Source organism: Clostridium felsineum DSM 794 (assembly GCF_002006355.2).
In the GTDB taxonomy this organism is placed as follows: Bacteria; Bacillota; Clostridia; order Clostridiales; family Clostridiaceae; genus Clostridium_S; species Clostridium_S felsineum.
Map to the genome: position 1 here is coordinate 1,787,816 of NZ_CP096980.1, position 57,671 is coordinate 1,845,486.

The following is a 57,671-nucleotide window of genomic DNA, read 5'->3' on the forward strand; positions in this document are numbered from 1 at the left end:
TATTCCAATTTGAAAAAGTGAAGTCTATGTAATTTGGTTTAAAGGTACATAATTTTATACTGTCTCTAAAGGTTACATTTTTTAATCTTTCACTTTGAAGTTTTTCAAGATCAATTATTGAAGTTAAAACTAAATTATCTCTTTCAAATCTATCATTTTCAGAAAGGATGCTTCCATTTTCACATATGAGCATATGTCCACTGAAAACTACATCTGTAGAGGATTCAAAAACTCCTGCTGAGGAATAAATGTAGGCACACATACACCTTCCACTTTGATTTGAAATAAGGCTTCTTCTATAGTCAGCCTTGCTTACAACTTCGTTTGAGGCAGAAGGATTTAATATTACATTTGCACCCATTATGCTTAAGTAACTGCTAGGTGGTATTGGAGCCCATAAATCCTCACATATTTCTAAGCCTAATTTTAAATCACCGCATCTGAATATTAAGTCAGAGCCAAAAGGTACATCAGCTTGAAATGGAAATTCAGCAAATTCATTTTTAACATTAAGACCTTCTGTGAACCACCTTTTTTCATAAAACTCCACGTAATTAGGTATGTAGCTTTTGGGTACTATACCTAGAATTGAGCCTTTAAAAAGAACGTAGGCACAATTATAGAGACAGTAGTTATATAAAAGAGGGGCACCAACTACCACCACTATATCTTTATCTTTTAAAAAATCACATAAATCTTTTATTCCATTTAAGGAGTTGTTTAGTAGTGTGCTTTGAGAAAATAAATCTGCACAGGTATAGGAAGTTATAGAAAGCTCAGGAAAAACTACAACTTTTGAATTTTCATTTAAAGCCTTATCTATACACAACTTAATATTTTTTACATTAAAATCAACATCTGCAACATTAGTTTTTGGACATGCTGAAGAAATTTTTACAAAACTATGATTCATTAAAATACTCTCCTTTATACTTTATGTAGTAATATTATATCACTAAATTTAATATAAATGATAATTGGCGAAAAAACATGATATAATAAGATTCAACACAAAAAATAAACTAAAGTTGGACAAAGGGTATAAAATAACTCTTTTAAGGGTAAAACAGAACTTTATTTATAGTAGATATTAATGTAAAGTATATGTAATCAGGGGGTGATATAATGAGTGATTTATTAAAAATATGGATAGTAATAGCTATTTTTATGATGATAATTGATTTTTGGACATCAGGTTTTCTATTTATGTGGTTTAGTGTAGGTGCAGTAGTAGCTATAATAGCAGGACTTCTTGGAGCACCAGTCACAGTTCAAATTATATTATTTTCAATTGTAAGTATTGTTTTATTATGTGTAGGTTACCCAATATCTAAAAAACTACTAAATAAAACAGTAAAAAGGACACCTCTTATGGAAGAAAAATATATAGGGAGGGAAGCTGTAGCAGAAAAGGATATGGATGTTGGAAAATCAAAATTGAAAGTAGACGGTATATACTGGACAGTAAAAAATGTTGGAGAAGCTATAAAAAAAGGCGATAATTTTATAATCACAGGAATCGAAGGAAATAAACTTTTAATAAGAAAAGAAGGAGAGATTAAATAATGATAGTTTTAATTGTTTTATTAGTACTTATTTTAGTAATTGTATTCATTTCTCTAAAGGTTGTAACTACAGGATATGTGTATGTAGTAGAAAGACTTGGTCAGTTTCATAGAGCACTTCAACCAGGCTGGAATCTTATAATACCATTTGTGGACTTTACAAGAGCTAAGGTTTCAACTAAGCAACAAATACTTGACATACAACCTCAAAGCGTTATAACAAAGGATAACGTAAAAATATCTATTGATAATGTAATATTCTATAAAGTTATGAATGCAAGGGATGCTATCTACAATATTGAAAGCTATAAATCAGGTATTATATATTCAACTATAACAAACATGAGAAATATTGTAGGAAACATGTCACTTGACGAAGTTCTTTCAGGAAGAGATATTATAAACCAAGAGCTTTTAAAGGTTGTAGATGAAATTACAGATGCTTATGGAATAAAAATACTTTCTGTTGAAATTAAAAATATTATTCCACCAGCTGAAATTCAACAAGCTATGGAAAAACAAATGAGAGCAGAAAGAGATAAAAGAGCTACTATACTCCAAGCAGAAGGTCAAAAACAAGCTGAAATAGCTAAAGCAGAAGGTGAAAAACAATCTAAAATACTTCAAGCAGAAGCAGAAAAAGAAGCTAACATAAGAAGAGCAGAAGGACTTAAAGAATCACAACTTCTTGAGGCAGAAGGTAAAGCAAAAGCTATAGAGGCAGTTGCGGAAGCAGAAAGTAAGGCTATAAGAAAAGTAAATAGCTCTATAATTGAATCAGGAACAAATGAAACAGTAATAGCATTAAAACAGGTTGAAGCACTTAAAGAAATGGCTAAAAATCCTGCAAATAAACTTATATTACCAAATGAGACACTTTCATCACTTGGAAGCATAGCTGCAATAGCTGATGTTTTAAAGAAAGATTCTACTGGTTTTAAAAAAAGTACTGTTGAAAGTAAATAAAACTTTAAATAAATAGTTTAAAATATAAAAAATAGGATATATAAATAAAGGGGTAAATGAAGTAATAATATTTAAAAGTTCATTTACCTCTTTTGATTGTTACATTTTATGGAAATTTGCCCTGATGATATAATTTGTTAAACTTGAAAATTTCATAAAAAAACATTTATAATTAAAAAGTGAAATATATATAAGTATGCATGTAAGTTCTTTAGGGAGGGAATAGTATTGAAAATATTAATGTTATCATGGGAATATCCACCTAAAAACGTAGGAGGATTATCTAATCACGTTTACAATTTATCCCATGCGCTAGCCACTTTAGGCCACGAGGTATATGTTGTAACTTGCGAAGAAAAAAAAGCGCCGGTTGAGGAAAATGATGATGGAGTATATGTACATAGAGTAACTCCGTATAAAATAGATACAGAGGATTTTACTAAATGGGTTATGCACCTTAATTTTTCTATGATTGAAGAATGTACAAGACTAATGAGAAAAATTGGTAAAGTTGACATGATTCATGTTCACGATTGGCTGTGTGTATATTGTGGCAAGGTTTTAAAATGGTCGTACAGAATTCCAATGGTTTGTACTATGCATGCTACTGAAAAAGGCAGAAACAACGGTATAAGAACAGAAATGCAAAAATATATTTCTTCAGCTGAATGGCTACTTACTTATGAATCTTGGAAAATAGTCGCATGCAGTGGCTATATGAAATCGCAAATAGTAGAGACCTTCAAAACTCCAGAGGACAAAGTTTGGATTATACCTAATGGAATTGATATGGATTCCTTTAATTTTGAATTTGATTGGTTAAAATTTAGAAGAAAATATGCAGCTGATGATGAAAAAATGATATTTTTTATTGGAAGGCATGTGTTTGAAAAAGGAATACAAATATTAATAGATGCAGCACCGGGAATAGTTTCAGGTTATAATAAAACTAAATTTATAATTGCTGGAACAGGTCCTATGACAGAAGAACTTAAAGATAAGGTGAAAAGCATAGGGTTAGGAGATAAGTTTTTATTTACAGGATACATGGATAATAAAACTAAGAAAAAATTCTATAGAGTGGCTAGTGTTTCAGTTTTTCCATCACTATATGAACCTTTTGGTATAGTATTACTTGAAGCTATGGCGGCAGGATGCCCAGCAGTGGTTTCAGATACTGGTGGATTTGGTGAAATAATAGAACATGAAAGTAATGGAATGAAAATGATAAATGGTTCAGTTGAAAGCCTTACTTATAATGTTTTGGAAATACTAAGAAATGATGAACTTTCTCAAAATATAAGAAGAAATGCAATAAAAACTGTAGAAGAAAAGTATACCTGGAATAGAGTTTCTAGGTTAACTACCAAAATGTATGAGTTAATAAAAAGTGAGAGTACTGCTGAAAGTCACGTAAAAGAACCGAACTATTAAATATACTTGTATTAAAAATAAAGCTTTTAGTTATAAATATTTGTAGTTTTATAACTAAAAGCTATTGTAAAAAGCTACTTTAAATTTTTAAATATATAGTCAATAAAATCTATAACTAAATTCTCTGTTTTGTTATTTCTATCCAAAAGAGGATTGAATTCAACAAGGTCCATAGATTTTACAAGACCGCTCTTAAGGATAGCACCTATAAGTAGTTTGGTATCATCTATATTTAGACCATCAGAAACAGGAGTGCCTGTTCCAGGAACTATGCTTTTATCAAGGCAATCTATATCGAAGCTTAGATGAACTGAATTGATATTATTTTTAGCTAGCTTCTCAAAAATTTCATTAATAATTGTTTTAGTACCTATTTTTTTTACTGTCTCTGTTGAATAAAAAGTAAGATTTTTTTCATTAATTAATTGAAGTTCACCCTTATCAATAGATCGGGCACCGATTATAAACACATTTTCAGGCTTTAATTTATGACCCTCATGACATATATCTGTAAGTTCACTAGCACCAATACCCATTGCAGCAGCTAAAGGCATTCCGTGAACGTTGCCTGATTCAGTAGTTTTGTCGGTATTTATATCTGTATGAGCATCAATCCAAATAACCGCAAGATTTTCATCTGCCTTACTGGCGCCTACTATGCTGCCAAGACCAAGAGAGTGATCGCCTCCAATTATAAAAGGAAAGTTTCCTAATGATAGAGATTCGTAAACTTTATTTGCTAGCTCTGTATCTGTTTCTACTATGGGTTTTAAAAATTTCATTTTAGGATTAAATTTGAATTTATCTTTTTCAGGTATAAAGGGTACTTTAATATCGCCCATGTCTCTAACCTTGTGATTATATTTAGTTATAAGTGTTTTGAAATTTTTTTCTCGTAATTTATCAGGACCTAAATCTACGCCTTTTCTGTCAGAACCATAGTAGATAGGTACGCCTAATATATCAATGTTCATCCGCAATACCTCCAAGTTATAAATAATAATACGAAGTTTATTATATAATAAATATGAAAAATATAAAGTAGTAGGAGTATAAACGTAATATTAAGAAAATTCATAGAACTTATTAATTTGTGAAGAAAGACTTATAAATTTTAACATTATAGTTATTTGTGATAATATAATAATATTAATATTAAATTTAACCAAAAAACTTATAAATATTAAAAAAATTTTTTTTTGAGGTGAAGTATGGATAATAAAGAAATTTTAGAATTTATAGTAGATGAAGCAGTAAGCGATTTAAAAGAAATAAATTATGATAAAGATTTGTTTGTGATAAAATTTCATTACAATTTTGATGAATATGAAATAAAAGCAGCAAAGGCATTTGCAGATGGTGAATGCAGCTCAAAGGATGAAAAAGATACCTGGTATAGTGAATATTACTTGCCTTTTTTAAGTGATATAGCAAGGGATAATGTGGAAGCGTCAGTAGATGATTGTGCAGATGAATTTTCCATAAAAGCAGAATGTTTAGTTCATGACTGTACAGACGAGAAAAATAAATTTAGTGAAGCTCTTGTTATATTTTCAGAAGGAAGTAAAAATTTTGATATAAATAAAATAGCTAAAGAAATAAACTTCTAAATCTATATAAGCTTTAGATATATACATGTATTAGAATACTTATTTTTAAGTATCTTAGTACATGTATATCTTAAATATGCAATTTGTAACAAAAAAATATGTTTATCGTAGGAAAATCAAGAAAATAACAGCTATATCTCAATAAATTTAAAATATAACCAAAATACAATGCAAAAGTACTTGAAAATATTAAATATAGTGATATAATATTATTCGTTGGTTGTTTTGAGCGACTAACAAAACAAATATTAAGGCCCTATGGTCAAGCGGTTAAGACATCGCCCTCTCAAGGCGGAATCACGGGTTCGATTCCCGTTGGGGCTACCAAACCTTTAAAATAGCGAGTTTACAGTATTGTAGACTGGCTATTTTTGTGTTTTCAATTACTTTATGAAAAAGTTTAATTTTCATAATTAATTGAGATTTGAAGTACCTTTTCCTGTAATCTTTCCATTTTTAAGTTGTATACTAGTGGTATTTCTGTCAACATTAATCCATATATACGATTGTTCGTTATGTAAAATAGTTTTTACATAGTTGTAATTTATTCATTCTCTTGTTTTAAGAAATTTATAATAGTTAAAGATTATTTTACCTGGAGATTTTTTTTCTTGATCTTTGAATTTGCAATATTAGTTCTTTTAGATGTTTTATTGTGTACTTGCATAAATTTACACATTGTTTTACAATAATATTGATTATAAGTAAAAATAATACATATACTAAAGGGGGAACAAAAGTGAAAAACAGATTTAAAGTGTCTTTGTTAGTGTTTTTAATTGTTATTTTAGGATGTTTTACGAGTGTTTTTGCAGATACTAATAGGGATAGTGGAGTAGATGAAAATACAAAATTATTGTTACATATGGATGATAGTACATTTAAAGATGAATGTGGACATAGTGTAATTAATAATGGAGTTACTTTAGATACTGATAATAAAAAATTTGGCACCGGAAGTGCATATTTTAATGGGAGTGCTGACTTAACAGTAAGTGGAACAAGTGATGAGTTTAATATGAATGATATAGATTGCATGATTGAATTTTGGATAAAACCTTCAGCGAATATGTCAGATGATGCTCCTATTTGTACATCATCAAATTATAATTATACTAATAAAACTGGTTGGGGACTTAATCTTAAAACAAATAAGTGGATTAACTTTATTTATTATGGTGAAGGAGCACAATATTATTATCATATGTATGCAAGTACAATATTTGATGGACAGTGGCATAATATAAGAATAATAAAAAACAAAGGATCAGTAGGACTTTTGTATGACGGAAGATTAATGAGTCTTAATCCATATCAGCCATATTCAGGAACATCAACGGGAATTAATATAGGAATGTATGAAACAGCTAATTCTAATATGTTAAAGCAAGTTAATATTGATGAATTTAGATTTGAGAAAGGAAATTATGAAATAAAAGATTATACACCATTAGCTACTGGTATAACATTAAATAAAACTACAGATAATCTAATAGTAGGACAATCAGACAACCTAACAGCAACAGTAACACCAGATGATGTAAGCAATAAAGCTGTGACATGGACGTCAAGTGATACATCAGTAGCACCAGTAGATTCAAATGGAAAAGTAACTGCTCTTAAAAAAGGAAAAACAACCATAAAAGCAACTACACAAGATGGAAGTAATTTAAGTTCTTCATGCACAGTCAATGTTACAGAACCAACAACTATAAGTTTAGATAAAACGAATGATTCAATAAATGTAGGACAAACTGATAATATAGCAGCAATAGTTAATCCCTCCAATGTAGGTGTAACATGGAGTTCAAGTGATAATTCTATTGTAACAGTAGATTCTTCTGGAAAAATAACAGGAGTAAAAGAAGGTCAGACAATAATAACAGCAACTACAGCTGATGGTAAAACTGCAACATGTACGGTAAATGTAATAGCTCAACAAGTTACAAAAGTTAAATTAACGTTATATATGAATGATTCAACAACAAGAAAATTTGATTTAACGCAAGATGAGTTTAATGATTTCATGAATTGGTATACTAATATGAGTGAAGAAGTAAAAGGAACAATACCATATTATATATTCAGTATACCAGCACAAGGAAGTACTTCAGCTCAAAAACATTGTGTACCATTTGCTAAAATAGAAAGTTTTGAGTTTGAATAATAAAAATTTAAATTCCACTGTGATAAAAACAAAAAATTAATGTATAAGAATAGTAAAAACAATTTTAGTCTTTGCTATTCTTTTTTTATTTTGAAACAATTATTTTAGCCCTTTTTAGGCTAACAAACTGTGTATATGAAAAATTCGCTTATATGCAGTTTGTTTATATTTAATTTTAAAAGTGAAAGGTGGAATATTTTAAAAACAAAATTGAAAAATTAAAAAACTTTATATGCCAAGTATCATAATTATACTAATAAAGATGTAATTGGTTTTGATGTAAGTTCATCTACAATTAATTTTATAAAGGAAGCTAAAAAGGTTGCTAGTGTAAAGTTAAATCATATGGCATCTATTGAAGTTAGGAACAAAGTATATAGGAATTTAATTACATATTATCATTGGAAAGAGAAAATCAGGCAGACAGTTCAGATTTATAAAAAAGATTTTGTTAATATAGGAAAAGATATATATAAATTAAGTATAATTTCATAAGAGCGTGTGAAGAAAAGTCTGTAAATAAAAATAATAAGGCTTTCTATGGTAAAATAAAATCATAGGAGGCCTTTTATTATGGCAAGAAAAAAAGATATTTATAAGGTAAAACCAATGAATGAAGGAAAAAGAAATATTATATCAGCTCTTATAGAAGAGTATGATATTCAGTCAGCTGAGGATATTCAGGAAGCTTTAAAAGATCTATTAGGTGGAACTATTCAATCTATGCTTGAAGGTGAAATGGACGAGCATTTAGGCTATGAACCATATGAACGAGCCGAAACTACAAACTCAAGAAATGGGAAAAAACAAAAAAGAATTCGAAGCAAATATGGTGAGATGAATATAGATGTACCACAGGATAGAGAAAGTTCTTTTGAACCTAAAATAGTACAAAAACACCAGAAAGATATTTCTGGTATAGAAGAAAAAATTATTTCTATGTATGCTAAAGGATTAAGTACCAGACAAATTTCAGAACAAATTGAAGATATATATGGGTTTGAAGTTAGTGAAGGAATGGTTTCAAATATAACCAATAAACTTCTTCCTGAAATAGAAGCATGGCAACATAGACCTTTATCTACAGTATATCCAATTGTTTTCATTGATGCAGTTCATTTTTCCGTAAGGGAAAATAACGTTATACGTAAGCTTGCAGCTTACATTATTCTTGGTATAAATAATGAAGGCAGAAAAGAAGTACTTTCTATAAATATTGGAGAAAATGAAAGCAGTAAATATTGGCTTAGTGCTCTCAATGAATTAAAAAATAGAGGTGTTCAAGATATCCTTATCCTTTGTGCAGATGGTCTTACAGGGATAAAGGAATCTATATCAGTAGCTTTTCCAAATACTGAATATCAACGTTGTATAGTTCATCAAGTAAGAAATACATTAAAGTATGTTTCTGATAAAGATAAAAAAGAATTTGCAAAAGATTTAAAAACTATATATCATGCACCTTCTGAGGAAATTGCATATAAGCAATTAGAAGAAATCACTGGAAAATGGGAAAAACATTATCCTAACTCAATGAAAAGCTGGAAATCAAATTGGGATGCTATTAGCCCTATTTTTAAGTTCTCTGCTGATGTAAGAAAAGTTATTTATACTACAAATGCAATCGAAAGTCTCAACAGCACATATCGTAGATTAAATAGACAAAGAACTGTATTTCCAAGCGATACATCACTTTTAAAAGCTTTATACCTTGCTACTTTTGAAGCTACAAAAAAATGGCGTTTGCCACTAAGAAATTGGGGTAAAGTGTACGGTGAATTATCCATTATGTATGAAGGACGACTTACTGAATAAAAAGCTTAATATGCCAAAAACGCCTGTTTTTAAAGGCGTTCTTGACATACATATTTTTAGAATGTATATTTAAAACAAGATAGAAAGTAACTTTTCTGACAATCTTGTCTTTTAAAACTTACCATAGAAAGTTATTTTACAGAAAGAATTTTACACGCTCCATCAATGTTACTTCTTAGATCCGGCACTCCACAAGCTAAATATACTTTATCCACACTATCTATATTCAACATATTGTCGATAGTTCCCTTAATATATAAATTAGCGTAGCTTTGTATCCCTTCGGTATATATATTTTTACATTGCCTATTTTAATTTTTACCTCTTCACTATAACTGTGCGAAACTTTAGTCTTTGATATATCTATAGTATGAAAGGTTTGGAAGGTACTTGATTTAACTTTTTTCTCTGGCGATATAGCTACTGTGGCGTTATATTATTTTCTTTACAGAAATCTACAATTCTTTCTTTGTGGCCCGAAAATTTATCTATTATTTCAACCCAGTTCGTATCCTTATTTTTACCGTTCATAACAGGCATACCCATTTTACTTTGATACCTGTTATTTTATCCTATCGGATATCTATATTGTAGGCGTTAATTTTTTATGCTTACGTATAAATGACTGTAAATTGTAGTTTTGCACCTCTAAAGTAAACCCGTTATGAAAATATTTACGATTTTTTAAATGAATAAAGCAACCTTTTTTATATTTTAGAAATAAAAATTATTATACAATATAGAGTTCGAGATTCAATAAATAACAATTTGAAAAAACTATAGTATAATAAGATATTAAAAGCTATATAGGAATACTCTTAAGAAAAAAATATTTAGGAGGAAAAATGATGAGTTATAAAATTGGAGAAGTGTCTAAATTATTGGATATACCCGTTGAAACAATACGATATTATGAATCAAAAAATATAATTTCACCTAAAAGAGCGAAGGATAGCAATTACCGTGAATATGAGACTTGGGATATCTACTATTTATTAGAGTGTAAAAAATTTAGAAGTTACAGCCTTTCAATAGAAGAAATAACTAATATTATACATCATGAATCATTAGAATGTTTTTGTAAGAAAATTACAAAGGTACAGTATGAAATAGAAAATAAAATAAAATATTATACACTGTTACATAAAAAGAATCAAAAATATCAAGATACATTAGTTAATATTAAAAAAAGCTATATCAAAATACAATAAAAAATAGACCTGAATCATTATATTTATTAATGAATGCTAGAGAAGATAGTGAATATGGAAGAATATATGATAACGATGGACTTTTTAAAGCATGGATAAAATATTTTCCCTTTATTGATGTTGTACAAAATATTTCAAAACAAGATATTAATTTTAGAGATGAAATTAACAGGGATAATTGGTTTTTGGGTATAGAAAAAGAATATGCAGAGGCATTGGAATTACCAATTAATCAAAGTGTGATTTATAAAAAAGAACAAAAATGTATTTATACAATAGTATGTGTTGGAGATAGAGGAAGCTTATCATTAAAGATTTTAGATGGTGCTATAAAATATATAGAAGACAATGGTTATAAAATTGTAGATGATATTATAGGAAACCTATTAGCACGAGTACATGAAGATGATAAATACTATAGATATATTGAACTATGAATACCAATAGAATAAGTTAAGAATTTTTTGATAAAGTGCTTGACTCTGTAGCCACTACAGGGTTTATTATACTAATGAAAACAACAATTGACTACTAGGAGGAATAAGAAAATGAATTTAATAACTGTAGATTAAGAAAAATGTATCAATTGTGGAATTTGTGCAAATGAATGTACTAGACAGATATTAAGAATTGGGGAAACCCTGAAATATCAGCCGTATGCTCTTTATGCCAGACCAATGTTCCTTGTGAATTTAGGAACCCTACATTAGCTGCTAATAGGCAGGCGAAGTAGCGGATTTGAAACATAAATCGTAATGGCTAATTAGTGTTAATTGTCGATCTATAAGTAGTGTGGAAAGTTAATTTTTTTTGCTTATTGATGTAACAATAATGATTACAATTGCTATTAATAAAAATGGATTGAAGTCGCAAAATTAATCCATACGCATATTATTCTTTAAGAATATGCGTATGATACTTAATAAAGGGCTGTGTGTAATTACAATTGTTACAAATGTAATTAAGAGGAGGGCAAAATGAGAATAAATACAAAATTTCCAGTTGCAATACATATTTTAGCAGTTGTTGGATTAGCGCCACTATTATATAATGAAAAGCCTACTTCTGCAGCAATTGCATTAAGCGTTAACACGAATCCTGTTGTAATTAGAAGAATAAACGCTCTGCTTAAAACAGCAGGATTGATAAACGTCCGTGCGGGTATAGGTGGTGTTGAGTTGCTAAAATCACCAAAAGAAATATCATTAAGAATGATATTTGATGCTGTACAATCTGATGAAGCATCGAGTATTTTTGATCTGCATGATAAGGTTAATCCGAAATGCAAAATCGGTTCGGTCATTAATCTTGCGTTGTCCGTCCCATTGCATTCAGTTCAACTTGAAATGGAGTTAGAGTTAGAGAAATATACACTATTTGATATAATGAAGGATATTGCAACTAGGAATGATATGGAACTCTAATCGTTAATAGCTTTTGATACCAAAACTCAAGCAATTGATTTGATAATTTTTTTTGCAATTCGATGTAACAATAATTGTTACATCGAATGATGATATTAATCTTTAAAAAGTAGTGAAGGATATTTGAAAAGACTATCATGGTTTCTTATTGTCATATTTTATTACCGATAGAAATGATCTATCCCTGACATATAAAGTACTTGGTGTGTCATAAATAAGTTGGCTAAGGGTGATTAATAATTCATTAACCAAGGGATCAAAAATAAATGTGGAGCTGATTATCCGGTTTTTGTCAAGGTGAATTCAAATGCCGCTGAAGAAAATGAACAATATACGAGTGACTTGAAGAAAATGATACCTGAGTTTAAGAGATTGGGTGTCGAAGCTGTTGAATTTAGCGGGTCTAATTTCATACATATGAAATACTCGGATCACAATTATTTTGTTGAAAGCGCAATGAATATCAAAGGGAATACAGACATCCCTGTAATAGTAGTTGGCGGTATACGAAATTTCGAGGATATGGAGGCAGTGTTGGAAGCTGGTGCCGATATGATCTCTATGAGCAGACCACTTATAAGCGAACCTGATTTGATTACCAGACTAAAAAATGGTCAGGAAAAAGCAAGATGTGCAAGTTGTAATAAGTGCTTTACGGTTGGGAAAAGAGATGCATTCTTAACTAAAATAAGACGATAAGTTTATGAACAACAGATAAGGGCTAATGAAAGCGTGGTAGGCCATTACATGGAGCACTGTTGGAACCTCTAATAGCTGTAAAAAAAGCTTAGAAGATACACTCAAGGAATATACTCTTTTTGATGTAGTGGAGAAAATATAAAAATATTTGTAAAAGTACAAAAATTTTTGTAACCTAAGTGGTTACACAATTTTTTTAAAATATAGTTGTAACTAAAAAAGTTACAAAATAATAAGGAGGATTTTATAATGAAAACAATTTTTGAAAAAGCGAATGTGGGAGCAATAACCTTAAAAAATCGTATTATTCGTAGTGCAACACAGGGGGGAGCTGCTGATCAAGATGGGCACATTACCGAGAAGTTAATTTCTATCTATGAAAAGATTGCGGCAGGAGGCGCAGGCGCAGCAATTACCGGCATGATGGGGGTTGATGAAAACTCACGGGTTTTTCCACATATGGCAAAGGTGTACGATGATGATTTTGTTTCTGGATTAAGTAAGCTAGTTAATAAAGTTCATACCCAGGATTGTAAAATTATTGTACAGTTAGCACACTGTGGTGCAAAAGCAAATCCAGATAATGGAAACAAACCGCTTGCTCCATCTGATATTATGCTTTCTGAAGATAAATCAGCCAAAAGTATGACTAAAGAAGAAATACAAAGTGTTATTCATAGTTTTGCCCTAGCTGCTGAGAGGTGCAAAGAAGCAGGTGCTGACGGCGTTCAGATACATAGTGCACACGGTTATTTGCTCAGTCAGTTTCTTAGTCCGTTTTTTAATAAACGAAATGATGAATACGGAGGAGATATTTCTAATCGTGCGAAAATTGTATTTGAAGTATATGCTGCCATTAGAGAAAAGGTTGGTAATGACTACCCTATCTGGGTTAAAGTTAATGGAGAGGATTATGTAAGCGGAGGACTTAGTCTTGAAGAATGTTTATGGGTATGTTGTGAGCTAGACAAGTTAGGTATAAATGGAATTGAAATAAGCGGTGGCATAGGCATTTCTCCTGAAAGCGCTGCCACAAGGAAAATGTCAAGTTCTGATAAAGAAGGTGTGTTTGCTCAAAATGCAATGCAGGTTGCAGAGAAAGTGAATGCATCCGTAATAAGTGTCGGATGGTACCGCACACCAGATATGATCGAAGAATGGTTAAATAAAGGTAAAATACAGGCAATAAGCTTATGCCGTCCTCTTATTTGTGAACCTGAATTGCCAAATATTTGGGGCTCAGGCAACAGAAGAAAATCAAAGTGTATATCTTGTAATAAATGTTACGATTTTAAAAGTGGATTTGGGTGTAAGGTTTTTAAATAATAATAAAATAAATTATGATAAATGTCTTTTATTCACAGAGTGAATATTGGGTTGAAATTTTTAAAAATGTAGTTGTAACTAAAAAAGTTACAAAATAATAAGGAGGATTTTATAATGAAAACAATTTTTGAGAAAACGAATGTGGGAGCAATAACTTTAAAAAACCGTATAATTCGTAGTGCAACAGTGGAGGGAGCTGCTGATCAAGATGGGCACATTACCGAGAAGTTAATTTCTATCTACGAAAAGCTTGCGGAAGGAGGCGTAGGCGCAGCAATTACCAGCTTGTTTGGGGTTGATGAAAACTCGAGGCTATTTCCTAATATTGTAAAGGCGTACGATGATGATTTTGTTCCCGGATTAAGTAAGATAGTTAATAAAGCTCACGCCCATGATTGCAAGATTATTGTACAGTTAGGGCATTTTGGTGTAGAAGCAAATCCCGATAATGGAAACAAACCGCTTGCTCCATCTGATTTTATGCTTTCTGAAGATAAATCAGCCAAAAGTATGACTAAAGAAGAAATACAAAGTGTTATTCATAGTTTTGCTATAGCTGCTGAGAGGTGCAAAGAAGCAGGTGCTGATGGCGTTCAGATACAAGGCTCACACGGTAAATTGCTCAGCCAGTTTCTTAGCCCGTATTTTAATAAACGAAATGATGAATATGGAGGAGATATTTCTAATCGTGCTAAAATCGTATTTGAAGTATATGCTGCCATTAGAGAAAAGGTTGGAGAGGATTATCCTATCTGGATTAAAATTAATGGTGAGGATTATGTAGATGGAGGATTTACTCTCGAAGAATGTTTATGGGTATGTTGTGAGCTAGATAAGTTAGGCATAAATGGAATTGAAATAGGCGGTGGTATAGGCATTCCTGGTTACTCAAGGAGAATGTCAAGTTCTGACAAAGAAGGTGTGTTTGCTCAAAATGCAATACAGATTGCAGAGAAAGTGAATGCATCCGTAATAAGTGTCGGATGTCACCGTACGCCAGATATGATCGAAGAATGGTTAAATAAAGGGAAAATAGAAGCAATAAGCTTATGCCGTCCTCTTATTTGCGAACCTGAATTGCCAAGTATTTGGGAAGCAGGTAACAGAAAAAAATCAAAATGTATATCGTGTAATAAATGTTTTGATGTAGGAACTGGATTTGGGTGTAAGGTTTTTAAATAATAATAAAATAAATTATGACAGATGCCTTTTACTCACAGAGTAAATATTGAGATATAGTGGTAGTGGGAGCATCAGTGCAACCAGAGAGGGGCAAAGTAGAAACCACGCCTAATGTCCGATAATACTAGTTATGTAAAAGATGCCATTCCGTTTTTGGAATGGCATCTGCAGTTAATAAAGCATATATTCGATTTTCTCAGTACTACCAATAGGGTTAAAAGGCGAAGTAACATAATTTATATAATATACAGAAAAACAACAATTCGGAAAGGAGAATGATTATGCTTGAATTTAAATATGATACGCAATTATTAATTGAGGGAGAAAATCTTTCAGAAGATGAAATCAATAAATATATCACAAATAATATTGAAGGTGATTGCTTACTTGCAGTTGGAGATGAAGAACTGATAAAAATTCATTTTCATACTAACACACCTTGGAAACTGCTTGAGTATTGTGATTCTTTGGGTGAAATTTATGATATTGTAGTAGAGGATATGGAGCGACAGTCAAAGGGTCTGCAAGGTTAGCAAATTCTGATTTGTTACAGATATGAAGAAAATAATTTAGTGCACAATCTTCTTATCTTGTTCAACAATAACTAAATAAATGTAAAAATCGTTGTATAAATGACTGTAAATTTTAGTTTTGTACCTCTAAAGTAAACCCGTTATGAAAATATTTACGATTTTTTAAATGAATAAAGCAACCTTTTTTATATTTAGAAATAAAAATTATTATACAATATAGTATTCGAGAGTCAATAAAAGACAATTTGAAAAATTATAGTATAATAAGAGATTAAAAGCTATATAGGAATACTCTTAAGAAAAAAATATTTAGGAGGAAAAAGGATGAGTTATAAAATTGGAGAAGTGTCTAAATTATTGGATATCCCTGTTGAAACAATACGATATTATGAATCAAAAAATATAATTTCACCTAAAAGAGCAAAGGATAGCAATTACCGTGAATATGAGACTTGGGATATCTACTATTTATTAGAGTGTAAAAAATTTAGAAGTTACAGCCTTCCAATAGAAGAAATAATTAATATTATACATCATGAATCATTAGAATATTTTTGTGAGAAAATTACAAAGGTACAGCATGAAATAGAAAATAAAATAAAGTACTATACACTGTTACATAAAAAGAATCAAAAATATCAAGACACATTAGTTAATATTAAAAAAAAGCTAAATCAATATACAATAAAAAATAGATCTGAATCATTATATTTATTAATGAATGCTAGAGAAGATAGTGAATATGGAAGGATATATGATAACGATGGACTTTTTAAAGCATGGATAAAATATTTTCCCTTTATTGATGTTGCACAAAATATTTCAAAACAAGATATTAATTTTAGAGATGAAATTAACAGGGATAATTGGTTTTTGGGTATGGAGAAAGAATATGCAGATGCATTAGAATTACCAATTAATCAAAGTGTGATTTATAAAAAAGAACAAAAATGTATTTATACAATAGTATGTGTTGGAGATAGAGGAAGCTTATCATTAAAGATTTTAGATGGTGCTATAAAATATATAGAAGACAATGGTTATAAAATTGTAGATGATATTATAGGAAACCTATTAGCACGAGTACATGAAGATGATAAATACTATAGATATATTGAACTATGGATACCAATAGAATAAGTTAAGAATTTTTTGATAAAGTGCTTGATCCTGTAGCTACTATAGGGTTTATCATACTACTTAAAACAACAATTGACTACTAGGAGGAATAAGAAAATGAATTTAATAACTGTAGATCAAGAGAAATGTATCAAATGTGGAATTTGTGCAAATGAATGTCCTGGACAGATATTAAGAATTGGGGAAAATGGTCCGGAAGATATTTGTTCAGAAAAATGTATTGCCTGTGGACATTGTGTAGCTGTTTGTCCAAAAGAAGCTATTAATAATGTAAAATCACCATTAGTTAATCAAAAAAGTTCAAAAAAGTTTCCTAAATTAAGTCCTGAAGAAGCAGAAAACTTTCTTCGTTCAAGACGTGCAATTCGATCTTATAAAGAAACTCCTGTTTCAAGAGAAAAATTAATGGATCTAGCTAATGTTGCACATTTTGCTCCTAGTGGACATAATCTTCAAGGTATATCTTATACTATCATAGATGATAGGGCTATACTTGATAAAGCTGTTGAACTTACTGTTGAAGAATTCGAACATGATGAATTATTCAGTAAGATGTATAAGGACGTTATTAACCCTTATCGTAATGAAGGAATTGATGCTATCTTGCGAAAGGCACCTGCTCTTGTTCTAGCAACTGCTGATATAGATTTTCCACGTGGAAGAGAAAATTCTATTTTTTCATTAGCATATATGGAACTGTATGCCCCAACACTTGGATTAGGTTCATGTTGGGCTGGAGTATTTGAAAAGATTGCACTTAAGGATAATTCACCGATGCTTAAATTATTTAATATTCCTAAAGATAAAAAAATAACAGGTGCAGTTATTGTTGGATACCCAAAATATAATTATCCAAGATTAGTGGATAGAAATCCATTGCAAGTTAATTTTTATGAATCTAGATAATCTTATAAATTAGAATAAAAAGTTTAATAATCCACTTTGTCACTAGTTCAACTACTACTACCCTATTATATTACTGAAAACTAAGAGGAGCTGAAATATGGCTAAAGAAAGAATGCTGAAGTAAAAATTGAACAGAATATAGAATAAATCAAAGGTATTGGAAGCTACAGTTCATCTTCTAAAGGAAAAAGGTGTTAAAAGGTTACTGTACGGAATGTGTGTGCAAAAGCTGGCATTGCAGTAGGGACTTTCTATTATTATTTTGAGAATAAGGATGATCTTATGTTTTATTTCGTATGTGAAGGTTTTTTACGCTTGGGACCTTAGGTCATCTGAAAACAATATTACAAGCAGAATCATCGAGTTTTATATGACCCTATTATATAATTTGAATTATTTAAAATTGGAAATCCAGATGATGTAGAATTTAATTGAAAAAATAATTTTGAGGTGGATAAAATGAATTTAATAAGAAGACCAAGAAGGCTTAGAAAAAACGAACCTTTAAGAAAAATGATAAGGGAGACTAGAATGGATAAATCTTCTTTGATTTATCCAATATTCGTAAAAGAGGGAGCAAATATGCAGGAGGAAATTCCATCCATGGAAGGGCAGTATCGCTATAGTGTAGATAGGCTTCCATATGAATTGGAACGTTTAGCAAAGGTTGGTGTGACTAATGTTATGTTTTTTGGAATTCCAAATGAAAAAGATGAATGCGGAAGTCAGGCATATGCAGAAGATGGAATTATTCAACAGGCTTTACGTGAAGCAAAGAGGCAATTTCCAGATATGTATTATTCTACTGATGTATGCATGTGTGAATATACCTCTCATGGACATTGTGGCATATTAAAGGGGAAAGATGTAGATAACGACATAACGATAGAACTTATGGCTAAAATTGCTCTTTCTCATGCACAAGCTGGTGCAGATATGGTGGCACCATCTGATATGATGGATGGACGTGTGCTTGCCATACGCAACAAACTAGATAGTGAAGGGTTTATAGATATACCAATAATGTCTTATGGAGTAAAGTATGCCTCCGCATTCTATGGCCCATTTAGGGAAGCGGCAGACTCTACTCCAGCCTTTGGAGATAGAAAAACTTATCAAATGGATTTTCATAATAAAAAAGAAGCAATTAAAGAAGTACTTTTAGATGTAGAAGAGGGTGCAGATATAATTATAGTAAAGCCTGCTTTGGATTACTTGGATATTGTTACTGAAGTATCTAAACAAATAAATGTACCTATTGCAACTTATAGTGTAAGTGGAGAATATGCCATGGTAAAAGCAGGAGCAAAACTTGGATACATAGATGAAAATCAGATTATTTGTGAAATGGCAACGAGTGCTTATCGTGCTGGTTCAGATATATATATAACATATTTTGCAAAAGAGCTTGCTAAATTCATGGATGAAGGAAGAATTGGATAATGATAATCAACAGGTTCTGGATTGAAGATTCTATGTATCTTATCCACCTTAAACTTTTGGTATTCAAGACTATGTTAATCCTCAAAACCCCACTGCTTATGAGGAATATGTTTAGCAATAAACAAAAGTAAGTGAGAAATTACTTTCAAAAGGTATTGATTATATAAAAATAAATAAGTTATAATTGAATCCAAGACAATGACAACCTTTCGTGTTTATTTTTTTGTGCATATCTTCTTTATTATTTTGATGCAAAGAAAGGTAATTATATAATAGAGTGGTTTGTTGGCTGTGTATTTTTGATGGTAATGATATATATTTCAATATTGGGATACATAAGAACTAAAAGATCAGGTTATAAGAAAGAAATTAAAAAAGACAAAGTAATAACAATAGTGTTGATAATATTCTGGGTTTTAATAATTATGGGATGGAGTTATATAATGCTATAGTCATAACACTATAAATGTATTCTACACAAGCTACTATAAAGTATATAATTTATCATAATTAAACAGCTAGAAAACGTGCGTAGTTTTATGCCAATAAAGCTATGTGCGTTTTTTTTATAAAAGTTGTAAGTTGTATAAGGACAGTATTTAATGATGCAAGATTGGATAGCATCAAAACAAGGTGATCCTAATAACAATCCTCATGTGTATACGGAAATATTACAGAGCATATCAGTGAAAAGGAAGTAGGTGAATTAAAATAAATATAGAAGAAACGAAACGATTACTTGATGAAATGTCAATTCTTAATACGGTAAATAAAAGAAAAGAAGCTTTGAGTAAGCTTGTGCAAATAAAAGATGAAGAAATTCCATCTCTAATTAAAAATACAGATAAATCTTATTGGGGTGAAGCGGTAAAAGTAATTAGTGAGATAGGATCTCCAAGAAACTATATAGCAATACCAGAATTGATTTCTTTACTTCAGGATTTAAATTGGCCTGGAGCAGATGAGGCGTTAAAAATAATGGAATCAATGGATAAAAAAATTTTCATTCCATATATTGAAAAAGCATTAAAAGAAGCTGAGAATGAAAATGATGACGAATGGATAGCAGGAATAAAATATTTTGTTATAATGAAAGCTTTAAATGAGGATGATTTTAGTAACAATGAGGTGTACAAGATACTAGAACAAGCTGCATGGTAATGCGGGTGAGAATAAATTAAATATTGAAATTTTTAATTTACGTTAGTAAAATAGGCTGACAGGTATTAGTAATGTGATTGTTGGTAATTTTATGAAGAAATATATTATTTAAAGAGTAAAAAAGGGAAAATGTCATACACATTAATTACAATAGCATGAAGGAGGTCAAAATTAATTTAAAATTATATGATTTATGGTATCATTTGCAAAATTATATAGATATTGAGTATTTTTTTAATTGTGTGATTATAGATAAAGGGGCGACATTTAGAGAAGCAAAATATATTATAAATACTAATGAAGATTTAGATTGGGACAGTTTAAGTATTACCGAAAAAAATAAAGGAGATTTTGTTAATGATGTAGTGCCTAAACTTAAAAAACTCTTGAAAAATAGGCTTCATATAATCGACAAAAGAGGAATGGAATGGGAAACATATTAATAGAAGCTAAGGAAGTAAAAAACTTTTTTAATAAGGCAATAAAATTAGATGTAGAGTATAGAAGATATACCAAAGAAGCTTTTCAAGATTTGAAAGGGTGACAAATGTATGAATATTAAAATTGGTGTTGGAATTGAAGAAGTGTTATTTGGCATGAAACAAGAAGATGTCATAGAAATATTAGGAAAACCGGATAAAATTAATTATGAAGAAAAAGAAGAGGGAATAGTGTATTATTATAATGATAAAATGATTAAATTAAAATTTGATAAAAGTGATCATTATAAATTATATTCTATAGAAGTATGTTATCAAGAAATAATAATGTTTAATGAGAATATTTTTAATAAATTAATGTGTGAAGTCGAGGATTTATTAAAGAAGAATGGGTATTTTAAGTTTGAATATGAAGATTATGAGTTCTTTAATACATTGTTTTCAGAAGAAATATGGACAACTTTTACATTTGAATTTAATAAGTTAATGAGCATTGAATTTACTCCTTTATTTAATGAAAAAGATGAAAGAATTTGGCCAATAAATTAAGGAGAGCAATATATGACATTTGATAAATTATATAGGTTGTTGTTATTTAGAAACAAATCAATTTGAATTTTCAATTGCTACATTTAGTGAATTAATAAATGATTACACCGAGTGAGAAAGACCAGTATTGAATTTAGAAAGAGTATTTATAAAGCAACAAATGTTTTCATGGATAAATAAAATGGAACCTGAAAAAATTGAAAATATAATAGATCTTGAAAAATTATATTTAATAATTAAAGATCTAGATAGTGCATCAAAATGCATATAATAAAATGTTATTTGTGAACGTGAAATTATATATTTTTACATGAATTTTCACCAAATTTTTTGTTTGAATTTGGAGATGTAATTATAAAAAAAGTTTTAGAAAATTTGAGTAGGATAACTTTTCTTTAATTCTAAATTAGTGAATTTATATATATTATCTAAAAATAATTCCTTATCTTTAAATGATTCAAATGCTATATTAGGAATAAGTATATCTATTTGTGATTTTGTTCTAATAAAAATATAATTATTTATATCATATAGCGCATATATGGACTTCCAATTACAATTTTGTTTACTTAATTTTGTGTTTATATTTAAACAATTTTCGTTAATAGTTATCTTGGTTTCGGCAAATAAATTATTATATTTTTTAGAGTTAAGTTTTGTTAAAAATAGTTTTTTCAAGTAATAAGGTCCCAGCATTGTTCTAATTATAATATTAATTAGAATGATAACTATTAAAGTTAAAGCAGCTAGATAATTTACTTTAAGAGTAATAAACCATATAGATAAGCATATTAAATCACAAATCAAAAGCCATAATTTATAAACTTTGGTTTTAAAAAAATATTTCAAACGAAAATTAGTAAAATCTTCTTTTGAAAGTGTATAATTTATACTCATAAAAACTCTCCAATCTTAATAAATATCAATAGGAAAAAATTCTTTGACTTTTAGATTAGTTAATTTACAAATTTTGTTTAAAAAGGATTGCTTATTTAAATCAGATTTAAAAGCTCTATTAGGAATAAATATATCCATTTGTACAGTTGTTCTAATAACAATGTAAATATCTACCAAGTGTATATCGTATATTGACTCAAATGTATAATGTTTTTCATCTAATTCTGTAATTAAGGTTAAATAATTTTCATTAATGTCTAATTTAGTGAGCTTAAAATTGCTTGAATACTTTTTATAATTATATTTTTTCTGGAATATTTTTTCAAAGATATAGCTGGCGAATTTTATTTTCATTAAAAGGTTAATAGTTAACAGAGCAACTATATTAATTAATAAATTATTTAGATTTTTAGACATTAAAAAAATATAAAAAAAGATAAAATACATATTAAGTTATAAAGAATAATTAATTGTTTATATATTTTTGATTTTGTTATGTTTTTAGAAAAAAGATGCACTAATTCTTCAATTGAGAGTATGTAACTTATTTCCATAGCAATTCTCCTTTCAAACTTAAAATAGTGAGTTTATAGTATTGTAGGCTTGCTATTTTAAGTTTTAGACTACTTTATGAAAAAAGTTTGATTTTCATAATTAATTGAGATCTGAAGTGCCTTTTCCGGTAATTTTTCCATTTTGAAGTATTATACTAATAGTGCTACCATCATGATTAATCCATGAATATGCTTGACCGTGATTATTACCATAATGTTCTGTACAAAGCCTACCTGGTCCTAAAATTTTAACTACATCATCATATGTCATACCAATTGAGAGTTTGTTAAAATCCTTTTGACTTACTTTTGCGTTCATTGAAGTGTCTATATAGCTTAAATATTTTGCGCTTATTATATTATTACGAAAATCAACTTCAATGTAGCTTTTGTCAGTGTTCAGCCATCTATAACCGTTTATCCAATCTACGGGTTTTTGTACCTTTATCTTTTCACCACTACCTAAAATAGCTTTTACATCATTGTAATTCATTCCTTCTCTTATTTTAAGAAATTTATTCGAGTCAAAGGTTATTTTGTTTGAGGCTGCCTTTTTCTGGGGCTTTGAATTTGCAATATCAGTTTTTTTATTTTTAGACATTTTAGTGTTATTACTATTATATACATTAAGCTTAAAACAAAAAACAACAATTAAGGCGATTGATACCAATATTAAAATTACTATCTTTCTTTTTGTTTTTATAATAATTACCTCCTTTTGAAATTCAATTCCTATAGCTTCATATTACTAAAAGATACAATAAATTTCAATATATTTACAAAATAATTATTAATACCTATTTTGTTACTTAAATAATAATGTTAATAAATTGAATAAAAGTAAAATATAAAATTATTTACAATATACTTGCATAATTTTATATTTTGCTTTACAATAATGTTGAATATAAGTAAAAATAATACATATGAAAGGAGGAGCGAAAATGAAGAGTTAGGAATATTTTAAGTCTTTTTTATTAGTAATAGCATTTGAAATTGATAATGTTAAGAAAACTTTAGCAGTCACTATAGGACAAACATTAACTGAACCAGAAAATGATTTGAAGATAGTATCATCAGACAATAATTTTTTATATACTAGGACTTCATTTACAAGATAAATTTTAATTATATATATTAGTAAAATACTAAATAAACTTAATTTAAACAGTGAAATTAAATTTTGTGTTACTAATAGTAGGTTTGTATTAATACTATTTTCAAATAATAATAGTTCAGTAGCAAAAGGTATTATATTAGATAAAGCATCAATGGAAATCTAAACATAATACTTTATACTTTTGACTTTTATATATGTTTCTTGAATTTAAAGTTAATCATGTTATATAAGGAGAAATTCAATATTTAGTGCGAATAAGTTTAAATTAACTAGAAATTATGGAGGGTTAATAATGAAAATACAAAAGGTATTATCTTTGATTACTACAGTTACTTTATTAGTGGCTGGTGTAAGTGTTTCCAGTCCCAAAACAATAAAAGCAGCTGCTACTTCAAATGTTGTGACAAAGGCTATTAACAATTCTGACTTTATTAAAGCAAATGGACAAGATTTAAGAAATAATTACGGTAGTGGATCCATAGTAAATTTACATGGTACTAACCTTGGTTCTTGGAACCTTATGGAAGGGTGGATGTCTCCAGAGGGTGAGTCAGCATTAGATAGAAGCAGCTGGGTTGCTTATGCAGGACCAACTGAAGCAGGAAGTTCTGCAAGTTACGCTATTGATAATGATACAAATTCAAGGTGGACAACTGGAACTGCTCAAGCAAATGGTCAATGGTTTAAGGTGGATATGGGTTCAGTTCAGTATTTTGATAAAATAACAATTGATGCAGGTTCAAGTACAGGAGATAGTCCAGCTACTTATCTAGTTCAAGGTTCAACAGATGGGGTTCATTGGGATAATTATGCAAATGGTACTTCAAATTCACAAAAGATAGATATTTCTTTAGATGGAAATGGAAGATCAGCACGTTATTTACTAGTGCTGCAACAAGGCAGCAAAGGCAATTGGTGGTCAATAAGTGACTTTAATGTATATGTTTCAGATATGTATGATACTGTTGGAAAACTTCAGGGTCGTTTTGGAACAAGTGGCGCAGATAGTTTATTAGCAACCTATGAAAATGCTTGGATTCAGCCAAGTGATCTTGATAACATAAAAAATATGGGACTAAATATGGTACGTGTTCCATTATATTGGGAAACATTTTTAAACAGAGATGGTTCTTGGAAATCAAATGCATTTACACAGCTTGATAATCTTGTTAATCAATGTTCTCAAAGAGGTATATATGTATTACTTGATCTTCACGGAGTTCCAGGTTGCGATGATGCTTGGCAAAGTGGAGGTAGATTAGGACATAATGATTATTTTAACAATACAACATATCAGAGTTGGGTAACTTCAATATGGCAGGGCATAGCTACACATTATAATGGTAATCCAGATATTGCTGGATATGACTTAATGAATGAACCAGTAAGCAACAATTCAAATTACACAAATTCACAAATGTATAATTCTTTATACAACACAGTACGTGCCATAGATAAAGATCATTTAATAGTAATGGAAGCGTTTTATGGATTCTATAATATTGCAGCTCCTTCAACTTATGGGTGGAAAAATGTAATGTATGAAACTCATCCATATCAGATGGATAAATGGAACGATTGGCATGCCCAATTTAATTCTATGACAGATGCAATTAATGACTTGAAAACTAAAAAAACGGATTGGAATGTACCTGTATATGCTGGTGAATTCTGTTGGTATTCCTTCAATGATCTTTGGGAAGCATGGTTATCAGCACTTGATGCAAACGGTATAAATTGGACTAACTGGGCTTATAAAAACAGAAGAGCAAGTTCGGATTACCAAAATGGTGGTAATTGGGGACTTTATAACAACTTTACTGGAGAAACTCCAGATTTAAACAACGATGACTATACAACAATTGCTTCAAAATGGAATACAGCTACAACAAGTAACTTTACACCAAATACTGCATTAATTAATGTGTTTAAAGCACAGTCAGTAACTCCAACTCAACAATCAACAATTAAAGCATTAGCAAACAATGACTTTGTAAGTGCTGATAAAAATGTTAGTAATACTATTGTAGGAAATAGGACAGTAGCAAGTGATTGGGAAAGCTTTATAATTTATCATAATTCCGATGGTACAGTATCATTACTTTCCATGGCAAACAATAAATTTGTAAGTGTTGATCCAAACAATAGCTATAAATTAATTGCAGAAGCAGATGGACTTAATGCTAATGAAAAGTTTACTTTAGTAGATATGGGTAATGGAAATGTTGCATTAAAGTCTGTAGAAAACAATCAATATGTTTCTTGTGATTTGAATAATGGTGAAGTATTATATGCAAATAGAAGTACCCCAAGCACTTGGGAAACATTTACTATTTCAAATAAGTAATTAATATATGAATTGTTATTATATATAACTAGTTATGTACAAATATAGTAAAACAATGAAATATTATTTTGTTGAAATAGTGTAAATGGAGTAGTACTATAGCTAGCTAATACTAAAGGTATTTATTGGATTATAATAAGATCCAATAAATACCTTTTTAAATGTTAATAGTATTTTATTGTATTAATGCAACACTAGAATTATCAGTGACACTTATGCAGATATTAGATAAAAATATGGAGCCCATAAAAGGACTATATGCAGTTGGAAATGATAGTGAGGGTTTCTTGAATATTTGTTGTATCAAGAATTAGCATCAGGAGTTGCAGCAGAAAGAACTATGATATTTGCTCGCTATGTAGGTAAATATCTAGCAAATTAAAATATTATAATAATTTATAAGTGAAAAATGTTGCTTTAAAACATAAAGTAGAATCTGTTTTGTTTATTTTCTTTAATATAAGATCGTTTGAGATGGTGCTAAACCCATTAAGTGTAATTGATACTGTGTTTGTGTAGATTAAACATAATAGTTCCAATGTGATAAAAGCATGAAAATAATGTATAAGAATAGTAGAGATAATTTTAGTCTTTGCTATTCTTTTTAGATTAACAAATTAAATATTTGATTATTTTTTCAGGAGAAAATTTTAGAAGAAAAATACAACACTCATTAAACAATAGTGTTGGAAGTATGTTACATAAAATTCCCATGAATTTTATTTTAAGATGTAAGCATTTAAAAGTTTAATAAGTAAAGATAAAAGACGATAATGTTTGTAATTGAGATAATTAGATGAAAGGGTGGTTTAATTGAAGTATATGGGAAAAATAAAGATTGGAACTAAACTTGTAAGTTCATTTGTGATAATTATGGCTTTTGTTGTAATAGTTGGAATGACTGCTCTTGGTACGTTAGGGAAAGTAGGTGATAGCGCTACTAGAATGTATAAAGTTAATTTGAAGAAGGTCTATTATTTAGGACAAATAGAACAAAGCTTAACTGAAGTAAGAGCAGATGTATTAAAGTTAGTATATCAAAGAGATGCTTCAAATATGAAGGAAGCTGAAGCTGAAATAATAAAGGATGAAAAAGAAATTAATACGTTTATTGAAAAGTATGAAGCAATATCTAGTGAGTCAGCTAATGAACAGAGTTGGAAAAATATCAAACAAACTAGTGAGAATTATTTAAGTATAGTTGATAAAATTGTTAATGCTGCAGAAAAAAATGATTTTGATGGAGCAGTAAGTTTAAATAAATCAAATTCTGCAAACAGACAAAAAATATTTGAAGAAATAAATAAATTGATAAGTGCTAATTTTGCTCAATCTAAAAGTGAAAATGCTTCAAATAAAGTAACAAGTGCTAATTTTGTAAAATTACTAATATTTATTATGGTGTTAATTATTATGGTAGTTAGTGTACTTTCTGTAATTTTAACAAAAGACATTAAGAAGTGTTTATCCGATATAAATAACGTTGTAAAAAATATGGCCGATTATAATTTTTCGTCAGTACTTAAAGTAGATAGGAAAGATGAATTTGGGGATACAAGTAAATTCCTTATGAAAGCACAGGAAAATGTAAAAAACATTATAAAGACTATTATGGGAAATTCTCAAGATTTAAGTGCTTCAAGTGAAGAACTTTCGGCTACAGTTGAGGAACTTAACTCTAAATTTTCAGAGATAACAGAATCAACTAAATATATAGCCGAGCAAACTGAAAGAACAAGTGCATCCTCAGAGGAATTAACAGCATCTGTTGAGGAGGTTAAGGCTAATATAGATGAATTATCAAATAGCACAATAGATCAAAATAACAGTTCTAGTAAGTCTAAGGAAAAGGCTGTTGAAGTTAAAAATAATGGAATAGAATCTGTAAAAAGAGTAGAAAGTGTTTATGAGGATAAGGCAAAGGAAATATTAAAATCTATAGAAGAGGGTAAAGTTGTTGGTGAAATAAAACAAATGGCAGAGGCTATTGCTAGTATAGCTGAACAAACTAATTTGCTTGCGTTAAATGCTGCAATTGAAGCTGCGAGGGCAGGAGAAAGTGGAAAAGGTTTTGCTGTTGTAGCAGAAGAAGTTAGGGAACTTTCGGAGGAAGTAGAAGAATCTATAGATGGTATAAAGAATACTATTGAAAGGGTACAAATTGCATTTAAAAAACTTTCAGATAGTGCTAATGATGTTATGGTGTTTATGAATAATGATATAATAACTGAACTTAAGAAATTTGAGCAAGTTGGAAGTAAGTATTATGAGGATGCTGAATTTATAAGTACAACTTCAGGTAATATATCTGAAAAGACAAAGGCTGTGGATGAAACTATGAGTGAGGTAAGTAGTGCTATACAAGAAGTTGCCTCTAGTGCTCAAAAGGTATCAGAAAATACGAATGGTATAAAAGGTGGAATTGAAGAAGCAAGTCAAGGTCTAGAGCAAATAGCAACAGCATCTCAAAGTCAAGCAGAATTAGCATTAAAGCTTAATGAATTGGTACAGAAGTTTAAAATTTAAGTTGTATTTAAAGAGAAGTAAAAGTTAATGATATTGAAAATTTTACTTTAGGTTAAATATAAGCTCCAACTCAAAATATAAGGTTGGAGCTTATAATATTTTTTAACACTTTATAAAAACAATTGCTTCAAATTAAGGACGGGATTTATGTCGAAGTTGCCAAAGCTTTAAAATAGTCAGTTTACAGTATTGCATGCTGGCAATTTTTGCGTTTAACGTATCTAAATTTTTTGAAGAACTGAAACAAGACAAAATGTAGAATGTGAAAAATGAAGAGGAGCTGTAAATAGGTATCAGAAGGAGTTAAATCATATAAGTTTTTTTAAAGTCGTCTATTTATTAGGCGATTTTTTTATAATTAATCGTATGATTTTTGCACATTAATGAAATTAGAGCTATAAAATAACAAAAAACACATAAAACGATAAAAATAAACCATATATTGAAATTAATAATAATAAATGGTAATATAGTATTGAGAATATTTTGTAAATTCATAATATATTTTACAAAATAAAAAATATATAAGGTAAAGGAGTGGTTTTATGAAAAAACAGATTGTTGCTGTAATTGTTGGAGTGAGTATGATTCTTACTTGCAGTTTACCTGTAGCAGCAAAACATAATTCTAATATTAATCAAGTAAGTAAGATTAATTTAGAAAACAATGCTACAAAAGTACTAACTAAAGCCCAAAAGATAAGTGTGTTAAATGATAAGGTTAAATTAGGTAATGCTGCTGTAAAACTTAATGAGAGTCCGTCTAAAAATGCAAAAGAAAAAATTAAACTAAGCAAAAATTCTTTCAAAAGTGCAGAAGAAAACATTAGGTCAAAATCCAAAAAGTATCTATCAGCAGAAAAAAATGACCAGAATACAACAGGTTCAGCTATTACAATTAATGATAGTGCAGGTAATGCTTATGCTGTAAATACTAATACTGTTTATAATGATACAATGACCACTGAAGGTGGACAAAGATGGTATGCTTTTGATAATTCAGCTGCACAAAAACTTACAGTAATTTGTCAAGCACCAAAGAGTACAAATGTAGATTATAATTTGTTTTTATTTAAGTATAATGATCAAACTCATAATTTAGATTTAGTTGTAGATTCAACATATCCGAATACAGCTAATCAACAACTAAGTACAATTGGGCAGTCAGGAGTTTATTTTATGGCTGTAAGTTCTGTAAAAGGGTTTGATGCTGTAAATCCATTTCAATTTGCAGTAATTTCCTCAAGTACTTATGGAGATAATGAACCAGATGATAATCCGCTGCAAGCAAAATCATATACTAATGCATTTTTTGAAGAGGATACTATAGATAATAATTTCGACCAAGATTGGAACAAAATTTCTATTACTGAACCTTCAATTATTTCTGCAAGTTTAAGTAATGTAAGTGGTTCAAATGCTTATAGAGCAGATATTATAGATAGTCAATTAGAAAATATATTATGTACTGTTAATGCGAATTCTAGTAAAAAGTTTGTGTTACCAGCAGGGACTTATTATGTTAGGATAAGTTCTGACAATGGTTTCGATCCACAACAAAAATATAAATTTGATTTGAGTTCAGTTGGACAATCAATACTTTTAGGTTTTAGTCCAGACTATAATTATATAGTTACTACAGATTCAAATAAAAAAGTGTATCTTAATGGAAAAACAGTTAATGTAGATTGGAAAAGAGAATTCAACTTTGACTATCCGGATGGAGGTTATGAATACAGGTCTCAAGAAGTATATCAACGCCAAGATAGTGAACTGCTTGGAGCTCAATATGGAACATATACATCAACTTATACAGGTGATATACCTCATGCATTTAGTTTAATAATTAAAAATCCACAATATTTTTATTGGCATAGTCGTTATTATAATGGAGGACCTGATAATATAGATAAAATTGATCAACCAATGGAAATTGCGGTTTCATTAATAATTAATGCAGACACTGGAACTATTGTAGATTTTAATGAGGATAATTTTAATTTTTATTATATAAATAAAATTGAATCACATAATTTTTCACCAGTAAAATAAATTTAATTCATAGAGTAGTAAAGACTTTTTGTTTTTGCTATTCTTTTTTATATGATCCAATTATTTAGGTAATTATACTATAAAATATAAAGTGTTAGGAGGAGTTAGATTGAAAAGATTTGTTTTAAAATGTGCAATGATTACTATAGTATGTTTATTGGTAACTTTTACATTTAATATATCAAGTGCATACAAGGCAGCTGCACTAAAATATAATACTATAGATTTGAAAGACTCAAATGAAATAATATTTAAGGATAGTAATTTAGAAAAAGCAGTAAGGGATAAAATAAACAAGCCAACAGGAGCATTAAGTAAAAGTGATGTTGGAGGTATAGATGAACTTGATATAGAATATGGAAATATAACTTATCTAGATGGAATTGAAAATCTTACTGGTCTTAAAAGATTATGCCTATCTAATAACAACATAAGTGATATCAATTTATTAGGTAACCTGACAAATTTGACTGATTTATCTTTACAAGGAAACAATATTTCTAACATAAATTCTTTGAGTAATTTAACTAAATTAAATGTTCTTAGTTTAAATGAAAATAAAATTTCCGATGTTAAAGCAGTAGCATCATTAAGTAATCTAACTAGTTTAAATTTATCTCAAAATCAGATTTGTGACATCAGCTCTTTAGCTAATTTAACAAATTTAAATTATATTAATTTGCAGCAGAATCAAATTTCAGATATAGATTGTTTAAGAAATTTGACTAATTTAAATAAAATCGATTTACTAAATAATAAACTTAGTGATAATAGCCACTTAGATGCACTAGGTAATTTAGTTAATTTACAAGAGCTTAATTTAGCTAATAATATAATTAGTAATATTAGTTTTTTTAATAATACCTTGGATAAACTGCATTATGTTGATTTATCCAATAATCATATTGTTAATGTTAAACCTTTAGTTAATTTATCTAATATTCAAAGTATTACTTTGTCTGGGAATAACGGTGTTAATAATATTAGTGATTTAGCCTCATTAAATAGTGTGAATTATATTGATTTAAGTAATACTAATGTTACAGATATAAGTAGTATATCTTCTTTAAAAACTTTGACAACGCTTAATTTGGAGAATACTAAAATAGATATAAAAACTTTCACTGGATTTAACAATTTAACTCACCTTAATTTATGCGATGATAATATAAGTGATATTGGTTTTTTATCCAATTTAACTAATTTGACCAATCTTTATTTATCTGACAATAATATTAGTAATGTTACTACGCTTGAAAAATTAGTCAAATTGAAATATATTAATTTAGCAAACAATAATATAACCTCACAAGATATAGAAAATTTAAAAAGCGCTTTACCTCGTTGTAGGATATTAACAGAAGAGTAGATATAATTAAGCATAACTAAGTAATAAATTTTAATGGGACTAAAATATTACTATTTTAGTCCCATTAAAATTTATCTTATAGCTTAAAAGTTCCTGTTTAAAATATCAATATTTTTAACGTGACATTTTTTGACTTTTCTCTTTTAATATTTTTTTTCTATATTTCTAGCATAAAAAGTAGCTAAAATAATGCTTGATGTCAATTCTAAAATCCCAGAATACCTAAAAAAACTCACTGTATTCATAATACTACTTGTAAGATACATCCCTAATAATATTGAAATAACTTTTAATGGTGAGGTAATAAATGATTGGATTGAGTATACTTTACCGATATCTTCATTAGGAACTTGCAATTGTATTATATTACGAACTGATATAAAAAACACACTTGATGTCATACCAAAAAAAGTAAAACACATTAGACTAACATAAAAATTATTTATAAGTGTTAAGATTATTAAGGATATTCCATCCACAGCTATTACACAAAATATAAATTTCATATTATTACATATTTCCTTTATACTTATAAATAAAAAACTAGATATTAAAGAACCTATACCCATTGCGGTTAAAAATAAAGATGATTTTGTTACATCTATTCCTAAAAATTGTTTGCCAAAAATATACATAAGGGGTGATTGTGCTTCTACAATTAATACAACAATAGCCATACTTATAAATATATATTTCAAATTTATATTTTCGTTAATATACTTTATGCCTGTTGTTGGATTATTTTTTTTATTATTTTGTAATTTGAGATCTATACTTCCTTCTTTTCCATATCTATATTTACATATCAATGTACAAATAACACTAAAATAAAAAGTTACACTATCAATAGAAAAAGCATAAGTATTCCCTAACTTTAATATTATAAATCCAGCCAAGGCAGGTCCTATACAATTTGCTATACTTTTAGCAGAACTAAAAAAAGAATTTGCTACAAAAATATCTTCTTTTTCAAGTAGTTGGTCTAAATAAGCAAACGAAGCTATATCAGCAAAAACATCAAATATTGAGTTTATAATGAATATAAAGAAAATAAAATATATATTATGAACAAAAACTAAAGATAATATTGTTGTGCCCTCTATAAAGTCTGATAATAATAGTATATTAGCCCTATTACGTTTATCAACTAAGTGTCCAAAAACTGTAGATAAGCATAAAGGAGGTATTATACGAATAAGTGTTATTAAACCAATACCAACTATTTTAGAATTAAAATTACTTACAAGCAGCATTTGAATAACTGTTAAATAGGTTAAGCTATTACCAATACTAGAAATTATACCACTTAAAACATTTAAAGAATAAGGTATGTTTTTTTTGAATATTTTTAATGCTTTAAACATTTCTTATACTACTCCATTTAAATTTTTGCATATACTTTAACTCAATTGCATTATAATTTATTTATGCATTGTATAGCATTTCCCTTAAAGTACCATATAGTTATTATGATAGTCAAGGAATTTATAAATATTTTTACCATTTATTGAAGGCTTTTCTTGATAATCTAGTTGGTGTTAAATTTCGATATTATTATGACTTCAATACTGAGGATGTTATAATGGGTTTAATCGATAGGATAATAGATGGATTAAGAAGGTGATATTTTGGAGAATAAAGATTTAGAAATTAAGCTGGAAGGAAAAAGTTCATTTGAGAAAATAGATATGATTGAACAGTTAGAAGGTTCCATACATTTTACGCCAAAGATATATAAATTTCTAGAGTATCTTTCTGAAGATGATGAATATGAAGTAAGAGTAAAAGTTGCAGAAATATTAGTCCTATCAAATGATGTAGAAGGGGATAATATATTAATAAAGCTTCTAAAAGATAAAGAAGAATTAGTAAGAGTTAATGCATGTGATTCTCTTTGTACAAGCTTTTCGAAAGATGTTATATATCATCTAAAAGATAAGCTATTAAAAGATAAAAGTAATTTAGTTAAAGGATATGCTATATTATCTTTAGTTGATATTTTTACTAGACAAGATAGTAATTTAGGTGAACATATTGAGTTTTTTAAACAAGTATTAAAAAAACAAGAGACTCAATGGGTTAGGATTAATATATATAAAGCTTTGTATATGTTGGGAGACAAAGTATACCTGGATATGCTAGTACAGGAATTAGGAAATAGATATTATAGAAACAGGTGCGCTGTTGTAAATATACTAAGTGAAATAGCTTCAAAAGGAAATTACAGAATAATAGAAAAAGCATTAGCTGAAAGATTGAAAATAGAAAAATCTTTTGCGGTAAAAGGTGGTATAGAAGAATTACTTAGTGAAATAAATAATGTTAAAGAACGTGTGTGAAACTATACACGTTTTTTTATGAAATTTATTATATATTACGACTAATTTATATAGAATTCCACAATGAAATATTGTAGTGAAAACGGAATAAATAGAGTTGATAAAAAAACTGGAGAGTATAAACTAATTTTGAAGTGTAAAAATACTGGCAATTTAATTTTATCAGATAGGTATATCTTTTTTTTGTTATTTTAGAACTAATAGGTACAAGCAGGCAATTTGGGAATTTGATATTTGTTATGAAGAAGATAATGATTGCGAGGATGCGTTGTTTAATAAAGCTATAACGCTTCTACATATGGGACGATATATGCAATCTTTATATACATCATTAGAATTATATAAAATTAACTCTAAAGATATTGAAAACATATTAAATATTGGAGAATGTTATTATAGGCTTGGTAATTTAAGTTGTGCGGAAAATCGATTTAAGGAAGTGCTAAAAGATGATCCGTTAAACAGTATGGCAAATAAATTTTTGAAGAAAATACGTTTTAAGAGTAAATAACTAATAAAATATCATAGTTACTTTGGTAAGCTAGCCTATAATTATACGATAATATAAATTTTGAAATTAAGGATATAATTTTATATATGAAACAAAAGGTAGTCTAAATTTAGTTTGAAAATTAGACTACCTTTTTGTTTTGGTGAGTGATAATTTTGAAACTTATTGCCAAAATGGTTAAAAGGTATATAATATAAAAGGAGCATTGAAAGGAGTTTGAGTTTTACATGAAAGATATTTTTGAAGATTTATCAGATAGAGAGTTAGAGTTATTAAATATAATACATAAGAAGGATATGATTACTAAAAAAGGTTTGCAGTCTTTAATAGCAATGCCACTTACAACTTTAAATAGAGCTATGAAAAGTCTTATAGATAAAAAATTAATAGTTGAGATTGGTGTGTCCGAATCAACTGGTGGGAGAAGAGCTGTAGAGTATAGCACCACTCAAAAGGGTATATATGTTGTAGGCGTTGATATATCAAGAACTTACGTAAGCATAGTTATAATGAATCTTAAAATGACTGTTTTAGCAAAAGAAAAATTCTATATGGATGAGAGCTTTTCTCCCCAAAAGACAGTAAAAAAGATTGTAAATTTAATAATAAAGAGGTTAAAGGAATTATCAATAGACAAAAGTGAAGTGATTGGTATAGGAGTAGGGACAGTAGGTCCTCTTAATAGAAAAAAAGGTATTATGGTGAAGCCTAAAAATTTCTTTAATGAAAGTTGGAAGGATGTAAATTTAAAGGATATGGTTGAGAAAGATACTTCTATCTCATGTTTTATAGATAATGGAGCAAATACCGCAGCGTTAGCTGAATATTTATTCGGTTCTGGTAAAAGTTTTAAAAGTATTGTGTACATACATTGTGGAGTTGGGATTAGATCAGCTGTTATAACTGATGGAATTGTTATAAGAACCATAAATGACTCAGAAGATGCTTTTGCACATATGATTGTAGATTTAAATGGGGAAAAATGTACTTGTGGAAGCAAAGGATGTATAGAAAGCTACTCATCTATAAAAGCTATAATTAAAAGGTTTAATCTTAAATCAAGCATTGAAAAAATAAAAGAAGAGGATTATAACGCACTATTAAATTTAAAAGTTAAAGAGTGTGATTTAGCTAAAGAGGTCATTAATAAAGGCGCTAAAACTTTAGGAATAGGACTTTCTAATTTGATTAAATTATTAAATCCTGAATTAGTAATTTTATGCGGACCTTTAATTAATAATTATAAATTTTACTATGACATATGTATAGATACATTTAATAAAAATAATTATTTAAATAATAAAGTGGTATTTAGTAAGGGAGGAGAATTTAAAGAAGACGCTATAGCAATTGGAGCAGCTTTAATGGTAATAGAAAATTATTTTAAAAGAAGCAGTTATTAGGAGGAAAATATATTGATTATTTTAGCTTTAAAAATATTTATTATATCAATTATTGCAGGGTTACTTGGTTCGATACTTGGGCTGGGAGGAGGAATTATAATAACTCCTGTTTTAACTTTATTTTTTGGAATAGATATAAAATATGCTATAGGAGCAAGTATAGTATCGGTAATAGCAACTTCAAGTGGGTCAGCTATAGCTTATATAAAAGACAAAATTACCAATATGAGAATAGGAATGTTCCTTGAGATAGCGACTACAACTGGAGCTATCTCAGGAGCGTTTTTGAGTGGAATAATTAATACTAAATATCTCTATTTTATATTTGGAATTTTATTATTGTATTCTGCAATAGCCATGGTTAAAAAAGGAAAAGGTGAACTTCCTAAAAATGTAGAGGCTCATCCTTTGGCTAAAAAGCTTAATTTGAATGGCGAATATTATGATAAGATTCTAAAAAGACAGGTTGAGTATAATGTAACTGGTGTTTATAGTGGAATGGGAATGATGTATGTAGCTGGAGTTATATCAGGGCTTTTAGGAATAGGGAGTGGAATATTTAAGGTTATGGCAATGGATTTATTTATGAAGCTTCCTCTTAAGGTATCAAGTGCAACTAGCAATTTTATGATAGGAGTAACTGCTGCAGCAAGTGCAGGAGTGTATTTTCTTAGAGGTGATATAGATCCGAAGATTTCTGCACCAGTAGCTCTTGGTGTTTTAGTTGGAGCTACCATAGGTACTAGAGTTATGCAAAATTTGAAGAGTAAAACCATAAGAAAATTATTTATACCTATTCTTGTGTATGTTTCCGTAGAAATGATTGTGAAAGGATTTGGTGCTAAATAATGAAACATAATGAGATTGAAGAAATGGAGCTTATTATAAGTAAGTTTTTAATGATAGGTGTTCTAGTAAGTGCTTTGATAACGTTTGTTGGTTTTATAATGCTAGTTGTAACAGGTAGTAGTGGATATAGAGGGAACGTATATCCAACAAGTCCGATTAAAATTTTAGAGGGAGCTTTTGAGCTTAAGTCTTATGCGATAATATTAACTGGCCTTCTAATTTTAATAATAACTCCTGTACTTCGTGTGGGGGTTTCGATTATTGTATTTATGAAAGAAAAAGATTATTTATATGTGAAAATTACTTCGTTTGTTTTTATAATATTGATTATAAGTTTTGTGCTTGGTAAAGTAGAATAAAAAAGCTTGGCACAGTATGTTGAAATGAAATTCAATGTACTGTGCTGTTTTTTGAATAAAAAACTAAAATATAAGTTGAAAAATTAAAGTTTAGCTAAATATTTATCTAAATAAGTTACTGATGAAAGTTGTTTTATAATGATTGCGTGAAAACGCTAAAAGATTTAAAAACCGTAAACGTGCAATATAATGGTAGACTTGAGAAACATCAATTAAAAACAATACAAAATATTTAACTAAAAAAATACTAAATATATGTTGACTTATTTAGTACGCGAATATATAATTGTGGTATACCCGGGTGAAAACATTTTCAATAATATAGTTAAATTTATATTGAAATAAGTATATCGAGGAGGATATTGTAATGGCGAAAAATTATGATAGTCTTGCAAAAAATATTGTGGAGAACGTTGGTGGTAAGGATAATGTAATATCATTAGTGCATTGTGCAACAAGGTTAAGGTTTAAACTTAAAGATAAGCAAAAAGCTAATAAAGATGCGCTTCAAGCATTAGAAGGGGTTATAACTGTAGTTGAAAGCGCTGGACAATATCAAGTAGTAATTGGAAATTCTGTAGCTGATGTATACGATACCATAGGAAGAGTTGCAGGAGTAAAACTTAACTCTGATAATGAAGAGATATCTGATAATAAAACAAATATTCTAAGTACAGCCATAGATGTTATTTCCTCTATATTTACACCAATGCTTTCTGTAATGTGTGGAGCGGGTATTTTAAAAGGCATATTAATGCTTTGTACAACAATGGGTTGGCTGGTTGATACAAGTGGAACTTACAAAATTTTATATGCTGCAAGTGACAGTGTTTTTCATTATTTGCCAGTAATATTAGCATATACAGCAGCTAAAAAATTCAAGGCTAATCCATTTGTAGCAGTGGCAGTAGCAGGTGCGCTCTTATACCCGGATATAACAACTTTGTATGCAGCTCATAAAAGTGTAACCTTCATGGGAATACCAGTTATATTGATTAGTTATCCATCAACAGTTATTCCTATAATTTTATCAACTTATGTACTAGCTAAACTCGAGCAATTTTTGAATAAAAGGCTTCCGGACGTATGTAAGAACTTTTTTACACCAACAATTTGCCTATCAGTTATTGTACCATTAACATTTTTAGTAATAGGACCAGTAGGAGATAAATTAGGAAAATTATTAGCTTCTGGTTATACAACGCTTTATAACATAAATCCGGCTATAGGTGGAGGAATTGTAGGAGCTTTATGGCCAATACTTATCATATTCGGATTGCATTGGGGATTTGTGCCAATAGTAACAAATAACCTGGCTATTTATGGACGAGATACACTCTTTACAATAACAGGACCTAATAATTTTGCACAAGCAGGAGCAGCACTTGGAGTTTTTTTAAAGACAAAAGATTCAAAATTAAAGGCTATAGCAGGATCAGCTGCAACAACAGGTTTATTTGGTATTACAGAACCAGCTATTTACGGAGTAACTTTAAAGTATAAAAAGCCATTTGTTATTGCATGTGTAGGTTCAGGTGTAGCAGGGGCTATAACAGGTTATGTAGGAGCGGGATGTAGAGGATTTGTAGGAACATCTATTTTAACACTTCCAGCGTACATAGGAAAAGGGTTTGTAGGATTTTTAATAGCGTGTGCTTTTGCGTATCTTTTTTCTGCAATTGTAACTTATTTATTTGGATTTAGTGATAAAATGCTGCCTAATAAAGTAGAAAACATAGTGAATACTATAGAAACAGTGGAAGATTCAGAGGTTTTTAGTCCAGCACAGGGGAAAATAGTTAAATTATCAGAGGTATCAGATAAAGCTTTTTCAAGTGGTGGATTAGGAAAAGGACTAGCTATAGTACCAAGTGAAGGAAGGATATATTCACCAGTAGATGGAAGTGTTGAAGCAGCTTTTCCAACAGGACATGCCTTTGGATTAAAATCACAAGCAGGAGCTGAAATACTTATTCATGTAGGTTTTAATACTGTTGAATTAGAAGGAAAGTACTTTGAAGTAAAAGTATCAAGTGGACAAACTGTAAAAAAGGGAGATTTGCTTGTGGAATTTGATATCGATAAAATAAAAAAAGAAGGATTTGATATTACAACACCGGTGCTTGTAACTAATTATGATATGTTTAATGAAATTATACCAGTAAATAAAACTAAAGTTATTGTCGGAGAAAATATTATGAACTTAATAAGATAAATAGAAATTATAAATTTGAGATATACTTTTAATAATAAGCAATGGAGGTTAAGGGTTAATGAATAATATTACTGTAGCTAGTGATAAAAGACATTTTAAAAAAGGTAAGAGTGACTTTTTCTACCTTGCAGATACTTGTTGGAGTGCATTTACGAATATCACTTTAGAAGAATGGGAAGAGTACCTAATTTATAGAAAAATGCAGGGCTTTAATGTTATTCAGATAAACACATTAGCCCAATGGGATGCAAGTAAAACAAAACTTAATATATTTCCATTTAACAAAAATGAAGATGGTACAAATAACTTTTATTCGTTAAATCAGGAGTATTTTGATAGAGCTGAAAAAATGCTTGATATGGCTGTGTGCTATGGGTTTACACCAGCACTTGTGCTACTTTGGTGTAATTACGTACCAGATACATGGGCGGTTAAATTTGATTCAAGTAATATTTTACCTTTGGATATGATTGAAAAATATGTAGAATATGTTGGAAAGAAATTCTCTAAATTTAATCCGATTTATATAGTTAGTGGAGATACAGATTTTCCTGGTGAAAAAACAAAAGAATATTATAAAGTTGCATTAGATACAATAAAAAGAGTGGCACCAGAGTGCATAAGAACGATGCATATAAGAGGAAGACTTATGGATTTACCGAAAGAATTTGAAGAAAGTGAAAGTATAGATTTTTATATGTATCAATCAGGACATAATTCTATACATAAAGATATGACCTATTTGTTAGCTCAAAATTTCTATAAAAAAAAGGTGAAAAAGCCTATTGTTAATTCGGAGCCGTGTTATGAACAGATGGGTTATAGTAGACAAATGTATGGAAGATTTACGCAATTTGATGTTAGAAAAGCTTTATGGCAGAGTCTGCTTTCGGGTGCTAGCAGTGGAATAACCTATGGAGCACATGGAATTTGGAGCTGGCATAGGAATGAAGGAGGGTTTGCTTCTAGTATTGGAGAAGGTTTTGATAAACCATATTACTGGAGGGATGCTTTGAAGTTTAAGGGAGCATGGGATTATTCATTTGCTAAATGGTTATTTGATAATTATGATTTGTGTGCAATAGAACCTTTAGAAGGGTACATCGATAAATCAGAAGAAATAAGGATAGCAGGAAAAAGCGATTTATCTATAGTACTTATATATATACCTGTAAACACCACCGTTGTGATAAATAAAGCTTTTAATGACTATGAGTTTCAAATTATAGATTTAAGTAATAGATATTTTGGAAAGCCTCAAGTTGAAATTAAAGACGGAAAAACAGTAATTGGAATGCATAGTTTTGATGAAGATGCACTTGTGATTATCAAGGAAAAAACTATATAATAAATTTTAAGTGTCAACTAAATAACTGCTTTGAGTTTAATGAAAAAAGTAGGTTGAGGTTGGCACTTATTTTTATTAATATGATTAAATGTATATAACTTTACATATTAAGGAAAAGAATGATATAATCTTAATGAAAATGTAAGTAAGTTTTTTCATTAATGATATAAGGAGTGATATTATGTATAATATAATGAATGATAAAGAAGAAGGCAAAGAACAAGAAAATTCTAATGTATTATTAAAAGAGTTATTTAAGTCTAGATCTATTGTTATTTCCGGTGAAATTAATCAAGCTTTAGCAGAAAAAGTAAGCACACAACTTTTGATTTTGCAAGAAATGGGCGATGAACCTATAAAAATATTTATAAATAGTCAAGGTGGTCATGTTGAGGCAGGAGATACAATACATGATATGATTAAATTTGTTAAGCCACGTGTTAAGGTTATAGGTACAGGTTGGGTTGCTAGTGCAGCTATTACTATTTACATTGCAGCAGATAAAGAGGATCGTTATTCATTACCTAATACTAGATACTTAATACATCAACCTTTAGGTGGAGTTCAGGGACAAGCTTCTGATGTAGGTATTGAAGCAGAGCAAATTTTAAAAATGCGCGAAAGAATAAATAAAATTATCAGTGAAGCAACAGGTCAATCACTAGATAAGGTTAATAATGATACTGATAGAAACTATTGGTTAAATGCCAATGAAGCAGTTGAGTATGGAATAGTAAATAAAATCATTTCGAAGTATGATGAAATTTAATAAAAGTTTATTACTGCATGTAGGCTAATATTGCTCTCATGCAGTTTTTTATATGTTTTGCTATAAGTCTACATTTTCAGTGTTGCAAACTTCGTAATTTATGGTATTATATATGAATATTGAAATACTTAACACATGATGTTTAAAACTGAAAGGTGGATTTTATTATGACAGGAAAAACACATATTAGTATAGGACTAATGTCTTCGGCAGCGGTTCTTTCAGTGAATCATTCATCAACTGGAGGTTTATTAGTTGGTTTAGCGTTAGGAACAGTAGGAGCATTGATGCCAGATATAGATACCGGAAAAAGTACCATAAGCTATAGAATAAGGCAGATAACAACCTATGGTATAGTGGCTCTGCTAGCTGTGTATGTACTTATGTCAAATTTTAGTCCTCAGGTTGAGAAAATTAATTTGTTTTTAAAAGGTATAGGTGTTTATAAAATATTTGATCGCATGCCGCATAATTCGGAATTTTTAAATACTGGATTAGCTATTTTAATTGTATGTATTATATTTTCAAAATTCACTAAGCATAGGAGTTTTACTCATAGTATATTAGGACTTTTTATATTCACACTTGGATTTTATTTAATAGTGGGTAACGCTGCTTTGTATTTTGCGGTAGGATTTGTATCACATATGTTAGCAGATACTTTAACAAATAGTGGAATAGGAGTTTTTTATCCAATTAAGACTAAAATAGCCCTTAAACTTGTTCATACAGGATCTATGATAGATCACTTTATAGGCGGCGCAGCTTTTGTGCTATTTATAGTAGTAATGACAAAGAACTTGTAGTGAAATAAACAGCTGTGAAATTTTAATTTTTCTATTAATTTTATTTTGTAAATAATTTACTACATATATTAAAGAGTTAATAATAAATAAAAAACCTCCATAAGATTTTAAGTATTTAAGCCTTATGGAGGTCTGTTTATGTTAAACTATTTTGATCTAGGAGTATAATCCCATTTGAAGTTTCCACCTTTGTTACCAGTAGCAATATTTCCTGATTGAATAGGATTTACTTTATTATGATTTCTTAAAAAGCCTACTCCTTTATTATTGATAGCTTTGCAATTCTTTACTGTAATTAAGCCGCCATCTTGACTGCCGTATAAACAAGGTCCTAATTTAAAACCGTTTCCATCTCCGTTTTTACCAGAACCGTTATTTTCAGCTGTGCAGCCTAAAAATGTTATGTTGCTTCCAGCTGTATAAGTATCATAACCATCATCACTGTTACCTATAGAGGTACAGTTTTTAAGAGTTATGTTTTTTGCACCGTTTTTTATTCCGAATCCATCTGCATCTTCTCCGCCGTTAGTATTATCGAAATTATAGTTTGATTTACAATTATCGAAGGTTACGTTAGAAACATTATCTTTAGCTTCAATACCTGCAAATTGTGCACCTGTAACTGTACAATCTTTTATTGTAACACCAGAACATTTTTGAACACTTATGCCCTGTCTTTGAGGCTTGTTTATAGTGATACCAGTTATGTTAGCGCTAGCGGTAATTGCAATGGTACCTTTAGGACAAGCTGAGGCATCAATAACAACACCAGTAGCAGTTACAGGTTTAGTAACTTTTACACCTCTATTTAAAGTGTAATGTCCAGCTGGAATAACTCCACCAGCTTCTAATTTAGATGCTATATCTCCTCCGCCTTTTACTGTTTTTGCTTGAACCCCGTATGATGCAAAAGAGGATACAAGTATTGCTGAAGTTAGTAAACCTAAAATTCTTTTGTTCATTTTATATACCTTCTTTTTATAATATATTTAGTAAAAAATAAATTTTACTATGACTACAGTATAAATTTATTTTTACGATAACAAAAGGTTAGTAAGTTGTAATATTTCCTTATTAGAATAAAATAAAAAATATAATGCCTTGAATTCTCTGCTAAATGTACTTTTACTGGTTCTAATCAAAAAAAAGTAAATAAAAAATTTTATTGTAAAAAATATATAAAATTAATAAAAAAGTAAAATCAATAAGATTACTCAAGTTAAGTACTCTTGAAGAATTAAATCAAAAGTTTTTAAACTAACTTTATAAAAATACTTTAAAAACATAGTGGGTATATGGTAATATATATAATATAGACAATATAATTGAATAGGAGGATTATAAAGCATAAAATTATAATAATATGAATAATTTTTTTATAAGAGTGATTTAAATGGTTACTATTAATTTTTTAAAAGGAATGAACTATAGTAAGAGCATTTATGTATACGATTAAATGTATACGATTTCTTAAATTAAAGGGGGAGATATACTAAAGCATCAACTAAATTAATAGTGTAATTCAGTAAATTAAAAGAATATTGAATTCTATAAGAACATCTATGCTTTATTTCAATTCTTGAATTATTATTTATGTGGGGGGAATATTTATGTTCAAAAAGAAATTTAAAATATTAATGTCCATTTCGTGTGTTATGTTATTATCTATGTCATTAATTGGGTGTAATGGAGGAGATTCTTCAGATGATTCGTCTTCTGGTATAACTCAAATTAATATGGCTATAGTGGGAGATCAGCCAAAACATATAGATCAATTTTATAAAAAGCTAGATGCACTTACAGAAAAGGATTTAAAAATAAAGGTTAGATTTCAAAATATATCTTGGCAAGATGTGCAAAATAAATATAATCTTGCATTAACTTCTGGAAATTTAGATATAATACCATCAGGTAGTTGGTTAAATTATAGTGATTATGCTAAGAAAAATGCATTCTTAGATATAAGTGACTTGGTTAAAAAAGATGCACCGGATATGTACAAGAAAATATCTAAAAATGCCTGGAGCGGAGCTAAGATAGATGGAAAAATATATGGAGTACCGCAGGATTCAATTGGATATGGAAATGCACTTGGAATTCAATATAGAGAAGATCTTAGAAAAAAATATAATTTACCAGAAATTAAAGATATGAATTCTTTAGAAAATTATTTACTTACCTTAAAGAAGAATGAAACTAGTATGCCCTACATGCTTGATCAACAAGATTTTGTTGCTAATTATGAACAAGCGGCCACAGGATTAACAACTATTGATAGCGATGGAACTTGCACAAGTAGTATATCACAATATGGATTGCTTGTAGATCCAAAGAATACATCAAAAAGCGTTTTAGTTTATGATACACCTGGATATAAGGATTTAGTTAAAACAATGAAGAAATGGTACGATGAAGGTCTTGTTAATAAAAATATACTTTCAACCAAGGATCAACCAGAAGATATGATGAGAGCAGGAAGTCTACCAGCTGATTTTATATCATACTTTGTTAAATCAAGAGATCTTGGATATAAAATAGAAAAAATTCATCCAAATTGGGAATTAGGTTTCTGGTTATTTACAGATAAAAATGTTTATAATACTAGAACTGGACATACACTTGAATCTATTACAAGAAACTCAAAACATCCAGATTTAGCCTTGGAATTTTTAAATAAGATAAGAACGGATAGAAATTATTTTGATTTGATGTCCTATGGTATAAAAGATACAAATTATAGTTTGACATCTCAGGGCAAAGTTGATGTAAGTAAAGTATCTGATGATAATGTATTTTCTTTAACACCATGCTGGGGAGATGCTAAGTTTGATAGAAGAGGTACGAATGAGTGGTCAAAATCAGAGCCAATAAATCAAAGTCTTGCTAAGATTTCTAAAGACAATCCTCTTAATGGTTTCTATTTTGATACAAGCAAAGTTCAAACTGAAATTGCAAACATGGAACAGGTACGAATTCAATATATTCAACCAATTCAGGTAGGTATATCACAAAATCCTGAGAGTGACCTTAAAGCTGCTGTTCAAAAGCTTAAAGATGCTGGACTAGATAAAGTTCAAGCAGAAGTTGACAGGCAATTAAAGGAATTTTCTAAAAAAGCAGCTAAGTAATTAAATATTATGGATGTATTTATGCATAAGTACATCCATATATTTAAATTTAGGAGGAAATTATGGAGTTATGGTACAAAAATCCTGCAAAAGAAGATGACTGGAATGAGGCTCTTCCAATAGGAAATGGCAGCTTAGGAGCAATGGTATTTGGAGGAACTAAAAGAGAACATATACAATTGAATGAAGAAACAGTATGGGATGGAGGACCAAGGAATAGAAATAATAAAGATGCGTATAAATATTTACCTAAGGTAAGAGAACTATTATTTGAAGGACAAATAAAAAAGGCACAATGTCTTACAGAACTTGCCATGTTCGCAACACCGGAGGATGAAAGGCATTATGAGCCTTTGGGTGATATATTTATAAAGTTTGAAAATCATGATAAAGAAATAAAAAATTATAAAAGAGAATTAGATTTAGACAATGCAATTGCAAAGGTAAGTTATAAAATAGAGGATGTTGTCTACAAAAGGGAATTATTTATTAGTGCAGTTCATAAAGTTATGGTGATGAAGCTTAGTTCTGATAAAAAAGGAAGTATTTCATTTCGTCTAAAATTAACGAGAGAAAGATACTATGATTATTTATTTGCTAAAGAGGAAGATACAGTTGAATTAAAGGGAAAGAGTGGAAGCGACAGAGGAATTGAATTTTGTTCTTTAGTAAAAGCATCGTCAAAGGGTGGAAAAGTTTATACAATTGGTAACAACCTTATTGTAGAAGATGCAGATGAAGCCATTGTATTATTAAATGCTAGGACTAACTATTGGGGGGATAATCCGGAAAATTGGTGTTTTCAAAATATAAAAAAAGCATCAAACATATCTTACGAAGATTTGAAAAAGGCACATATAGATGATTATAGAAAAATATTTAGTAAAGTATCTATTGACATAAAGAATGAAGGACATGATGAATTACCTACAGATGAAAGACTTGAAAGAATTAAGAAGGGCAAAGAAGATAATGGACTTATAAATTTATACTTTCAATATGGTAGATATTTATTAATAAGCAGTAGTAGAGAAGACAGCTTGCCTGCAAATTTACAAGGAATATGGAATAAAGACATGCTAAGTGCTTGGGGTGGCAGATTCACAATTAATATTAATACGGAAATGAATTATTGGCCAAGTGAAACCTGTAACTTAGCTAGCTGTCATAAAGCTTTATTTAAACACATTGAGCGTATGAGAAAAAGTGGAAGAGAAACAGCTAAAAGCATGTATGGTTGTAGGGGCTTTATGGCACACCATAATACAGATTTGTGGGGAGATACATCAGTACAGGATAACTGTATGACGGCTTCCTTGTGGCCAATGGGAGCAGCTTGGCTATGTCTTCACTTATGGGAACATTATGATTTTAATAGAGATAAAGAATTTCTAAAAAGTAGTTATGAAACTTTGAAGGAAGCAGCAATGTTTTTTGTGGACTTTCTAATTCAAGATAAAAATGGAAATTTAGTTACATGTCCATCAATTTCACCTGAAAATACTTACAAACTGCCAAATGGTGAAACGGGAAGTCTTTGCATTGGCCCATCTATGGATAGCCAGATTATTTATGCACTTTTTACTGCTTGTATAAGATCAACTGAAATACTTAGTGTAGATAAAGAATTTTCTGAAAAGCTTAAGGAAATGAGAAGCAGACTTCCTAAGATTGCAGTAGGTAAATATGGTCAAATTCAAGAATGGGCTGAAGATTATGATGAGGTGGAACCGGGACATAGGCATATATCGCAACTTTTTGCATTATATCCATCAAATCAAATTACGGTTAAAAATACACCAAAGCTTGCAAAGGCTGCAAGAAAAACTTTAGAAAGAAGACTTAAATATGGTGGAGGACATACAGGCTGGAGTAGAGCATGGATAATAAACATGTGGGCAAGGCTTTTAGATGGAGAACTTGCTTATAAAAATGTTTTGGCACTGCTTAGTAATTCTACTTTGCCAAATTTGTTTGATAATCATCCTCCATTTCAAATAGATGGAAATTTTGGAGGAACTGCAGGTATTGCAGAAATGCTCCTTCAAAGTCATCAAGGTTTTATTGACTTTTTACCAGCTCTTCCTAAAGCTTGGAAAGAAGGTAGTGTAAAAGGGCTATGTGCAAGAGGTGGCTTTGAAGTAGATATGGAGTGGAAAAACGGAAAATTTTATAAAGCTACTATAGAATCTAAAGTTGGTTCTCTGTGCAGAATTTCTTCAAATTTAAATGTTGTAATAAGACACGAAGATACTAAAATCAAAGAAGAAAAGATAAGGGATTCTTTAATAATTCAGTTTGAAACTAAACCAATGGAAAAATACATTTTAATAAGTAAGGAGCAGTAATATGATAAAGCCATTTTATGAACTTAAATTATATACAGTTTTTGATCACATATATTTGTTTTTTATAAGTAGCCTGCTTTTTATTATAGTTAATATACCATTTATAATGTTTTTGTATATGAATTATGTTACTGGTAGTTTTTTGTTAGGAGTGTATGTGTCAGCTATATTAATTGGACCAGCACTTTTAGCGGTTATATCAGTAATGGTAAACGCAGTTGTAAATGGAGAGTTTCATAAGGTGGCAGGCAAATTTTTTAAAAGCTATAAAGAAAACTTTTTTGAAGGTATATATTATTTTGCAGTAGTTGCAGTAATAATGTATATGCTGAATTTTGATAGGTTAAACATAGCTAGATTAATAGGCTATAACATTAAGGCAGTATCAATAATATTTTTAATTGCAGAGGTTATAGTAATATTTTTCTCAATAATGCTATTTCTAGTTGTATCAAGATTTTATATAAAAGCTAAGCAGGCTATTAAATTATCTATATTTTATTCTGTGAAGAATTTTAAGAATATAATGCTTTCCTCGGCATTAGTAATTGTTTTAGGATATATAGTAACCTATGTAAATGCATTCTTTATAATACTAAGTACGGGTGCTGTTTATGCAGTTGTATTTCTTTTGAAAAATTCACTTATAGAAATTGAAGAAAAATACTATAAAAATAAGTAGGGAAGGTGTGTTATGTTAAATAAATTTTCAAAGAGCTTTTTATGGGGGGCGTCTTCAGCTGCTTATCAGGTTGAAGGAGCTTGGAATGAAGATGGTAAGGGAAAATCGGTGTGGGATAACTTTTCTAAAATTCCTGGAAAAACCTTTGAGGGGACAAATGGAGACGTAGCAGTAGATCATTATCATAGATTTAAGGAAGATGTCCAGTTAATGTCAGAATTGGGACTTAAAGCCTATAGATTTTCAGTAGCTTGGTCAAGGATATACCCTGAAGGAAGAGGAAAATTAAATAAAAAGGGTTTAGAATTTTATGAAAAGCTTGTAGATGAACTTATAAAGAATAATATTGAGCCTGTGGTTACTTTATATCATTGGGATTTACCACAAGCACTTCAAGACTTATATGGTGGTTTTGAATCTAGAGACATAATAGATGATTTTGAAAATTATTGTGTAACCTTATTTAAGGCTTTCAAGGATAAGGTGAAATATTGGGTGACCTTTAATGAACAAAATGTTTTTACAAATCTTGGTTATAGATGTGCTGTGCATCCACCAGGACTTAAAGATGTGAAAAGGTACTATGAAGCAAATCACATAGTTAATTTAGCAAACGCAAAAGCAATAAAAGCATTTAGAAAATATGTACCTAATGGGAAAATAGGCCCAAGCTTTGGTATGGGACCAGTATATCCTCTAGATTGTAAGCCTCTAAATGTTCTAGCGGCAGATGAGGCAGAGGAATATTTTAACCATTGGTGGCTTGACGTATATTGTTTTGGAAAATACCCAACAATTACATTAAATCGTTTAAAAAAACTAAATGTAGCACCAAAAGTAACAGAAGAGGACCTTAAGCTTTTAAAAGAAGGAAAACCTGATTTCATTGGGCTTAATTATTATCATGGTGGTACAGCTATGGAAAATGATAATGTAATTAGTGTAGATATAAATAAAAAGGATCCTTATTTAGTTGAAAATAGTGAAAAGTATAAAGTATTTAAATCTGTTCCTAATCCATTTCTAAAAAAAACTCAGTGGAATTGGGAGATAGATCCAGATGGGTTAAGGATAGCTTTAAAGAGATTAACTAATAGGTATGATCTACCTATCTTAATAACTGAAAATGGAATAGGCGCAGTGGATGTATTGGAAGAAAATGATACTGTAAACGATGATTATAGAATAGATTATTTAAAAGAACATATTTTAGCTTGCAAGAAGGCAATTGACGAAGGAGTTGATTTAATAGGCTATTTACCTTGGTCTTTTACAGATTTACTTAGTTGGTTGAATGGATATAAAAAAAGATATGGTTTTGTTTATGTGAATAGGGATGAATACTCTAAGAAGGATCTAAGAAGGATAAGGAAAAAGAGTTTTTATTGGTACAAGGATGTAATTAAGTCAAATGGTGAGATCGTGGAGGGTGAAAAAAATGAAGTTTACTAATGGATATTGGTTAATTAAAGAAGGCTATAAAATAATAAACCCTAAGGTGGCTTATGAAATTGATATAAAAGATAAAGAAGTTACTGTATATGCTCCTTGCACAACAATTGAAAATAGAGGAAAAACCTTAGATGGTGGAATGATTACTTTAAAAATATCATCTCCAATAGAGGATGTTTTAAGAGTTAGGATATATCATCATATTGGGTTAAATAAAGGACCAAATTTTGAAATAAGAGATGAAAAATTGAATTTGAGCTGTGAAGATACTAACAATACCTTAGAAGTGAAATCAGGAAGTTTGTCAGCAAAAATTAGTAAAAAGGATTGGAAAATAAGTTTTGAAAATGAGGGAAAGGTAATTACAGAAAGTTTCCCTAATGGCATAGGATATGTAACAGAAGGAAAGAAAAAAAGCTATGTTAAGGAAGAATTAGGCATAGATGTTGGAGAGTTAATATATGGTTTAGGAGAAAGGTTTACTCCTTTTGTGAAGAACGGACAAACAGTTGATATATGGAATGAAGATGGTGGAACAGGAAGTGAACAATCTTATAAAAATATACCATTTTATATAAGTAATAAAGGCTATGGAGTATTTGTAAATCATCCAGAAAAGGTTTCCTTTGAAGTGGCTTCAGAAAAGGTGTCAAGAGTACAATTTGCAGTTGAAGGGGAATACTTAGAGTATTTTATAATTAATGGACCTCAATTAAAGGATGTAATAAAAAGATATACAACATTAACAGGTAAACCTGCACTTCCACCAGCTTGGAGTTTTGGTTTATGGTTATCTACTTCATTTTTAACGGATTATGATGAAGAAACAGTATTAAGTTTTATTGAAGGAATGAAAGAAAGAGATATTCCACTTGATGTATTCCATTTTGATTGTTTTTGGATGAAGGAATTTGAATGGTGTAATTTTAAATGGGATGAAAGACTCTTCAAGAATCCTGTAAAAATGCTTGAAAAAATAAAAAGTACGGGTGTCAAAACCTGTGTTTGGATAAATCCATATATAGGTCAAAAATCTCCTTTATTTGAAGAGGCATTGGAAAAAGGATATTTGTTAAAGAGAGAAAATGGTGCTGTCTGGCAGTGGGATATGTGGCAGGCAGGACTGGCAATTGTGGACTTTACTAATCCAGATGCTACAGCATGGTTTCAAAGTAAATTAGAGAAATTAGTGAATATGGGGGTAGATGCTTTTAAAACAGACTTTGGTGAAAGAATTCCAACAGATGTTGTCTATTATGATGGATCTGATCCTAATAAAATGCACAATTATTATACTTATTTATATAACAAAGCTGTTTTTGATTTATTAAAAAGAAGAAAAGGAGAAAAGGAAGCCGTTTTATTTGCTAGATCAGCAACAGTAGGAGGACAGAAATTCCCAGTTCATTGGGGAGGAGATTGTACTTCAAACTATAATTCTATGGCAGAATCATTAAGGGGAGGTTTATCCTTTACTTTGAGTGGTTTCGGTTTTTGGAGTCATGATATTGGTGGATTTGAAAACGGTACTACAGCAGATTTATATAAGAGGTGGACACAATTTGGTCTTCTTTCCACACACAGCAGGTATCATGGCAGCGGTGAGTATAAAGTTCCTTGGATACATGATGATGAAGCTGTGGAGGTTACAAGGAAATTCACAAAATTAAAGTGCAGTTTAATGCCATATTTATATAAAAATGCATGTGAAACGGCTGAAACAGGAGTACCAATGGTAAGGGCTATGGTATTAGAATTCACAGAGGATGAAACCTGTGGATACTTGGATAGACAATATATGCTTGGAGGAGATCTACTTGTAGTTCCAATATTTAATGATAAAGGTACAGTTAAATATTATCTTCCTAAAGGAAAGTGGACTAATATACTTACAGGTGATGTACTAGAAGGTGAAAAGTGGTATGACGAAAAGTACGATTATATGACACTTCCGCTTTTGGCTAGAGAAAATTCTATAATTACTTTTGGAAATACAGATAAAAAAGCAGAGTATGATTATACAGAAAATCCTACATTTAATATATTTCAGCTTCAGGAAGGAAAATTAGCAAAAACTTCAATATATGATGCTTCAGGCGTTAAAAAAGCTTCAATAAAAGCAGAAAAAAGAGAAAATCAAATATCATTTGAAGTTAATGGAATTGATGGGGAGTACAGTGTGCTTTTGAGAAATGTTAATAATGTAGAAAGTGTATCTACAGGAAAGTGTATAAGTACAGAAGAAGGCATAAAAATAACTTTAAGTGGTAATGAACTTAAAGTTAAGCTTTAAAAATCCAGACTAAATCTATATATATGTAGAAATAAATCTTACATATATATAGATTTGCTTAAAAGAAGGAAGGGATTTATGTGATAGAAGATAAAAAAGTATCTAAAATTTTGTATGGTGGTGACTATAATCCTACTCAATGGCCCGAAGAAATATGGCAGGAGGATATGAGGCTTTTTTCACTGGCAAAGGTAGATGTGGTATCTATAAATATATTTGATTGGGCATTAAATCAGCCAGATGAAGAAACCTATGATTTTTCTATACTCGATAAAGTAATGGACCTTCTTAGAAAAAATAATATTAAAGTATGTTTAGGAACTGGTACTGCGGCCCACCCTGCGTGGATGGCAAAAAAATATCCAGATATACTTAGGGTTGAATTCAATGGTATGAAAAGAAAATTTGGAGGAAGACATAATTCATGTCCAAACAGTCCTACCTTTAAAAAATACGCCTCTGAAATGGTTAAACATCTCTCTTTAAGATATAAGGATTATAATAACATTGTAGCTTGGCATGTATCAAATGAATATGGAGGAGCGTGCTATTGTGAAAATTGTGAAAAGCAGTTTAGAGTATGGCTCAAAAGAAAGTATAAAACTATTGAAAGACTAAATGAAGCTTGGAACACAAGATTTTGGGGACATACATTTTATTCTTTTGATGAAATAGTAGTACCTAATCTTTTAAGTGAACATTTTGAAGTTGAGAGAACTATGTTTCAGGGAATATCACTAGATTATGCTAGGTTTAATTCTGATAGTATGCTTGAAAATTTTATAACAGAAAGAAATATACTTAAAAAAATAACTCCGAATATTCAGATTACAACGAATTTTATGGGATTTTATAAGCCTCTTGATTATTTTAAATGGGCTAAATACTTGGATTTTATAGCTTGGGATAATTACCCCTCAAATGACACTTCCTACGAAAAAATAGCTATGAGCCATGATCTTATGAGAGGTCTTAAAGGAGGGAAACCCTTTGCCTTAATGGAACAGACACCTAGTGTTACTAATTGGCTTCCATATAATGCGCTTAAAAGACCTGGAGTTATGAGGCTTTGGAGCTATGAAGCTGTTGCACATGGCTCGGATACTGTAATGTTTTTTCAAATGAGAAGAACTATAGGGGCTTGTGAGAAATTTCATGGAGCATTGATTGATCATGTTGGCAATGAAAATACTAGAGTATTTAGAGAATGTTCAAAGCTTGGAGAAGAACTACAGTTAATCGGAGATAAGGTTTTAGGAGGTAGAATTGAAGCTAAGGTAGCAATAGTATTTGACTGGGATAATTGGTGGGCTATTGAATATTCAGCAGGACCTAGTTTGGATCTTAAGTATGTTGATGAAGTATTTAAATATTATAAGGAATTAATGGATTTAAATATACCAGTAGATATTATAAGCACCGATGATGTTTTGGATAAGTATGAAGTTGTAATTGCACCGGTTTTGTACATGATTAAAAAGGGATATAAGGATAAGTTAGAAGATTATGTAGCCAAGGGTGGAACTTTTGTAACAACATTTTTCAGCGGAATAGTAAATGAAAATGATAAGGTTAAATTGGGAGGATACCCAGGAGATATTAGAAAACTTATGGGAATATGGGTAGAGGAAATAGATGCTTTACCTAAGGGTGTATTTAATGAAGTAGTTGTAGAAGAAAAATTTAAAGAGCTTAAGGGTAGCTATAAAGCTGAACTTTTATGTGACATTATTCATTTAGAAGGAGCAGAAATGGTTGCTAGGTACGGAAAAGACTTTTATAAAGATACTCCTTGTATAACGAAAAACAAATTTAAAGAAGGAGAAGCTTGGTATGTAGCTACTAGTTGTGAAGATACTTTTTTAAGTAAGTTTATAAACTATTTATGTGTAAAAAAGAATATAAAACCAATATTGTGTGCTCAAAAAGATATTGAAGTAACAAGAAGAGTTAAAGAAGATAGAGAAATCACTTTTGTTTTAAACCACAGCGAAGAAATTAAAAATATAGTGCTTGATAAAAAGTATAAAGATATTCTAAAGAATGAAATTCACAAGAAGGAGAGTGAAATTAAATTAAACGCTAAGGGCGTATTAGTACTAGAGAGTATTTAAAGGTAGGAGGCAAGAAAAGTGAAAAAATATATAAGTTTTGATATTGGTGGAACAAAAGTTAAGCATGCAGTTATAAGTGAAAAGGGAGAAATAATAACTAAAAATTTATATAACACTAATTACAAATCAATGGAAAAGTTCATTGGAAGTATGCTAAAGGTTATACATGAATATGAAGCAGAATATGATGTTTCAGGTATAGGAATTAGTTTACCCGGCTTTGTTAATCCATATACAGGATATTCTGAAAAAGCTGGTGCTATTGAGGTGTTACATAACAATAACTTAAAGAAAATTCTCCAAAAGGAGACTAAGCTTCCTATAGAAATAGATAATGATGCGAATTGTGCAGCATTAGCAGAAAGGTATAGTGGAAATGCAATAAATTGTGATGACTATGTATTAGTTACTGTAGGAACTGGTATAGGTGGAGCAATAGTAGTAAATGGAAAAGTACTTTATGGTCACAACTTTAGAGGTGGAGAAATAGGCTTTATGACAATAAGAGATGATAAGGACGGTTTGGGAACAATAAACCAAAATGCATCTACAAGAGGACTTATAGAGGAGTATAAAAATTATAAAGTTTTAAGTGAAGATGCCTTAGTTATTGGAGAGGAGGTATTTGAGGAGGCCAAACAGGATAAAAAGCTATATGAAATAGTTGATAATTGGTTCGATAGATTAGCCTGCGCTATATTTAATTTAACAGCTATTCTGAATCCGGAAAAAATTTTAATTGGAGGAGGAGTGAGTTCTAGAGAAGATTTCCTTTCAAATATATTAAAACATTTAAAAGAGAATAAATATTGGGAAGATTTAAAGGTAGAAATAAGTATTTGTAAGCATAGAAACGATGCGGGAATTATAGGTGCTGTTTATAAATTTATAGAATAAAGGAAGAGGGGATTTTATATGAGTATTGTGAAAAGAATGTGTAAAAGCATATACAAAGACAGAATATATTGGTTAATGCTGCTGCCAACTATATTATTTTTTATAGTGCTTGCATATATACCTATGGCAGGTGTGTATTATGCTTTTACAGATTACGATTTTAGTAAGGGGTTATTTGGAAGTAGATTTGTAGGACTAAAGAATTTTGCGTTTTTATTTTCTGGGGGTAGTCATGCCATAATATGGACAATTACTAAAAATACAGTTGTATACAATTTGGAATTTTTAATATTAACCACCATTACACAAGTAGCTATGGCAATTATAATAAATGAGTTACCGGGAAAATTACTTACAAAGTTTTGTCAGACATTAATGTTTTTGCCATACTTTGTTTCTTTTGTTATTGTTGCAGTTTTTGTGTACAACATATTTAATTATGATTATGGAATTTTAAATAATATAATAAAGATGTTTGGTGGTAAACCAATAAATTATTATAATACTCCAGGAGCATGGAAATATATATTAAATGGAGTTAACATGTGGAAGTCACTAGGATATGGAACTGTAATGTATCTTGCGGCACTAACTGCTGTTGATAGAAGCATATATGAAGCAGCTGCTATAGATGGAGCAAATATATTTCAAAGAATAAGGTATATTACACTGCCATCCATTAGACCAACAATAGTAATATTAATATTATTTAGTATAGGTGGAATTGTAAAGGGACAATTTGATATGTTTTACAATATTATAGGTAAAAATGGTCTTTTGTATAATGCCACGGATATTATTGATACCTATGTTTATCGTACCTTAACAGTAAACTTCAATCTTGGAATAGGTACAGCGGCAGGATTATATCAATCGGTACTTGGACTCATATTGGTTCTAATAGTAAATAAGATAGTAAAAATTATAGAACCAGATTATGCTTTGTTCTAAAATGGAGGTGAAAAAAATGGAAAATGAAAAAATTAAAGTTTCAAAATCTACTAAGTTAAAAAAGGATAAAAGCACTATAATTTTCAACATTGTAGGATACTTTATTGTTGCTATATTTTCTCTGTTTTGTGTAATACCGTTTATAATTATGGTTTCAGGTTCTATAAGTAACGAGCAAGAAATAGTTAAACATGGTTACAGCATACTTCCAAGGGGATTTTCTTTAGAAGCGTACAAAACGATATTTAAGTATCCAGATCAAATTATAAGAGCATACGGGGTTACTACAGCAGTAACAGTAATTGGAACCGTACTAGGATTGCTTTTAACTTCAATGGCAGGATATGTGTTAGCAAGAAAAGATTTTAAAAGTAGAAATACAATATCGTTTTTAATATATTTTACTACTCTTTTCGGTGGGGGACTTGTTCCATGGTACCTTGTATTAACTCAAATTTTACATTTGAAAAACTCATATTGGGGATTAATAATTCCAGGATTATTGACACCTTTTTTAATATTTTTATTTAAAAACTTTCTAAGTTCCGTACCAGACTCTTTAATTGAATCAGCAAGGATAGACGGCGCTAACGATTTTTATATATATTGGAAGATAGTATTACCCCTTGCAAAACCAGCACTTGCAACTATAGGATTGTTTACAGCTTTAAGTTATTGGAATAACTGGTTTTATACTTCTATTTTAATAACAGATACTAAAAAATATTCGCTTCAGTATCTGTTATATAACATACTTCAAAATTCACAATTT

51 protein-coding genes and 1 tRNA gene (2 of these 52 running past the window's edge) are annotated in these 57,671 nt (G+C 29.7%); 45 read left to right on the forward strand and 7 right to left on the reverse strand.

Annotation, left to right across the window (positions count from 1 at the left end; all coding sequences use genetic code 11):
- Positions 1–913 carry the start of an NAD(+) synthase gene (locus CLFE_RS08370; RefSeq protein ID WP_077895437.1) on the reverse strand. Its footprint begins 1,001 nt before the window's first position, so the window shows 913 of its 1,914 coding nt (coding positions 1–913); its start codon is at positions 911–913; its stop codon lies beyond the left edge, outside the window.
- Positions 914–1,125: 212 nt separating this feature from the next.
- On the opposite strand from CLFE_RS08370, the gene CLFE_RS08375 reads away from it, so the two are divergent.
- From CLFE_RS08375 to CLFE_RS08385, 3 genes are all read left to right on the forward strand, one after another.
- On the forward strand, positions 1,126–1,566 hold the full coding sequence (locus CLFE_RS08375; RefSeq protein ID WP_077895436.1) for an NfeD family protein: 441 nt from the start codon (positions 1,126–1,128) through the stop codon (positions 1,564–1,566).
- Positions 1,563–2,531, forward strand: a complete 969-nt coding sequence (locus CLFE_RS08380) for an SPFH domain-containing protein (protein WP_176091521.1) — start codon at positions 1,563–1,565, stop codon at positions 2,529–2,531. The genes CLFE_RS08375 and CLFE_RS08380 overlap by 4 nt, the downstream gene beginning before the upstream one ends.
- Before the next feature lie 228 nt (positions 2,532–2,759).
- On the forward strand, positions 2,760–3,965 hold the full coding sequence (locus tag CLFE_RS08385; protein WP_077835402.1) for a glycosyltransferase family 4 protein: 1,206 nt from the start codon (positions 2,760–2,762) through the stop codon (positions 3,963–3,965).
- A 74-nt stretch (positions 3,966–4,039) separates the two neighbouring features.
- Here CLFE_RS08385 and rocF read toward each other — a convergent pair whose 3' ends face one another.
- Positions 4,040–4,939, reverse strand: a complete 900-nt coding sequence (rocF, locus tag CLFE_RS08390; RefSeq protein ID WP_077895435.1) for an arginase — start codon at positions 4,937–4,939, stop codon at positions 4,040–4,042.
- A 237-nt stretch (positions 4,940–5,176) separates the two neighbouring features.
- Between rocF and CLFE_RS08395 the strand changes: the two genes are divergently transcribed.
- The 19 genes from CLFE_RS08395 (at position 5,177) to CLFE_RS08480 (ending at position 21,842) form a co-directional block, all read left to right on the forward strand.
- Positions 5,177–5,575 carry a hypothetical protein gene (locus tag CLFE_RS08395; RefSeq protein ID WP_077895434.1) on the forward strand — a complete coding sequence of 133 codons (399 nt, stop codon included), beginning with the start codon at positions 5,177–5,179 and terminating at the stop codon, positions 5,573–5,575.
- Between the two features lie 252 nt (positions 5,576–5,827).
- A tRNA-Glu gene (locus tag CLFE_RS08400) sits at positions 5,828–5,902 on the forward strand.
- Between the two features lie 412 nt (positions 5,903–6,314).
- Complete coding sequence (locus tag CLFE_RS08405; protein WP_242951730.1) at positions 6,315–7,742, forward strand: Ig-like domain-containing protein; 1,428 nt, start codon at positions 6,315–6,317, stop codon at positions 7,740–7,742.
- A 609-nt stretch (positions 7,743–8,351) separates the two neighbouring features.
- A complete protein-coding gene (locus tag CLFE_RS08410; RefSeq protein ID WP_169851037.1) occupies positions 8,352–9,557 on the forward strand; it encodes an IS256 family transposase in 1,206 nt (401 codons plus the stop codon).
- 848 nt (positions 9,558–10,405) lie between these two features.
- A complete protein-coding gene (locus CLFE_RS08415; protein ID WP_169850950.1) occupies positions 10,406–10,768 on the forward strand; it encodes a MerR family transcriptional regulator in 363 nt (120 codons plus the stop codon).
- 29 nt (positions 10,769–10,797) lie between these two features.
- Complete coding sequence (locus CLFE_RS08420; RefSeq protein WP_077893686.1) at positions 10,798–11,205, forward strand: hypothetical protein; 408 nt, start codon at positions 10,798–10,800, stop codon at positions 11,203–11,205.
- 540 nt (positions 11,206–11,745) lie between these two features.
- Complete coding sequence (locus CLFE_RS08425; protein ID WP_077893687.1) at positions 11,746–12,192, forward strand: Rrf2 family transcriptional regulator; 447 nt, start codon at positions 11,746–11,748, stop codon at positions 12,190–12,192.
- Positions 12,193–12,489: 297 nt separating this feature from the next.
- On the forward strand, positions 12,490–12,891 hold the full coding sequence (locus CLFE_RS08430) for an oxidoreductase (RefSeq protein ID WP_242951636.1): 402 nt from the start codon (positions 12,490–12,492) through the stop codon (positions 12,889–12,891).
- Between the two features lie 249 nt (positions 12,892–13,140).
- On the forward strand, positions 13,141–14,217 hold the full coding sequence (locus CLFE_RS08435; protein ID WP_077893689.1) for an NADH:flavin oxidoreductase: 1,077 nt from the start codon (positions 13,141–13,143) through the stop codon (positions 14,215–14,217).
- 114 nt (positions 14,218–14,331) lie between these two features.
- Positions 14,332–15,399: an NADH:flavin oxidoreductase gene (locus CLFE_RS08440; protein WP_077893690.1), complete on the forward strand. Its 1,068-nt coding sequence runs from the start codon at positions 14,332–14,334 to the stop codon at positions 15,397–15,399.
- 281 nt (positions 15,400–15,680) lie between these two features.
- Complete coding sequence (locus CLFE_RS08445) at positions 15,681–15,932, forward strand: kinase to dihydroxyacetone kinase (RefSeq protein WP_077893691.1); 252 nt, start codon at positions 15,681–15,683, stop codon at positions 15,930–15,932.
- 324 nt (positions 15,933–16,256) lie between these two features.
- Complete coding sequence (locus tag CLFE_RS08450) at positions 16,257–17,072, forward strand: MerR family transcriptional regulator (protein ID WP_077893692.1); 816 nt, start codon at positions 16,257–16,259, stop codon at positions 17,070–17,072.
- Between the two features lie 96 nt (positions 17,073–17,168).
- Entirely contained in the window at positions 17,169–17,978 is an 810-nt protein-coding gene (locus CLFE_RS08455; RefSeq protein WP_077893693.1) for a nitroreductase family protein, read from the forward strand.
- Between the two features lie 216 nt (positions 17,979–18,194).
- Positions 18,195–18,305 carry a TetR/AcrR family transcriptional regulator gene (locus CLFE_RS24465; protein ID WP_077893694.1) on the forward strand — a complete coding sequence of 37 codons (111 nt, stop codon included), beginning with the start codon at positions 18,195–18,197 and terminating at the stop codon, positions 18,303–18,305.
- Between the two features lie 132 nt (positions 18,306–18,437).
- On the forward strand, positions 18,438–19,421 hold the full coding sequence (gene hemB / locus CLFE_RS08460; RefSeq protein WP_077893695.1) for a porphobilinogen synthase: 984 nt from the start codon (positions 18,438–18,440) through the stop codon (positions 19,419–19,421).
- Positions 19,422–20,168: 747 nt separating this feature from the next.
- Complete coding sequence (locus tag CLFE_RS08465) at positions 20,169–20,582, forward strand: DUF5071 domain-containing protein (protein ID WP_077893696.1); 414 nt, start codon at positions 20,169–20,171, stop codon at positions 20,580–20,582.
- A gap of 155 nt (positions 20,583–20,737) precedes the next feature.
- Entirely contained in the window at positions 20,738–21,025 is a 288-nt protein-coding gene (locus CLFE_RS08470; protein ID WP_077893697.1) for a hypothetical protein, read from the forward strand.
- Between the two features lie 108 nt (positions 21,026–21,133).
- Complete coding sequence (locus CLFE_RS08475; protein ID WP_077893698.1) at positions 21,134–21,571, forward strand: hypothetical protein; 438 nt, start codon at positions 21,134–21,136, stop codon at positions 21,569–21,571.
- 127 nt (positions 21,572–21,698) lie between these two features.
- The gene (locus tag CLFE_RS08480; RefSeq protein WP_242951637.1) at positions 21,699–21,842 is read left to right on the forward strand and encodes a hypothetical protein; all 144 of its coding nucleotides are present in this window, start codon (positions 21,699–21,701) and stop codon (positions 21,840–21,842) included.
- Between the two features lie 95 nt (positions 21,843–21,937).
- Here CLFE_RS08480 and CLFE_RS08485 read toward each other — a convergent pair whose 3' ends face one another.
- From CLFE_RS08485 to CLFE_RS08495, 3 genes are all read right to left on the reverse strand, one after another.
- Positions 21,938–22,468 carry a YcxB family protein gene (locus CLFE_RS08485; protein ID WP_077893699.1) on the reverse strand — a complete coding sequence of 177 codons (531 nt, stop codon included), beginning with the start codon at positions 22,466–22,468 and terminating at the stop codon, positions 21,938–21,940.
- Between the two features lie 15 nt (positions 22,469–22,483).
- Entirely contained in the window at positions 22,484–22,822 is a 339-nt protein-coding gene (locus CLFE_RS08490) for a hypothetical protein (RefSeq protein WP_139356171.1), read from the reverse strand.
- A 300-nt stretch (positions 22,823–23,122) separates the two neighbouring features.
- On the reverse strand, positions 23,123–23,623 hold the full coding sequence (locus tag CLFE_RS08495; protein ID WP_139356173.1) for a DUF3862 domain-containing protein: 501 nt from the start codon (positions 23,621–23,623) through the stop codon (positions 23,123–23,125).
- An 811-nt stretch (positions 23,624–24,434) separates the two neighbouring features.
- Here CLFE_RS08495 and CLFE_RS08500 point away from each other — a divergent pair.
- The 5 genes from CLFE_RS08500 to CLFE_RS08520 all read left to right on the forward strand — a co-directional run bounded on the left by CLFE_RS08500 (position 24,435) and on the right by CLFE_RS08520 (position 32,435).
- Positions 24,435–26,489, forward strand: a complete 2,055-nt coding sequence (locus CLFE_RS08500) for a cellulase family glycosylhydrolase (protein ID WP_077893702.1) — start codon at positions 24,435–24,437, stop codon at positions 26,487–26,489.
- 161 nt (positions 26,490–26,650) lie between these two features.
- Complete coding sequence (locus CLFE_RS08505) at positions 26,651–26,803, forward strand: hypothetical protein (protein WP_250944751.1); 153 nt, start codon at positions 26,651–26,653, stop codon at positions 26,801–26,803.
- A 508-nt stretch (positions 26,804–27,311) separates the two neighbouring features.
- Positions 27,312–29,015: a methyl-accepting chemotaxis protein gene (locus tag CLFE_RS08510; RefSeq protein ID WP_242951638.1), complete on the forward strand. Its 1,704-nt coding sequence runs from the start codon at positions 27,312–27,314 to the stop codon at positions 29,013–29,015.
- 545 nt (positions 29,016–29,560) lie between these two features.
- Positions 29,561–31,066, forward strand: a complete 1,506-nt coding sequence (locus CLFE_RS08515; protein ID WP_077893704.1) for a hypothetical protein — start codon at positions 29,561–29,563, stop codon at positions 31,064–31,066.
- A gap of 109 nt (positions 31,067–31,175) precedes the next feature.
- Entirely contained in the window at positions 31,176–32,435 is a 1,260-nt protein-coding gene (locus tag CLFE_RS08520; protein WP_077893705.1) for a leucine-rich repeat domain-containing protein, read from the forward strand.
- A gap of 143 nt (positions 32,436–32,578) precedes the next feature.
- Here CLFE_RS08520 and CLFE_RS08525 read toward each other — a convergent pair whose 3' ends face one another.
- A complete protein-coding gene (locus CLFE_RS08525; RefSeq protein ID WP_077893706.1) occupies positions 32,579–33,799 on the reverse strand; it encodes an MFS transporter in 1,221 nt (406 codons plus the stop codon).
- Positions 33,800–34,063: 264 nt separating this feature from the next.
- On the opposite strand from CLFE_RS08525, the gene CLFE_RS08530 reads away from it, so the two are divergent.
- The 9 genes from CLFE_RS08530 (at position 34,064) to CLFE_RS08570 (ending at position 43,034) form a co-directional block, all read left to right on the forward strand.
- A complete protein-coding gene (locus CLFE_RS08530; protein WP_242951639.1) occupies positions 34,064–34,774 on the forward strand; it encodes a HEAT repeat domain-containing protein in 711 nt (236 codons plus the stop codon).
- 298 nt (positions 34,775–35,072) lie between these two features.
- The gene (locus tag CLFE_RS08535; RefSeq protein ID WP_139355994.1) at positions 35,073–35,285 is read left to right on the forward strand and encodes a tetratricopeptide repeat protein; all 213 of its coding nucleotides are present in this window, start codon (positions 35,073–35,075) and stop codon (positions 35,283–35,285) included.
- A gap of 227 nt (positions 35,286–35,512) precedes the next feature.
- Positions 35,513–36,688 carry an ROK family transcriptional regulator gene (locus CLFE_RS08540; RefSeq protein WP_077893707.1) on the forward strand — a complete coding sequence of 392 codons (1,176 nt, stop codon included), beginning with the start codon at positions 35,513–35,515 and terminating at the stop codon, positions 36,686–36,688.
- 12 nt (positions 36,689–36,700) lie between these two features.
- Positions 36,701–37,537, forward strand: coding sequence for a sulfite exporter TauE/SafE family protein (locus CLFE_RS08545; RefSeq protein WP_077893708.1), 837 nt, complete (start codon positions 36,701–36,703; stop codon positions 37,535–37,537).
- A complete protein-coding gene (locus CLFE_RS08550; RefSeq protein WP_077893709.1) occupies positions 37,537–37,896 on the forward strand; it encodes a DUF1634 domain-containing protein in 360 nt (119 codons plus the stop codon). Before CLFE_RS08545 ends, CLFE_RS08550 begins: the two co-directional genes overlap by 1 nt.
- Before the next feature lie 367 nt (positions 37,897–38,263).
- Positions 38,264–40,111: a beta-glucoside-specific PTS transporter subunit IIABC gene (locus tag CLFE_RS08555; RefSeq protein ID WP_077850897.1), complete on the forward strand. Its 1,848-nt coding sequence runs from the start codon at positions 38,264–38,266 to the stop codon at positions 40,109–40,111.
- Between the two features lie 58 nt (positions 40,112–40,169).
- Complete coding sequence (locus CLFE_RS08560; RefSeq protein WP_077893710.1) at positions 40,170–41,459, forward strand: glycoside hydrolase family 140 protein; 1,290 nt, start codon at positions 40,170–40,172, stop codon at positions 41,457–41,459.
- Between the two features lie 181 nt (positions 41,460–41,640).
- Positions 41,641–42,228 (forward strand): ATP-dependent Clp protease proteolytic subunit, encoded by a 588-nt coding sequence (locus CLFE_RS08565; RefSeq protein ID WP_077893711.1) that lies wholly within the window; start codon positions 41,641–41,643, stop codon positions 42,226–42,228.
- A gap of 167 nt (positions 42,229–42,395) precedes the next feature.
- A complete protein-coding gene (locus CLFE_RS08570) occupies positions 42,396–43,034 on the forward strand; it encodes a metal-dependent hydrolase (RefSeq protein ID WP_077833369.1) in 639 nt (212 codons plus the stop codon).
- A 146-nt stretch (positions 43,035–43,180) separates the two neighbouring features.
- Here CLFE_RS08570 and CLFE_RS08575 read toward each other — a convergent pair whose 3' ends face one another.
- Positions 43,181–43,996, reverse strand: coding sequence for a right-handed parallel beta-helix repeat-containing protein (locus CLFE_RS08575; RefSeq protein ID WP_077893712.1), 816 nt, complete (start codon positions 43,994–43,996; stop codon positions 43,181–43,183).
- Between the two features lie 648 nt (positions 43,997–44,644).
- Between CLFE_RS08575 and CLFE_RS08580 the strand changes: the two genes are divergently transcribed.
- The 9 genes from CLFE_RS08580 to CLFE_RS08620 all read left to right on the forward strand — a co-directional run.
- Positions 44,645–46,162, forward strand: a complete 1,518-nt coding sequence (locus tag CLFE_RS08580) for an ABC transporter substrate-binding protein (RefSeq protein ID WP_077893713.1) — start codon at positions 44,645–44,647, stop codon at positions 46,160–46,162.
- Between the two features lie 62 nt (positions 46,163–46,224).
- The gene (locus tag CLFE_RS08585) at positions 46,225–48,510 is read left to right on the forward strand and encodes a glycoside hydrolase family 95 protein (RefSeq protein ID WP_077893714.1); all 2,286 of its coding nucleotides are present in this window, start codon (positions 46,225–46,227) and stop codon (positions 48,508–48,510) included.
- Position 48,511: 1 nt separating this feature from the next.
- Positions 48,512–49,192, forward strand: coding sequence for a DUF624 domain-containing protein (locus CLFE_RS08590; RefSeq protein ID WP_077833373.1), 681 nt, complete (start codon positions 48,512–48,514; stop codon positions 49,190–49,192).
- Positions 49,193–49,204: 12 nt separating this feature from the next.
- Entirely contained in the window at positions 49,205–50,644 is a 1,440-nt protein-coding gene (locus CLFE_RS08595) for a glycoside hydrolase family 1 protein (RefSeq protein ID WP_077893715.1), read from the forward strand.
- The gene (yicI, locus tag CLFE_RS08600; RefSeq protein ID WP_077893716.1) at positions 50,631–52,937 is read left to right on the forward strand and encodes an alpha-xylosidase; all 2,307 of its coding nucleotides are present in this window, start codon (positions 50,631–50,633) and stop codon (positions 52,935–52,937) included. Before CLFE_RS08595 ends, yicI begins: the two co-directional genes overlap by 14 nt.
- An 80-nt stretch (positions 52,938–53,017) precedes the next feature.
- Entirely contained in the window at positions 53,018–55,051 is a 2,034-nt protein-coding gene (locus CLFE_RS08605) for a beta-galactosidase (protein ID WP_207651388.1), read from the forward strand.
- Positions 55,052–55,069: 18 nt separating this feature from the next.
- Positions 55,070–55,948, forward strand: coding sequence for an ROK family protein (locus CLFE_RS08610; protein WP_077893717.1), 879 nt, complete (start codon positions 55,070–55,072; stop codon positions 55,946–55,948).
- 18 nt (positions 55,949–55,966) lie between these two features.
- A complete protein-coding gene (locus CLFE_RS08615; protein ID WP_077833377.1) occupies positions 55,967–56,899 on the forward strand; it encodes an ABC transporter permease in 933 nt (310 codons plus the stop codon).
- Positions 56,900–56,915: 16 nt separating this feature from the next.
- Positions 56,916–57,671, forward strand: the 5' portion of a protein-coding gene (locus CLFE_RS08620; protein ID WP_077893718.1) for a carbohydrate ABC transporter permease. 165 nt of this gene lie beyond the right edge of the window; only the first 756 of its 921 coding nucleotides appear in the window; its start codon is at positions 56,916–56,918; its stop codon lies beyond the right edge, outside the window.

Excerpts from the sequence above, each read along its gene's own strand:
- CLFE_RS08375 (WP_077895436.1), top strand. The coding sequence starts at position 1,126 with ATGAGTGATTTATTAAAAATATGGATAGTAATAGCTATTTTTATGATG.
- rocF (WP_077895435.1), bottom strand. The coding sequence starts at position 4,939 with ATGAACATTGATATATTAGGCGTACCTATCTACTATGGTTCTGACAGA.
- CLFE_RS08395 (WP_077895434.1), top strand. The coding sequence starts at position 5,177 with ATGGATAATAAAGAAATTTTAGAATTTATAGTAGATGAAGCAGTAAGC.
- CLFE_RS08410 (WP_169851037.1), top strand. The coding sequence starts at position 8,352 with ATGAATGAAGGAAAAAGAAATATTATATCAGCTCTTATAGAAGAGTAT.
- CLFE_RS08415 (WP_169850950.1), top strand. The coding sequence starts at position 10,406 with ATGAGTTATAAAATTGGAGAAGTGTCTAAATTATTGGATATACCCGTT.
- CLFE_RS08420 (WP_077893686.1), top strand. The coding sequence starts at position 10,798 with ATGAATGCTAGAGAAGATAGTGAATATGGAAGAATATATGATAACGAT.
- CLFE_RS08425 (WP_077893687.1), top strand. The coding sequence starts at position 11,746 with ATGAGAATAAATACAAAATTTCCAGTTGCAATACATATTTTAGCAGTT.
- CLFE_RS08435 (WP_077893689.1), top strand. The coding sequence starts at position 13,141 with ATGAAAACAATTTTTGAAAAAGCGAATGTGGGAGCAATAACCTTAAAA.
- CLFE_RS08440 (WP_077893690.1), top strand. The coding sequence starts at position 14,332 with ATGAAAACAATTTTTGAGAAAACGAATGTGGGAGCAATAACTTTAAAA.
- CLFE_RS08445 (WP_077893691.1), top strand. The coding sequence starts at position 15,681 with ATGCTTGAATTTAAATATGATACGCAATTATTAATTGAGGGAGAAAAT.
- CLFE_RS08450 (WP_077893692.1), top strand. The coding sequence starts at position 16,257 with ATGAGTTATAAAATTGGAGAAGTGTCTAAATTATTGGATATCCCTGTT.
- CLFE_RS08455 (WP_077893693.1), top strand. The coding sequence starts at position 17,169 with ATGAATTTAATAACTGTAGATCAAGAGAAATGTATCAAATGTGGAATT.
- hemB (WP_077893695.1), top strand. The coding sequence starts at position 18,438 with ATGAATTTAATAAGAAGACCAAGAAGGCTTAGAAAAAACGAACCTTTA.
- CLFE_RS08465 (WP_077893696.1), top strand. The coding sequence starts at position 20,169 with ATGTCAATTCTTAATACGGTAAATAAAAGAAAAGAAGCTTTGAGTAAG.
- CLFE_RS08470 (WP_077893697.1), top strand. The coding sequence starts at position 20,738 with ATGAAGGAGGTCAAAATTAATTTAAAATTATATGATTTATGGTATCAT.
- CLFE_RS08475 (WP_077893698.1), top strand. The coding sequence starts at position 21,134 with ATGAATATTAAAATTGGTGTTGGAATTGAAGAAGTGTTATTTGGCATG.
- CLFE_RS08485 (WP_077893699.1), bottom strand. The coding sequence starts at position 22,468 with ATGAGTATAAATTATACACTTTCAAAAGAAGATTTTACTAATTTTCGT.
- CLFE_RS08490 (WP_139356171.1), bottom strand. The coding sequence starts at position 22,822 with ATGAAAATAAAATTCGCCAGCTATATCTTTGAAAAAATATTCCAGAAA.
- CLFE_RS08495 (WP_139356173.1), bottom strand. The coding sequence starts at position 23,623 with ATGTCTAAAAATAAAAAAACTGATATTGCAAATTCAAAGCCCCAGAAA.
- CLFE_RS08500 (WP_077893702.1), top strand. The coding sequence starts at position 24,435 with ATGAAAATACAAAAGGTATTATCTTTGATTACTACAGTTACTTTATTA.
- CLFE_RS08505 (WP_250944751.1), top strand. The coding sequence starts at position 26,651 with ATGTTAATAGTATTTTATTGTATTAATGCAACACTAGAATTATCAGTG.
- CLFE_RS08510 (WP_242951638.1), top strand. The coding sequence starts at position 27,312 with ATGGGAAAAATAAAGATTGGAACTAAACTTGTAAGTTCATTTGTGATA.
- CLFE_RS08515 (WP_077893704.1), top strand. The coding sequence starts at position 29,561 with ATGAAAAAACAGATTGTTGCTGTAATTGTTGGAGTGAGTATGATTCTT.
- CLFE_RS08525 (WP_077893706.1), bottom strand. The coding sequence starts at position 33,799 with ATGTTTAAAGCATTAAAAATATTCAAAAAAAACATACCTTATTCTTTA.
- CLFE_RS08535 (WP_139355994.1), top strand. The coding sequence starts at position 35,073 with ATGGGACGATATATGCAATCTTTATATACATCATTAGAATTATATAAA.
- CLFE_RS08540 (WP_077893707.1), top strand. The coding sequence starts at position 35,513 with ATGAAAGATATTTTTGAAGATTTATCAGATAGAGAGTTAGAGTTATTA.
- CLFE_RS08550 (WP_077893709.1), top strand. The coding sequence starts at position 37,537 with ATGAAACATAATGAGATTGAAGAAATGGAGCTTATTATAAGTAAGTTT.
- CLFE_RS08555 (WP_077850897.1), top strand. The coding sequence starts at position 38,264 with ATGGCGAAAAATTATGATAGTCTTGCAAAAAATATTGTGGAGAACGTT.
- CLFE_RS08560 (WP_077893710.1), top strand. The coding sequence starts at position 40,170 with ATGAATAATATTACTGTAGCTAGTGATAAAAGACATTTTAAAAAAGGT.
- CLFE_RS08565 (WP_077893711.1), top strand. The coding sequence starts at position 41,641 with ATGTATAATATAATGAATGATAAAGAAGAAGGCAAAGAACAAGAAAAT.
- CLFE_RS08570 (WP_077833369.1), top strand. The coding sequence starts at position 42,396 with ATGACAGGAAAAACACATATTAGTATAGGACTAATGTCTTCGGCAGCG.
- CLFE_RS08575 (WP_077893712.1), bottom strand. The coding sequence starts at position 43,996 with ATGAACAAAAGAATTTTAGGTTTACTAACTTCAGCAATACTTGTATCC.
- CLFE_RS08580 (WP_077893713.1), top strand. The coding sequence starts at position 44,645 with ATGTTCAAAAAGAAATTTAAAATATTAATGTCCATTTCGTGTGTTATG.
- CLFE_RS08585 (WP_077893714.1), top strand. The coding sequence starts at position 46,225 with ATGGAGTTATGGTACAAAAATCCTGCAAAAGAAGATGACTGGAATGAG.
- CLFE_RS08590 (WP_077833373.1), top strand. The coding sequence starts at position 48,512 with ATGATAAAGCCATTTTATGAACTTAAATTATATACAGTTTTTGATCAC.
- CLFE_RS08595 (WP_077893715.1), top strand. The coding sequence starts at position 49,205 with ATGTTAAATAAATTTTCAAAGAGCTTTTTATGGGGGGCGTCTTCAGCT.
- yicI (WP_077893716.1), top strand. The coding sequence starts at position 50,631 with ATGAAGTTTACTAATGGATATTGGTTAATTAAAGAAGGCTATAAAATA.
- CLFE_RS08615 (WP_077833377.1), top strand. The coding sequence starts at position 55,967 with ATGAGTATTGTGAAAAGAATGTGTAAAAGCATATACAAAGACAGAATA.